This is a genomic window from Plantibacter sp. MCCC 1A11337 (assembly GCF_013349365.1).
Classification (GTDB): domain Bacteria; phylum Actinomycetota; class Actinomycetes; order Actinomycetales; family Microbacteriaceae; genus Plantibacter; species Plantibacter flavus_A.
The window spans coordinates 57,672-112,662 of record NZ_JABJWX010000005.1; the positions used below are offsets into that span (position 1 = coordinate 57,672).

Consider the following 54,991-nt stretch of genomic DNA (forward strand, 5'->3'; position numbering starts at 1 on the left):
TTGCGCACGTCGAGGTCGCCCTCGGCGTCGATGCTGATGTCGTCGAGCTGGATGCCGAGCGCGTTCGCGTACAGGCGGTACACCACGATCTGGCAGGAGATGAGCGCACCGAGCGCGAACTCCACCGGGCTGGCAGCGACATCGTCTCCGGCGAGCGCCGCGGGCTCATCCACGATGAAGCGGTGTTTGCCTGCGGCGATCGCGCTCGCGACGGAGCCCTCGCCGGAACCGGACACCCGGTAGGTGAGCGCGGCACTCGACGGCGCGGACGCGATGCGCTCGGACCATGAGGCGCCGGCGGCGTTGAGTCGGTCCGCTCGCTCGGCGGCCGAGGCAGCCGGGACGGCGGGGGCTGTGGGGGCGTTGTCGGTGAGGAGAGTCATGCGGACAGCTCAGCCCATCGGCGGCGACCACGCCAGCGGTACGCGTCATAAGTCGTCATCGGGCGGCTCGGGGAGGTCTTGCAGCACGGGTCTCAGTGCCAGCTCTGACGACAGCCCGCGGACGCCGCTCTAGGCTGAGGCAACTGACCTCGGGGGACGTCATGCACAACCGCATCACGCGCGATCGCAGCGCGCACATTCACAGCTGCAGACGCAACCACAGCTGCAGACGTATCGCCGCGGCGCTCGGCGTCGTCGCGCTCGCGATGACCCTCGCCGCCTGCACCGATCCGGCGACGAGCTACTCGGACCTCGGCGGCACGCAGGTGTCGGAGGACGAGCTGCGGGCGGACACGATCGCCTTCGCCGCCGACCAGGACTTCGACATCGACCCGTCGTCGTCGCGTCTCGTCGCCGTGCACGAGGACACGGACGTGTTCCTCGCCCGCGCGACCCAGAACGGCGAGGACCTGATCTGCGTGCTCCTCACCGGCCCGAACGGCGGCGCGTTCAGCTGCTCGGCGCGCAATTTCAGCGTGAGCGACAGCGTCAACGAGTACCGTCCGCTGTCGGACGACGTCGCGGACACCGAGCTCGACCCCGCCGACGGCTGGATCCGTCTCAGCGAGAACGTGTTCACCCGCCCGTTCGACAACGGCCCCGAGGACACGCAGTAGTCAATCCGTCGGACGCACGAGAACTGTCCGCGGTCTGATGCGGTCTGCCGCCGTCAGCGCGGGGTGTCGCGCAAGAAGACCTCGAGGGAGCGCGGCGGCGTGCCCGCGATCGCCTCGACATCGCGACTGACGGCGGCCATGTCGCCACTCGCGATCGCGGTGTAGGTGCTCACCCAGGCGTCCACCTGCCAGCCAGGCGCGCCATAGCCGGCCCGCGACGCATAGGCCTCGTCGAGGGTCTCGTCCACGAAGGAGACCTGCGTACCACGGACGGCCGTGATGATCGCCGCGACCTCGGTGAGGCTGAGCGCCTCCGGTCCCGTGAGTTCGTAGGTGTGACCGGCATGCTCGGCCGGTGCGGCGAGGATGGTCGCGGCGGTCCTGGCGACGTCGGCTCGCGCCACGACCGCGACACGCCCGTCGCCGGCAGGACCACGGATCGCGCCGTCCTCCCCCACGAGCGCCTCCATGAAGTCGATGTAGAAGCTGTCGCGCAGGAACGTCCACCGCATACCGGAGGCTCTGAGGTGCTCCTCCGTCGCGAAGTGGTCGCGCGCGAGCGTGAACACCGCGTCGGGAGCCGCAGCGACGAACGAGGTGTAGACGACGTGCTCCACGCCGGCCTCGGCTGCAGCGTCGATGAAGGTGCGGTGCTGGTCGAGGCGATCCGCGCTCTCCGCCGCGGACACCATGAACAGCGTCTCAACACCCTCGAGGGCGGCACGGGCCGCATCGCGGTCGCCGTACTCGACCGGATGCACCGTCGACCCTGCGAGCTGCGGCGCCTTGGTCGGCGTGCGGACGAGCAGTCGCTGCGGAATTCCGCGTGCGGCCAGGTCGGCAGCGACGAGGCCGCCGACGACACCGGTCGCTCCCGTGACGGCGAGGGTGGAGGAAGCGGTCATGTCGGCGTCCTTTCGAAGGTCGGCGCTCCGGAGACGACGCCGCTCTCGCAGGCTACCGCCCCGTCGGCTGGCCCGGTGACCCGACTGGGCGGAGTCCAGACGCCTCGACCACTGCGTCCGCGGGCGGGTCGCCGATCGTGGGCCCCGTCGACGCTCTGGCGCGATCCATGATGGTGGGGGTCGTCACCCTGGGCCACCGGAGGGATGTGTGCAGCACCTGAACCTTGGCGACTCGTGATCAGCAGTCGACGGCCGCGCTCACATCGAGAGGCGGCGCACGAGCTCCTCGACGGTCGAGAACTCGATCGACTCGACACCCTCTTCGTCGTCCTCGTCGGGCTCGACCTCGACGGCCTCGAACGCGAGATCGGCGTCGAGCTGCACGAGCACCGAGCTGTCGGGGAACTGCTTCGGCGCGTCGAACGAGAGCAGCACGGCGTCAATGAAGACGATCACCGAGCGCAGGACGAGGTCGTCACGCAGGTCGGCGGTCTCGATGACCTCGTCCGACTCGACGGCCTCCTCGATCTCCGACGCCACCCGGTCGAGCAACACTTTCCACTCAGCCGTGGGCGTCGAGAGGACCCGCTGCGCCAAGTCGGCGAGCGCCGCCGGCTCCGGCTCGCCCTCCTGCTCCTCGGGCTCGGGGTCGACGTTGAGCATGACCTCGGCGTCGATCGCGTCGAAGCGGGCGAGCCCGTAGACGAAGGTGTCCTCGATCTCCGGCGAGACGACGAGGCCCCGACGCGTGAGTTCTTCGGCCAGGGCAGTCAGCGATGCAGTCATGCGCGCCAGGCTACCGCGACCGGGTGAACGGAGGTGGAACACGCCAAAGGACAAGGCCGATGTCGGCCATCCTTCAGTCGTGGCGACCCGCGTAGGCGCGCGGACCGGCACGAGGCCGGCACCGACCTGCCCTCGGACGCCGCCCGAACGGTCTTGACTTACCCGAATCTGTCGAGGATCTGTTGAAATCGGATCACCTTCGGGCAACTCGACCTAGATGGGACGCGCAGCCCCAAACCCCCGTCTCAAATCTCATCCTCATCACGAGCCGCTTGGTGGCGTTCGACCGCCTCCGCGAGCCTTGATTCCATCTCCTCGTAGACAATCCGGTCACCTGCACTCATCCGTTGCCCACCTGCTCCGCGGTAGAACTCCGCCGCTTCGAACCGGTGGGCATTCTCGGATTTTTGCTCTGCTCGCTCCGACATGGCGAAGATCATATCGACCTGATCTCGCTCAATCGAAGGCCCTCGGGGCTCGCCTCACGCCGTGGGCCCTTGCACACGGCACACCTGTCAGCGGCACAGGCCATGATCGCCGTATGCCCTTCGCAGACGAGCTCCTCGGCACCGCCGTCGCCCGCACCCTCACCCGCTCGCTCCAGGAGGCCGCGCCGGGCAACCCGTTCGCCGCCACGGCTCAGGCAGCCGAGCACCTCGACGGCCTCGCCCTCCGCGAGAGGGCCGACCTCCTGCGCGACGCCCTGCTCGAGGACGTCCCGGGCGACTACGCGATGCTCGCCGGCGTCATCCGCACCGCTCAGTCGACGGACCCCGCGTTCACCGGCTGGCTGATCTGGCCGGTGACGAGCGCCGTCGCGGCCCGCGCGGTCGACGAGGGCACCCCCGATGCCTTCGACGACGCCATGCGACTCCTCGCCGAACTCACCCAGCGCCTCAGCGCCGAGTTCGCGATCCGCACCCTGCTCCGCCACGACCTCGACCGCGCGCTCGCCATCGTCTTCGACTGGACCACCTCCGACAACGAGCACATCCGCCGCCTCGCCAGCGAAGGCACCCGCCCCTACCTGCCGTGGGCGGTGCGCGTGCGGGAGATCGTCTCAAACCCGGGCATCACCGTCCCGATCCTCGACGCCCTCTACCGCGACCCGAGCGAGTACGTGCGCCGCTCCGTCGCCAACCACCTCAACGACCTCAGCCGCGACGACCCCGACTTCGTCGTCGCCACCGCGAACCGCTGGCTGGCCGACCCCGACGCCAACACTCCTGCGCTCGTCCGCCACGCGCTCCGCACCCTCGTGAAGCGCGGCAACCCTGGTGCGCTCGCGGCCCTCGGCTTCGGCGCAGCGACGACGGAGGTAGAGGGCTTCGCGGTCGATATCGCCCACATCCCGTTCGGCGGAACGGTCCGATTCGTCGCGACCGTCCGCAACACCGGCACCGACACGGCCCGCTTGGCGATCGACTATGTCGTGCACCACCAGAAGGCGAACGGCTCGCAGACGACGAAGACGTTCAAGCTGACGACGACCGAGCTGGCGCCCGGTGAGCACATCCTCCTCACCCGGGAGCACTCGTTCCGCGCGATCACCACCCGCCGCTACCACCCGGGTGCGCACGGGATCGCGCTGCAGGTGAACGGGGTCGCGACCGAACCGCTCGCGTTCGAGCTGCTGCCGCCGGTGGAGTGAGGCGGGCGCCCCCACTGCTGAGCTCCGATCCTTGAGCTTGTTGAAGGGCGCCACCATCCCGGTCCCTGAGCCTGTCGAAGGGCGCCACCGTCCCGGTCCCTGAGCCTGTCGAAGGGCGCACTTCGACAAGCTCAGTGACCGACGCGGGTGCTCGGTGACCGGGACGGTGCTCGGCCGCACCGGACGGCGCTCGGCCGTACCGGACAGCGCTCGGCCGGAAGGGGGACGGTGCGCGGTCGAACGGGGATGGCGCTCGGCCGAACGCGGACGGTGCCCGACCGAGCGACGGTGTTCGGACGACCGCGGCGAACGTCCGAACCTGAACGACGGCTCCGGATCCGTGCCAGGCAGGAATGCCCGACCCCACACCAACCGTTCCCCTGAACATGACAACCATCGGAATCATCGGTTCAGGAAACATCGGCTCTCAGCTCGCACACCTCACGGTGGCGCAGGGTCACGACGTCATCGTGTCCAACTCGCGCGGACCGGAGACGCTCACCGACCTCGTCTCGGAGCTCGGCGAGCACGCCACCGCCGGCACCGCCCTCGACGCGGCCGAGCGTGGCGACATCGTCATCGTCACCATCCCGCTGCACGCGATCGACACCGTCCCCGTCGCACCGCTCGCGGGCAAGGTCGTCATCGACACGAACAACTACTACCCCGAGCGCGACGGACACATCGCCGAGCTCGACGCCGAGACCACCACCACGGCCGAGATGCTGCAGGCGCACCTCCCCGAGTCGAAGGTCGTGAAGGCGTTCAACCACATCTACGCCGCGGACCTCACCACCAAGGGCAAGCCGTCCGGCACCCCGAACCGCCGGGCCCTCGTCATCGCCGGTGACGACGCCGACGCGAAGGCCACCGTCGCCGCACTCATCGACTCCTTCGGGTTCGAGCCCCTCGACATCGGCGCGCTCTCCGAGGGATGGCGCATCCAGCGCGACACCCCCGGCTACGGCCCGGACGTCGACGCCGACAAGCTGCGCGAACTCGTCGCCGAGGCCAAGCGCTACCGCGACATGTAAGTCACGCCGCATCGCGAATCGCCTCGAGCGGTCGCCCAGGATCTCTGGAAGCGACCATTCGGGGCGATTGGTCGTTCACGACCAATCCTGCGGCAGCAGCGCGTCGCCGACCGCCCACCCGGCGCCGAAGAGCACGGCCGTCCAGCCGGAGAGCGAGAGCGCGTCGCGCGCGCCATCACTGAGCTTGTCGGCGTCACTACTCGCGTGGACGATCTGCAGCAGGGCGCCGACGAACAACAGCATCGGCGCGATCGCGGGCAGGACCTTCCAGCCGTACAGCACCGAGAGACTGCCGATCACCAGAATGACCAACGTCGGCAGACTCGTGAGCACGAGTATCCGGAAGGCCCGACCCTGCCAGCTCGGCCGACGGACGTAATTCATGCTCCCGATGAGCACGACGACCACAGCGAGGGCGAGTAGGACGAACCAGACGAGTTCTTGAAGAGCCACCGTTGGAGGCTAGCGGGATCAGTCCCGCTCGGCCCGCCATTCGAGAAGCAGCGGCGCTTCCTCGAACCCGGCGCGGCGGTAGACCGGCGCACCCCCGTCGTTCGAGCTGACGGAGACACGGGCGATATCGCGAGCGCGGGCGGCGTCGAGGAGTCCGTCGACGAGACGGCCGGCGATGCCGCGACCACGGAACTCCGAGCGGACGAACACGCTCTGCACGTCGCCCGTCAGCCGACGGAGTGCGCCGATGTTGGGTGCGCGGGAGAACACGACGAGCCACGCCATGCCGACGAGCCGATCGTCGACCTCGGCGACCAGGCACACCCGTGAGTCGGGGTCGACCGCGATCCACGAGACGAGGTCATGTGCGAACAGCGCCCGTTCCCAGTCCGCGAGCGGGGCGGCGGGCGGCGACATCATGAGCTTCAGCTCCGCCAACCCGGCGGCATCGGCCGGCGTTGCGACGCGGATCACGACCTCGGGTTCCATGGGTCGAGTGTGCCACGGGCCGCTGTCATGGAAGGGAGGCGGCCCCTCCGCGGCGCCCTTCGACAGCCTGATCCTGAGCCTGTCGAACTGCAGGGAACGGAAGGGTGTCTCGAGCGGAGGGACCGCCGAGGCACCAGTGACCCGGAACCGAGTGACGGTCACTGAGCTTGTCGAAGTGCACACGAGGGACGCCCGCCCGGGCGAAAGCCTCCGAGCGGGAGGGGCGGACTCGTGGGCCCTTCGACAGGCGGATCCTGAGCCTGTCGAAGGGCAGGGAGCGGGATGGTTGTGACCGCCGCTAGCCGAGTGGCTCGAGACCGAGGTCCGCACGTCGAGCATGTCGAGGTGCTCGGGCGCCCTTCGACAAGCTCAGGGACCGGAAGGGGTGGCTCAGAGAGCGGAAGGGGCAGCTCAGGGACCGAGCGCCGCGAAGCGGTTCAGCGCCGCACGAAGCACGGCGCTCTCCTCGGTGCCACCGTGGCCCTCGGTCTCGACGATCGTCAGCTCGCTCGCCGGCCACAGCTGATGGAGCAGCCAGACGGTCACGGCCGGTCCGCTGATGTCCCGGCGGCCGTGGACCAACGCGCCGGGGATGTGCGCGATGCGGTCCATCCGCGACAGTACCGCCCGGTCGCCGGTGAGGAAGCCGTCGTGACTCCAGTAGTGGGTGACGAGCGTCGCGAACGCCTCGCGCACGGTCGCGTCGTCGAACAGCTGGCCGACGCGTTCCGGGTGGTCGAGTGACACGTGCGCACTCTCCCAGCGGTCCCAGGCGGTCGCGGCGTCGGTGCGCTCGGCCGCGTCGCCCTCGCGGAGACGACGCGCGTAGGCCTCGACGATCCGCTCGCCGTCCCGCCGACCGCTGTCAGCTTCGAACCGTGCCCACTCCTCGGGGAAGACGCGGCCGACGCCCTCGGTGATCCAGTCGACCTCGTCACGACTCGTGGTCGTCACCGCGACGAGCGCCAGCGCGATCACCCGGTCGGGATGCTCCTGCGCGTAGGCGAGGGCGAGCGTCGTCCCCCACGAGACCCCGGACACGACCCAGCGCTCGACACCCGAGGCGACGCGCACCGCCTCGATGTCGGCGATCAGACGCTGGGTCGTGTGCTCGTCGAGCTGGTCGCGAGTTTCCACAATGTTCGGCAGGCTGCGTCCGCTCCCGCGCTGATCGATGCCGATGAGACGGTACCGCGACAGATTGAAGTGCGAGCGGTACCAGCCGGAGCCGAGCGAACCGCCGGGGCCACCGTGCAGCCAGAGCGCGGGGACGCCGTCCGGGATGCCGGATTCCTCGACGAAGATCGACGCACCGTAGTCGACGTCGACGAAACCGGTGGTGTGCGGGTCGGCTTGCTCCTCGGTCATCCGTGCCACGCTACACAGCTCGGGCCAGGAGTGCAGGCCCTTCGACAAGCTCAGGGACCGGGGGAACGGTGCGCGCCCTTCGACAGGCTCAGGGACCGGGGTGGTGCGTCGGGCGGAGACGGCCGCGGGACTGCGTTGGCCCTTCGACAGGCTCAGGGACCGGGGTGGCGCGTCGGGCGGATACGGCCGCGGGACTGCATGGGCCCTTCGACAAGCTCAGGGACCGGGGTGGCGCGTCGGGCGGATACGGCCGCGGGACTGCATGGGCCCTTCGACAAGCTCAGGGACCGGGACATCCGTCAGAGGACCGGGACGGACCGGAGAGCTAGGAGACGAGGCGCTCGCGCAGGCGTTCGCCGGACGGGGCGGCGGCACGCCGGGCCGGGCTGATCGTGGTCCAGACCTCGTCGAGGGAGAGACCGAGCACCTCCGCGATGGCGGCGATGGTGGAGAACGCCGGCGTCGCGACCCGACCGGACTCGATCTTGCGCAACGTCTCCGGCGAGAGGCCGGCATCGAGCGCGATGTCGAGCATGGACCGCTCACCGCGGGCCTCACGCAGGAGTGCACCGAGGCGCTGACCGCGTTCGACGTCGGTGGGGGTGAGCGGGAGGCGGACCATGCGCCCAGTGTAGTACGGGATAGTTTGACCGGTATAGTTATTGGTCGAGCGCCGTTCGCGGCACGAACACCACCGCACCACGAACGCAGCATGCAGACGGAAGGGCCCCGCATGATCGAGATCTTCACCCCCACTGAGGTCGCGAAGGCACGTCGCACCGGCGAGCTCGTCGCGAACATCCTCCACACTCTCAAGCACCGGGTGACGGTCGGCACCAACCTCCTCGAGATCGACCGCTGGGCCAAAGCGATGATCCTCGACGCCGGCGCCGTCTCCTGCTACGTCGACTACGCACCCTCCTTCGGTCGCGGCCCCTTCGGCCACTACATCTGCACCGCCGTGAACGACGCCGTCCTGCACGGTCTCCCCCGCGACTACGCGCTGGCCGACGGCGACCTCCTCACCCTCGACCTCGCCGTCCTGCTCGACGGCATAGCCGCCGACTCGGCCATCAGCTTCGTCGTCGGCACGGCGACCCCCGAGGACCTCGCGCTCATCGAGACCACCCAGGAAGCCCTCGCCGCCGGCATCGCCGCCGCCAAGCCGGGTGCGAAGATCGGCGACATCTCCTTCGCGATCGGCACCGTGCTGCGTGGCGCCGGCTATCCGGTCAACATGGACTTCGGCGGGCACGGCATCGGCACGACCATGCACCAGGACCCGCACGTCTCGAACGACGGTCGTGCCGGCCGCGGCTACAAGCTGCGCCCGGGCCTGCTCCTCGCGATCGAGCCGTGGGTCATGGCCGACACCGACAAGCTCGTCACCGACGCCGACGGCTGGACCCTCCGCAGCGTGACCGGCAGCCGCACCGCCCACAGCGAGCACACCATCGCGATCACCGAGGACGGCGCCGAGATCATGACGTTGCCGACCGTCTCGTTCTGAGCATCTGAAGGCCCGTCGAGCCCGCTCGACCGACGTGACAGACCGTGTCTAGGCTGGTGACATGACCGACGATCGCGGCACGGTCCTCCGGCGCCGGTACCTGAGCCTCGGACTCGGTGAGTTGTTCGCTGCCGTCGTGTTCATCTGGGTCGCGTCCGTGTCGGTGCTGCCGTTGCTCGAACGGCCGACCGATGCGCTCGCGTTCTGGTCGGCCCTCGTACCGCTGCTGGTGATCCTCGTGCAGGCCGGCGTCTACTGGCTGCTCGCCCGGCGATGGGTCAGGCAGGGCACGATGCCTCGCGGACTCGCCGCCATCTATCGCGGCTTTCGCGTGCTCGACGCGGCACTGCTGCTCTCCGGACTCATCGGCATCATCGTCTGGTTCCCCGCCCACCCCTTCGCGGCCATCGGGATCCCGCTCGTCTGGCTGCTGGGCGTCATCGAGTACGTGAACTACTTCGTCGTCCGGCTCGCCTACCCACCGTCCGCGTGGTTCCAGCGGGTCGGCGAGTGGCGCACGCCTCGACTCATGCAGGACGTCCGGGCGGCTCAGCGGAGCTGACGCTCAGCGAGCGGCACTGAGCCCGTCGATCCACTGCGCGAACGTCTGCACACCGCGCTGCGCGTCCGGTCCGGCGAGGGTGGTGCCGTCGCGCATCGCCTTGCCGAAGCCGCCGGGCAGCGGGATCTCCACCACCGGACCACGGACGCCCGTCGCCGCAGTGTAGGCCTTCACCATCGCGGCCATCCGCAACTCCTCGGGCCCGGCGAGGTCGGCGGGGCGCCCCTGCGGCTCCCCCTCCGCCAGCTCGACCAGACGCTCGGCGACCTCGCGCGCGGCGACGGGCTGCGAGGTCATCGTCGGAACCATCGTGACGGGGCCGAAGCGGAACCGCTCGACCATCTGCTGCGCGAACTCGTGGAACTGCGTCGCCCGGAGGATCGTCCACGGGATACGCCCGGTGCTGACGAGCTCCTCCTGCAGCGCTTTGCCCGCGTAGTAGCCGAACGGCGCCCGGTCGCTTCCGACGATCGAGAGTGCGACGTGGTGGGGCACGCCGGCGGCACCCTCTGCCTCGAGCAGGTTGCGGGTGACCGCGCCGAAGAACTGGCGCGACCGCTGGGTGGACTGGGTGGCCGTCGACGTGACGTCGACGACGACATCCGAGGCCTCCAGCTGCTGCGCGAGCCCGGCTCCGGTGGCGAGGTCGACACCGGCGGCACGCGACAGTGCGACCACCCGGTGCCCGCGCTCCTCGGCCACCGCGACGACGTGTCGCCCCACCATCCCGCTGCCTCCTGCGACGACGATCTTCATGCGACATTCCCCTTTGCTCGGCCGCTGTCACTCTATCGGCGGAACGAAGCAGCCGTTCTCGACGGTGATCCGCAGCGCGTCGGCATCGGATCGCAGCTCTCGTTCGAAGATGATGGCGTCGTCGCGGAGCTGCGTCGACAGCTCGAGCCCGCCGTGCGACGGCACGATGAGCATCGACCGGAACTCGTCCGAGTCGGCCGCGAGTTCGAGCGGCGGCGCGTACCCGTTGATGAGGTCGACGAGCACGTCGCGACTCGTTCCGACCGGCAGTTCGACCTCGACGGCCATGCGCGCCAGCCTCGTAGCGCGGCCGGACGGCGCCAGACTCCTGCAGGGCGCCTCCGAAGCCTGGGGCGAGAACGCGAACGGCTGTCCGCCCGACGCCGTATCGACCATCCGCCCGAGGAGGTCTGCTGCCACGGCGAACACCTCGTCTCGGGTGGGAAGCTCGTCGTCACGCTGAGGAGTGCTCGGGTCGATCGTCGGCGCCTCTGCCACCGGCGAAGCATGATCACCCCGTGACTCACCGACCTGTGCCGTGCAGGCGACGACCAGTAGCGCGAAGACGCTCAGCTGAGCGACCACCGCGACGACGATCGCCACGATCGAACGCCGTCCGAGCGAGCTGGAACGGCCTCCTGGCGGCGCTTCCCCGAGAGAATCGGTGCCCGTGTCATCCGGGATCGTGTCCACACCTGCTCCTGTCCTGGCCTTGCCGCGACGATGGCCGTCGCGATACTGCAGCGACGGTATCGATCGGGAGCCACTCGACGGCTCGACAGTTGGTGGGCATGACACGGCGACCGCGGATCGTGTGCCTGTGGAGCGGTGTCACCGTTGTGCGCCGCCGACGATGCTGCATCGACGAGTTGCAGGCACGTTCACCACGGTGTATAACAAATCTGCACTCCGAGATACAGATCTCAACCCGACCGATCAGGCGTTCCCGGAGCGCACCTCCCGACCGAACCCGACCAGGAACCACCCGACCCCGATGACGACCCTGCAGCACCCCGCCACCACCGGCTCCATCCGCACGTCACGCCCGCAGCTCGCGGCACTCCCCCGCACCCTGCGCCGCAGCATCCCGGCCGAGCAACGCCAGCTGCTCCGCACCCTCGCCGCCACCATCGGCGGTTTCATCCTCGCGACCGGCCTGGTCGGCGCGTTCATCACCGGCTGGTTCGTCCTGCTCGGACTCCCCGCCGCGGCGATCTTCCTCAGCGCGACCGCGCCCTGAGCGATCCCGCCCTGAGCGATCCCGCCCTGAGTGATCGCGCCCTGAGCGACCAGAGGAGTCGGCGCGGGGATCCCCCTAGAAGTGCGTCCGCAGGAAGGGCGCCTGCTCCGTGGCGAAGGCGAGGTCGAGCGCTCGCACCGCCTCGGACGACCCGGTGATGAGCCCCGCTTCGGCGAGCGCCGACACGCGCGGGCCGCCGAGGAGGACAGCTGACAGCTCGTTGACGGTGAGGCGCACAGCGTCGGTGTCGTCGGCCGACTCCGGCACATCGCCGAGGCGTTCCGCGACCGCGGCACCGTGCTCGTCGATGCGGAGCGCGAACCGACCACCGGCGAGGCCGAGGGCGTCCTCGACGTCGAGCAGGTGCTCGCGAGGTTCGGATGCCCCGGGGACGGTGAACCGGCGCGCGCCAAGCACGGTCGGCACGTCGACGATGCGGAGCCAGAGCGAGTCGGCTCGCGCGGTGGTCTTGACGGCGCGGCGGTCGACGAGTCGCCACTGGATCGCTTCGACCGTCGGAGCCTGGTGGAAGGTGACCTTCGTGGTGAGGCTGATCCCGGTGAGGTGCCGCCAGAGCGCGTAGCGGGCTTCCGGGGTGGTGGCGACGAGGTCGTCGACGACGATCGTGCCCCACTCCTCGCCGACGCGGTAGAGCGCGTAGCCCTGCGGTTCGCCGTCGGCGTCGTCGTAGCGGAGGGCGAGCGTGTCACCCTCACCGTGGCTGAAGTGCCGGATGGTCACCTCACGGAGGGCCTGCTTCCACCAGGCGACACCGCGGTCGATGTCACCGGTGCCGCGGGAGCGCTCGAACAGCCCGGGCGCGAGGGTCGCGAGCGAGCGCGGGTCGAGCGTGTGGACGCGGCCGGCGGGCGGCGCACCCCGCCAAGCGACGCGCTTGGGGTCGACCTCGTGCGTGAACTCCCAGGTCGCCGGGGCGAAGCCGTAGCGACCGTAGATGGTCGCCTCACTCGCGGTGAGGGCGACGACTGCGGCGCCGGTGGCCTGGGCGTGGTGGAGTCGGTTCTCCATCAGCGATCGCGCGATGCCTCGACGCTCATGGGACGTCGAGACGGTCACCTCGGTGATGGCCAGGGCACGGACCGAGCCGCCGGGGATCGACAGGGCGGTCGGGAAGGAACCGAGCGTGCCGACGGGGACGAGCGGTTCGGCAGCAGTGTCGTCGTAGACCCCGAGGATGGAGCTGCCGACGAGGAGCTGACGCCGCTCGGCACGCACCGCCACGTCGGTGTCGGGCTTGGAGAGGAAGCCGCGGGACGCTGCACCCCACCAGAGGTCGAGGGCGGCGTGGTCCGTGTGGTCGAGCTCGACGGTGCGCAGGTTCATGCGACAAGCCTATTGGGGTGCACGGAACGCAGGAGATCGGCGCGAGACCAGGACGGACGGGCACGAAGCGTCCTGCTGTCGGGCGGATGTCCTGCTGCCGCGCCGGGAGTCGCGCGGGTCAGGCGACGTAGACCTTGCGGAGGGTCTCGCGGACGGTCCAGGTGGTGCGAGCGCCGGCGGCGAGCCGGCCGATGGAACCGGCACGGAGCTCCAGCGACGGGGTGCCGTCGGCGAAGTCGACCGTCGCCTCACCCGAGAGGACCACGAACACCTCGTCGATCTCGGTGTCCTGCACGACGCCGACACCCAACTCCCAGACGCCGACCTCGGTGTCACCGACGGCCGCGAGCGACACGATCCCGCTCCGCGGCGACCCCGAGACGACGTCCTCGGGCGCGAGCGGGTTGTCGGCGAGCGCCATGTCAGCGCCCTGGAGCACCGCGTTGGGGGCGAGCAGGTGATCGGTCATGAGGTACCTCTCTGAGCAGGTCGGAGACGAGCGGGGTCGGCGCAGGCAGACGGCCTACCCGACGCCCCAGCCGTAGGCGAGCTTGTGGGCTTCGAGCACGAAGAACGTCTCGGTCGACCGCACCCCGGGCGTCGGCTGCAGGGTGTCGAGGAGGAACGTCTTGTAGTGGTCCATGTCGCGACACACGGCCTCGACCATCACGTCGAAGCCGCCGCTCGTGAGCACCACGTAGCTCGTCTCCGCGTGCTTCGACAGCTCCTGGCACACCCCGCGCGCCATCCCCGGCTCGCAGCGGATGCCGATGAGCGCCAGGTGGTCGAAGCCGATCGACAGCGGGTTCGCGATGCCGACGATCTGCAGGATCCCGGTGTCCTCGAGTCGCTGGATCCGATAGCGGACGGACGACGCCGGCAGCCCGGTCTCGGTGGCGATCTCAGAGAACGCCTTCCGTCCGTCCTGCTGCAGGATCGCGATCAGCCGACGGTCGATGTCGTCAAGGTCGTTCATGTGGCTCCTCCGGCAGCGGGCGGATGGTCATCTGGCAAGCGTAGCGAGGGAAGCCGTGCGGCTCGGGTGCGGTGTCCGCCCCACCCGAACCGTGAGCCCCGGCCGACCGACCGGCCCGAACGCGGGCGGTCGACCGAGGCGACGCCGATCGAGCAGACCGAGGGAGGTCGCCGATCGGCGGATCGGTCCGACTAGCGGACGTGGATCGCGCCGGTGCGGAGGTCGGTCATGTCGTGCAGCGTGTACATGCCGCCGATCCGACCCCATCCGGTGCCCTTGCCACCCGCGCCACCGAACGGCATGTTGATGTCCCACCAGCCGTTGGAGTCGTTGACGATGACCTGGCCGGTCTCCAGCTCCTCCATGAACCGGTAGGCCTTCGACAGGCTCTCGGTGAACACCGCGGACTGCAGGCCGAGCGCGTCGGCGTTGGCGATGCGGAGGATGTCGTCGTCGTCCTTGGCCGTGAGGATGGGGAGGACCGGACCGAACGACTCCTCGCGCGACAGCAGGCTGTCCTCGGAGACGCCGTCGACGATCGTGAAGTCGTAGTAGAGGTCCGTCGGGTGACCCGCGGCACGACCGCCGCCGAGCAGGATGTCGAAGCCGAGCGAGCGGGCCTCGTCGAGGTGGCGGTCCATCTTCGCGGCGACGCCCTCGTTGTTGAGCGGGCCGAGGTTGATCCCCTCGTCGAACGGATTGCCGAGTCGTACGGTCGCCTTCGCATAGGCGAGGGCAGCCTCGACGAAGGTGTCGTGGACGTTGTGGTGGACGATGAGCCGCTCGGTCGCGCAGCAGACCTGGCCGCCGCTGTAGAACGCGGAGTCGACGGCGGCTTTCGCGGCGCGTTCGATGTTCGCGTCCTCGAGGACGACGATCGGGCCGTTGCCGGAGCACTCCATCAGGGAGCGCTTGAGGCCCGCGGTGCGGACGATCTTCGCCCCGGTGGCGGACGAGCCGATGAAGCCGATGGCGTCGATGCCGTCGTGGGACACGAGCTCGGAACCGAACGCGCCGTCGCCGGGGAGGACACTGACGAGCCCGGCCGGGACGCCCGCCTCGACGAGGCAGTCCATCGCCGCGAGGACCGCGAGGGGCGTGTTGCTCGGCGGCTTGACGATGCAGGCGTTGCCGGTCGCGAGGCCCGGGGCGACGAACTCGCTGAACATCAGGAGCGGGAAGTTCCAGGGCGTGATGATGCCCCAGACGCCGACCGGCGCGCGCCAGGTGAACATGCGCTTGTCGATGTCGCTCGACGGCAGCGTCTCGCCGTAGAGACGGAGGGCGTCCTCGGCGTGGAGGTGGAAGAGCTGTGCGGCCTCGGCGATGTCGGCGATCGACTCGGCGAGCGGCTTGCCCTGCTCCAGCGTCTGCAGGCGGGCGAGCTCCTCGACGCGGGCGTTGATCGCGTCGCCGACCCGGTGACAGATCTCCGCGCGCTTGAACACGCCGAGCTTCCGCCACTCCCGCTGCGCCTCGTGCGCACGTCGCACCGCCTCGTCGAGTTCGGCGGTGCCGGCCACGGGGATCGACGCGATGACGTCACCGGTGACGGGGCTGATCACCTCCGAGCGCTCCGAGCTGGATCCGTCGGTGAACTCGCCGGCGATGAAGAGCTGGGTGCGAGTGGGTGTCGGCAACGTGGTCATTCCGGACCTCCTGGTGTCGTGGCTGGGCCGACGACGCCGAACAGCGTCGTGCGGATGTCGTCGGGAGAATGTGGGATCAGCCTAGGACCTTGCGATTCCTCGAACAAGCAGTATTGTTTCGTCAAAGTTACGATTACAACAACGAGACCGACACGATCTTGTCGTCACAACAATTCTTCGGCACATTGAGTGCACCAGCAGCGAGACAGCGACGTCCCGTCCCCCACGAATCGAGAAGAGCCCATGTCGACCGAACACGTCACCAGCACCGACGAGACCACGCACCTGCCGAAACGGATGCGCTGGTTCGACGGCTTCGCCATGGCGATGACCATGCCAGCCGCGCTCATCGCCACCCTCGGCGCCTCCATCACCGGCCTCGGCGGCTGGGGGGCCGCCGTCCTGTGGGCGATCTCCATGATCCTCGCGATGGGCGTCAACTGGATCTACACCGAGCTCGCCACCATGTTCCCGAACTCCTCCGGCGGCATCGCGCACTACGCGGCCGAAGCGTGGAAGTCGCGCGCACCCTGGGTCGCACCGATCACGGGCGTCGGTTACTGGCTCCCCTGGGGCACCAACCTCGCCACCTACGGCGCGGTCACCGGTGCACTCATCCAGGCGCAGTGGTTCCCGAACGAAGACTGGGTGATCCAGCTCGGCCCGATCTCCATCACCTTCCCGATCCTCATCGGGCTCGGCGTCATCGGCGTGATGTACCTCATCAACGTCATCGGCGTCCGCGTCACGATGGCGTTCGTCTACATCACCGCGGGCATCCTGCTCATCCCGCTGTTCGTGTTCATCGTCTTCCCGCTGTTCAGCGCCGACTGGGCACCGCTCGACCTCACCTGGAAGCTCGAGGGTATCGAGGGCCTGCACACCGCGATCGTCTGGCTGTACATCATGGCGTGGACCACCTTCGGCATCGAGGTCTGCGCGACCTTCGCCCCGGAGTACCGCGACTCGGTGAAGGACACGACCAAGGCGATCAAGGCCTCCGTCCTCTTCTGCCTGGGTGTCTTCTTCGTCATCCCGCTGACCCTCGGCGGCTACGCGGGTGAAGCGGCGATCGCCGACAACCCGGCGACCTTCTTCGTCGCGAGCTTCGCCTCGCTCGTCGGCGGCGCTGCGGACGTCATGGTGCTCTGCCTCATCGCCTCGCTGCTGCTCATCATGACCACCTCGGTGGCCGACGCCTCACGCGTGCTGTTCAACATGGGCAAGGAGCGCGTCACCGTCCCGTCACTCGGCGTGCTCAACCGCCGCGGTGTGCCGTTCCGCTCGCTCAACGTGATGCTCGTCATGAACGTCGTGATCCTCGTCGTGCTGCAGAACCCGCTCGCGATCATCGTGACCGGCAACCTCGGCTACATCCTCACGCATTTCTTCGCCGTCTCCGGCTTCTTCCTGCTGCGCAAGGACCGCCCCGACGCCGTCCGCCCGATCCGCCTGCCGCGCTTCTTCGTGCCGCTGTCGGTCGTGCTCTCGGTGCTCCTCGCGATCATCCTCGTCGTCGGCGCCACCGGGTTCTCCACCACGGGCTACGGCGGGTTCCTCGAGCTCGGTATCGCACTCGGGCTGCTCGCACTGGGCGTCGTGATCTGGCTGTTCGTGCAGCGGAGCACCAAGCGCGATTCGGGGCTCGGGACCGGCGGGGCGCCCACGGGAACCCCACGTGCCGACGCCGAACGCACCGACGCCGCCCGCACCGACTGACCGCGCACCACGCGACCGCACCGAACCACGCACCACAGGGGACCCATCATGAGAACCACCTACGAACTGGCCGAAGAGCTCGCCGACACCGCACGCCTGCGGGAACAGCTGGCCTCGGCCGAACCGGAGCCGTACTGGCTCGACGACCCGGCACGGCCCGCTCCGCTCCCCCGCCTCGAGGCGGACGTCGAGACGGACCTGGCGATCGTCGGTGGTGGGTACTCGGGCCTGTGGACGGCGCTGCTCGCGAAGGAGCGCGACCCGGACCGCCGGGTCGTGCTCCTCGAGGGCCGCCGCATCGCGTGGGCGGCGTCCGGTCGCAACGGCGGGTTCTGCGAGCCGAGCCTCACCCACGGTTCGTCAAACGGCAAGAGTCGCCTGCCGCACGAGTTCGACCGCCTGGAGGAGCTGGGGCGCGAGAACCTGCGCGAGATCGGCGAGACCATCACCCGGTACGGCATGGACTGCGACTGGGAGGAGACGGGGCTGCTGCAGGCGGCGACGGCTCCGCACCACGTCGACTGGTTGCGCGAGAGCGCCGAGGAGCACGGTGCCCGGTTCCTCGACCGCGAGGCGATGCAGGCGGAGGTCCACTCGCCGATCTTCCAGGCCGGCCTGTTCGAGCCGACCGGTGCGGCGCTCGTCAACCCGGCGAAGCTGGCGTGGGAGCTGCGACGCGTCTGCCTCGACCTCGGTGTCGAGATCCACGAGTACACGCACGTCCGCTCGATCCGGTCCGACGCGACGTCGGTCACCCTCACGACGACGCACGGCTCGGTCGTCGCGAAGCACGTCGCCCTCGGCACCAACGTCTTCAAGGCCCTCATCCCGAGCGCCCGGAAGTACACGGTGCCGGTCTACGACTACGCGCTCATGACGAACCCGCTCTCCGCCGAGCAGCTCGAGAGCCTGGGTTGGAGGGGCCGGCAGGGCATCTCCGACCTCGACAACCGCTTCCACTACTCGCGGCTCACGACCGACGCGAACGGGTCGACCCGTATCCTCTACGGCGGCTACGACGCCGTCTACAACTACGGCGGCCGCGTCGAGCCGCGGTTCGACCAGCGCGAGGAGTCCTTCCTCAAGCTCGCCGCCCACTTCGCCCACACCTACCCGCAGCTCGCCGACCTCGGCTTCTCCCACAAGTGGGGCGGGGCGATCGACACCTGCGGGCGGTTCTTCTCCTTCTTCGAGACCGCGCACGGCGGCAAGGTCGCCCACGCAGCCGGGTTCACCGGGCTCGGCGTCGGAGCCACCCGGTACGGCGCGAACGTCATGCTCGACCTCCTCTCCGGGACGCCGACCGAGCGCACGACCATGGACTTCGTCCAGAAGAAGCCGACGCCGTTCCCGCCCGACCCACTCGCGTTCATCGGTGCGCGCATCTCGCTGTCGGAGATGGCCCGGGCCGACCGCAACGAGGGCAAGCGTGGGCTCTGGCTCCGCACGATGGACGCCGTCGGGCTGGGCTTCGACTCCTGAGCGGGGTTCCGACGCAGGAGCCGCCGTCCAACCCATGACAGGCGGAGCGTGGTTCGATACGGTGCAGGTGGTGGTCCCGCTCACGTCGAACCCGCACAGCTCGCATCGGCCGGCAACGGACACCGCACCGCACCAGCAGCACCTCAGACAAAGGAGCACACCAGTGAGCGACTACGCCGTCGTCAACCCCGCGACCGGAGAGACTCTCCGCGACTACCCGACGATCACGGATGAGGAGCTGCAGCAGGCGATCACCGCCGCGTCCGCCGCTCACGAGGAGTGGTCGCGTCGCGCTCCCGTCGCCGACCGCGGCGCACTCATCGCCCGCGTCGCCGCCCTCCACACGGAGCGCCGCGAGCAGCTGGCGGAGATCGCCGTCCGCGAGATGGGCAAGACGTACGAGCAGGCGCTCGGCGAGGTCGACTTCGCCGCCGCGATCTACCAGTACTACGCCGACAACGGTGAGGCCTTCTCCGCCGACGAGCCGATCGAGCTGTCCGACGGCACCGGCTCGGCGTTCATCCGTCGTGCCTCGCTCGGGGTGCTGCTCGGCATCATGCCGTGGAACTTCCCGTACTACCAGGTGGCGCGGTTCGCCGGCCCGAACGTCGTCAACGGCAACACCATCCTCCTCAAGCACGCCCCGCAGTGCCCCGAGTCGGCGCTGGCGATCGCGCAGATCTTCGACGACGCCGAAGCCGAGCTGGGCGCCCACGATGCCGTGTACGTGAACATCTTCGCGACGAACGACCAGATCGCGACGGTCATCGCCGACCCGCGCGTGCAGGGCGTCTCGGTCACCGGTTCAGAGCGCGCCGGTTCCGCGGTCGCCGAGCTGGCGGGCAAGCACCTCAAGAAGGTCGTGCTCGAGCTCGGCGGGTCCGACCCGTTCATCCTGCTGTCGACCGACGACCTCGACGCCGCCGTCCAGGACGCCGTCAACGCCCGCATCGACAACAACGGGCAGTCCTGCAATGCCGCCAAGCGGTTCATCGTCATCGACGAGCTGTTCGACGACTTCGCCGCGAAGTTCACCGAGGTCTTCACGGCGAACGCGCCGGCCGACCCGATGGCGGAGAGCACCCAGCTCGGCCCGCTGTCGTCGGCCGCCGCGACCGAGCGACTCGGCGAACAGCTGGGACGTGCGAAGGCACAGGGCGCGACGATCCTGGCATCGGGCGAACCGGATGGGAACTTCTTCCCGCCGGCAGTGCTCACCGACGTCACGCCCGAGATGGACGCGTTCCACGAAGAGTTCTTCGGCCCCGTCGCGGCGCTCTACCGGGTCGCGTCCGAGGAGGAGGCCGTGCGCCTCGCGAACGACACCCCGTTCGGCCTCGGCTCCTACGTCTACACGACCGACCAGGAGCAGGCGCTCCGGGTCGCGGACGGGATCGACGCCGGCATGGTGTGGATCAACCTCGTCCTCGGCGACGCGGCGGAACTGCCCTTCGGCGGCGTGAAGCGCTCCGGCACCGGCCGCGAGATGGGCAAGCCCGCCATGGACGAGTTCGTCAACAAGAAGCTCATCCGCATCGCGTAGGCGCTTCGGCCCCGGCCACCGACGCCCCCGTTCGGTCACTGAGCCTGTCGAAGTGCGGTCCCGCCCCATGTCGACCGCCCTTCGACAAGCTCAGGGACCGGGATGGGGTGCGCGCGAGGACCGGGACACGGTGCACCCGCTCACTGCGCTCCTCACCCGCGGAACGCTTTCCGGCCACTGAGCTTGTCGAAGTGCCTCGTACGCACCTCGACAAACTCGGTGGCCGAGCTGCGCTCGGTGGCCGAACGTCCCCCACAGGGCGTGCATCACTCCCGTTGTCCACAGGGCGCGCGCACCCGACCAGGTGCGATGACGTCGCGAGCTAGCCTTTCGAGGAGGGCGAGGCTCGTCAGTCTGGGGCACGGTCGAGTTGCGTCAGCGGCTTCAAATCTCTAGCCCCCTCTTCATCTTGCAATCAATGGGGGGCTTGAGTAGAATTATGCCGAGGCCACAGAAGTACCGCGATGTGGTGAGGTTCCTCAGCTCGAAAGGCTGGGTGCTGCTCCGGCAGCAGAAGGGTTCCCACGAGAAATGGGGCAATCCGGAGAACGGGTGCGAGTATCTGACGATTCCACATCACGAGGTTTCGGCCGGAATCGTGAAGCAGCTCATCGAGATGTTCCCGGACGCGCCGAGCGGGTGGAAGTAGCGCGCCGCACCGCTCGACCGCCCCGACAGACAATGAGGAGGCCCGCGAATGACCGCAGCAACCGTGACCCAGACGCTCGACGTCGTGACCTACCTCGACGGCAAGTGGTGGACGTTCGAGATCCCCGCGCTCACCACCGACTCCCCCCGAGGCGCGGGACACCGGATCGTCGCCATGGGCTCAGCGAAGCGGTTCAAGGACATCGCTGCGGCTGCCCGCGACGTCGCGGCCCTGTGGCTCGATCTCGATGACTACGACGGGGACGTCGTTGTGACGGTCCGGGATGAGGCGGTCGGCCTCTGGGGCGAATCCAACACCCTTGAAGAGCAGGCACGCCAGCAGGTGCGCGAGGCAGCGCGCAAGCGCCGCGAGGCCGTCCTGAGCCTCATCGCCAAGGGAGCCAGCCAGAGCGACGCCGCGGCCGTCTTCGGGGTCTCGGTGCAACGTGTGAGCCAGCTCGTGCACTGACGCTCGTCGATCGGCAGTCCCCGCCGAGAACCTCCCCGGTCGCTGAGCCCCATCCGGTCACTGAGCCTGTCGAAGTGCAGTCCCGCCCCGATGACCACCGCCCTTCGACAAGCTCAGGGACCGAAGGGGTGAATCTGGGAACGAGGGTGCACGACGCGCGAATCCGTCAGCCGTCGGCGAGCTGGAGGGCGCTCCATAGCTCGGCTCGGTCGGCGAAGCGCGACAGGTCGAGGTCGAGCAGCGACTCGAGCGTACCGATGCGCGCTCGGAGGGTCTGCCGGTGGATCCCGAGGCGGCCAGCCGCCTGATCGGTCACGCAGTTCGCCTCCAACCACACCCGAGCCGTGGTCATGTGGACCGCACGAGCCTCGGCTCCGAGCCCGCCCAGCGGCTCCAGCAGCCGGTTCGCCAGCACCTCTCCACCCGACGCACTCAGCAACCCGAGCAACCCCTGCTCGGCGAGCGCCTCGTACCGCACGAGTCGCGGCGTCTCCCCCGCCGATGCGCGCGCCCGCTCGGCCTCGGCCAGCCCGTCCCGCAACCCCTCCCAGCTCGTCCTCGCCGACACCCCGCCCGACAGCCCGTGACGGCCGACGACGGCGTCCCAGAGCCCGGTGTCCGCGTCGCTCGACACGATGACGATCCGTTCGTCCTGCTCGGCGAAGAACAGCTTGCCGCCGTGCGCCGCGGCCTGCACATCGAGCTCGGAGAGGAAGCCCAGCTCACCCTCGGGGATGTCGACCACGGCGACGCGGATCGGGTCGGGCGGCAGCGGCCCCCAGAGCCGCTGGGCGGTGCGCTCGGCGACGGCGCGGTCCCCGGAGAGCAGCAGCTCGAGGAGCCCGGAGCGCAGCTGCCGGCGTGCGAGGTCGAGGGCGCTGTGCTGCTCGAGGGCGATGCTCGCGAGGCCGATGACGCTGGAGACGAGGTCGTGCTCGGCGTGGTCGAGCGGCACGCTGGACCCGACCGCGAGGATGCCACGCAGCTCGCCCCGGCGGCCGAGCGTCAGCAGCGTCGCGCCCTCCGCTCCGTCCGCGAGGTGCAGTCCGGCCCGCGACCCTCGCCGCAGCACCTCGGCGACGGCGGCCTCCACGCCCTCCGGCACCGGCTCGCGCGTCCTCGTGGTCACCCGGTTGCCGAGCGCGTCGTACAGCGCGACCCAGCAGCCGAGCTGCTGCCCCAGCTCCGCGAGGATCGCCGTCAGGCCGTCGGGTCGGAGCGCCGCCCTCGCGACCGCACGCTGGGCGGCGAGCGACCACTCCAGCGATGCCACGCGGGCGGCTGCGACCGCGTCGGCGACGAACCGGATGATGCCGATGAACGGGGTTCGCTCCCCCACCTCGAGCAGGGTGAACCCGTGACGGTCGCAGGCGTCGACGAGTCGCTGCGGGATGTCGATGTGGATGATCCCGGTGGCGAACCCGAGCGCGAGCACGCCCCGGGCGGAGAGGCGACGGACGTACTCGTCGGCGCGGCGGTCGGCGAGCTCGTCGCTCATCTCGCCGGTGAACTGCATGCCGTCGGTGAGGAGCAACTGTCCGGGCTCCAGCCAGGGTGTCGGGTCGCCGAGGTCCGAGCTGTGCACCCAGGCGATGTCGCGGTCGAGGACGTCGGCGTCACCCGCGACGACGAGGCCGAGCTTGAACACCGGCTCGGCCATGAGCGTGCGCAGGGACACGTTCGACGACGCACGGCCGACCTCGCCAGCGATCACTGAAGTGGTGGACACGTGCCGAAGGTACCACTGATCCCGCCATGTACATCGGCCGCGTCGATTGCCAGGCTGCAGGGGTGATCAATGACTTCCTCTCCGGCCTCGACAACGCCGGCGTCCGCGACGCCGACACCCAGCGCGTCCTGCACTCCTGGTCCGCCCAGAGCACGCTCAAGCCGCTCCCCATCGCGGGCGGCCTCGGCAGCACCGTGTGGGACCACGACGGACGCAACTACCTCGACTTCTCCAGCCAGCTCGTCAACGTGAACCTCGGGTACCAGCACCCGAAGGTCGTCGCGGCGATCCAGGAGCAGGCGGCGCAGCTCACCACGATCGCGCCCGCCGCGGCGAACGCGACCCGTGCCGAGGCGGCTCGTCTCATCCTCGAGCGTGCGCCCGAGGGCTTCGAGAAGGTCTTCTTCACCAATGGCGGCGCCGACGCGAACGAGAACGCGATCCGCATGGCACGCATCGCCACCGGCCGCGACAAGGTCATCTCGACCTACCGCTCGTACCACGGCAACACGGGCGCGGCCATCGTCGCGACGGGCGACTGGCGCCGCATCCCCAACGAATACGCGCGCGGTCACGTGCACGTGTTCGGCCCCTACCTCTACCGCACCGAGTTCTGGGCCACGACGCCGGAGGAGGAGTCGGAGCGCGCCCTCCGTCACCTCGAGCGCACCGTCCAGGCCGAGGGTCCCGGCTCGATCGCCGCGATCCTCCTCGAGACCGTCCCCGGCACGGCCGGCATCCTGATGCCGCCACCCGGCTACCTCGCGGGGGTCCGCGCGATCGCCGACCGATACGGCATCATGCTCATCCTCGACGAGGTCATGGCCGGCTTCGCACGCACCGGTGAGTGGTTCGCGTTCGACGCGTTCGACGTGCGACCCGACCTCATCACCTTCGCGAAGGGCGTCAACTCCGGCTACGTGCCACTCGGTGGCGTCATCGTCTCCGAGCACATCGCCCGCGTCTTCGACGAGCAGGTGTTCCCTGGCGGACTCACGTACTCCGGCCACCCGCTCGCCGCCGCGAGTGTCGTCGCGACGCTCACCGCCATGGCCGAGGAAGGCGTCGTCGAACATGCCAAGGCGATCGGCGCCGACCACATCGGGCCCGCGCTCCGCTCCCTCGCCGAGCGCCACGAGCTCATCGGCGAGGTCCGCGGCAGCGGCGTGTTCTGGGCGGTCGAGCTCGTCGAGGACCGCGACACCCGCGCACCACTCGATGCGGCGGCGATGGGTCGGTTCAAGACGTCCCTGCTCGAGGCCGGCCTCCTGCCGTTCATCAGCGAGAACCGCATCCACGTCGTCCCGCCCGCCGTCGTGACCGCCGACGAGGTCGCCTCGGGTGTCGCCATCATCGACGCCGCCCTCGGGGAGCTGCGCGCATGAGCGGCGAGCCGGACCCGTTCTGGGACTCGGTCTCGGGACTCCCGACCCCGGCCCCGTCCGCCGCGGCACGACCAACACCCAGCACCCCTGCACCCCACGACGCCCAGGAGCCCTCCGCATGACCACCACCGCCACGAGCACCACCACCGACGCCGGCACGCTGCCGGTCGTCCCGCACTGGATCGACGGAGCCGAGGCCCCGTCCACCTCCGGCCGCACCGCCCCGGTCTACGACCCGGCACTCGGTGTCGCGACGAAGCACGTCGCGCTCGCGAACCAGGACGAGATCGCAGCGGCCGTCGCATCCGCCGCAGCCGCCTTCCCCGCCTGGCGCGACCTGCCGCTCGCGAAGCGTCAGCAGATCGTCTTCAAGTTCCGTGAGCTGCTCGACGCGAAGAAGGGCGAGCTTGCGGAGATCATCACCGCGGAGCACGGCAAGGTCGTCTCCGACGCGCTCGGTGAGATCACCCGTGGGCAGGAGGTCGTGGAGTTTGCGACCGGTCTCGCGCACCACCTCAAGGGTGAGTTCTCCGAGCAGGTCTCGACCGGGGTCGACGTGTATTCGACGAAGCAGCCGCTCGGTGTCGTTGGGATCATCTCGCCGTTCAACTTCCCCGCGATGGTGCCGATGTGGTTCTTCCCGATCGCGATCGCGGCCGGGAACACGGTCGTGTTGAAGCCGAGCGAGAAGGACCCGTCCGCGGCGATCTGGCTCGCGAAGTTGTGGAAGGAAGCCGGGCTCCCCGACGGCGTGTTCACGGTGCTGAACGGCGACAAGGAGGCCGTCGACGGGCTCCTCACCCACCCCGACGTCCACGCGATCTCCTTCGTGGGTTCCACCCCGATCGCGAAGTACGTGTACGAGACCGGCACCGCACACGGCAAGCGCGTCCAGGCGCTCGGCGGGGCGAAGAACCACATGCTCGTGCTGCCCGACGCCGACCTCGACCTCGTCGCCGACTCCGCCATCAACGCCGGCTTCGGCTCCGCGGGCGAGCGGTGCATGGCGATCTCCGTCGTCGTCGCGGTCGAGCCCGTCGCGGACGAGCTCATCGCCAAGATCGCCGAACGCGCGGCGACCCTGCGGATCGGTGACGGACGCCGGAACTGCGACATGGGACCACTGGTCACGAAGGTGCACCGCGACAAGGTCGCGTCCTACCTCGACATCGCCGAAGCCGACGGCGCGACGATCGTCGTCGACGGCCGCAACACGCCCATCGACGGCGACCCGAACGGGTTCTGGCTCGGCCCGACCCTCATCGACAACGTCCCGACGACGTCGAAGGTGTACACGGAGGAGATCTTCGGACCCGTCCTCGCGGTCGTCCGCGTGCAGTCCTACGAAGAGGGCGTCGCGCTCATCAACGGTGGTGCGTTCGGGAACGGGACCGCGATCTTCACCAACGACGGCGGTGCCGCCCGGCGGTTCCAGAACGAGATCCAGGTCGGCATGATCGGCATCAACGTGCCCATCCCCGTGCCGGTCGCGACGTTCTCCTTCGGCGGGTGGAAGGACTCCCTGTTCGGCGACACCAAGGCCCACGGCGCAGAGGGCGTCCGGTTCTTCACCCAGCAGAAGGCCATCACCTCCCGCTGGCTCGACCCCTCCCACGGCGGCATCAACCTCGGCTTCCCCCAGAACTGAGGTCGCCCGCGCGGAGGCTGGCCCTTCGACAGGCTCTGGGACCGGCGCGTGGCGTTGGTGCCTGAGCCTGTCGACGGGCGGTCCCTGCGCACGCCATCGGTCTCTGCGCGTGCCATCGGTCCCTGAGCCTGTCGAAGGGTCTCGCCTCCTCAGCTGGCCCTTCGACAGGCTCAGGGACCGGGCAGCCCCACGGTCCCGCCCTTGCCTCCGGTCGGCCGCAGCCGCGACAATGGCCCCGCCGACCACGACCGACGAGGGGCGCCACCGATGGCCATCGAACCGACCGAGCTCGACCACCGCTTCACCGCACCGATCGGCGTCGATGTGAAGGGCGACGTCTGGTCCTGCGTCGAGATTCCCGGCTCAGCCGAGTTCTTCGGCACCGGCAAATCCGTCCGCGTCGACGCGACCGTCGACGGTGTCGAGCTCCCGAACGTCGGCCTCATGCCGACCGGCTCCGGTGGTCACATGCTGTCCATCAGTGCGAAGCTCCGGAAGCGCCTCGGCAAGGACATCGGCGACACCGTCGACGTCCACCTCACCCGCCGCCTGAGCTGAGCACAGGAGATCCGCGCGACAGCAGGAGATCCTGAGGGAGAACCTCCTGCTGCCGCGCGGATCTCCTGTGCTCAGCCGCCCGTGACCCGGCGGATGAGGTCCTCGATGAACGGAACGACGTCCGACGCCTGGTCGACGCCCGCGAAGGCGACCGCCAGCAGCGGCCACAGCGACACGAGGAGCGCCGAGATCACCGCGGCGACGGCGAGCACCCAAGAGAGTGCGCCGTTGCGACTGCGGACGCACCCGAGCAGGAACAGCAGCGCGAGGACGTACCCGATGAGGAGCGCGACCACGATGCCTCCGACCGGGACGTCGAGCGCACCGACCGTCGCGCCGTCGGCGGCGCCGATGAGCCCGAGGATCGGGATCAGCACGCCGACGACGATGAGCACGAGCAGGACGACGCCCGTGATCGCAGCGGCCCACACGGCACGCGGACGCGGGCGCGCGCCGTACGACGTGGTCCGGCTGAAGAGCGGCATGTCACTGCTCCTTCGCCGGCGCCGCGGCTTGGGTGGCCGTGACCTCGGCGGAAGCGTCCGCCACCTCGTCGACGTCGGCGACCTTCGGGGCAGACTGGTCGGGCGTGTCGCCGCCAGCGGACCCAGCTGTGTCGCTGTCCAGCTCGGGGACCGGAACCGGGTCGGCATCCGGGCCCGTCGCGGCGGGCTCTTCCGCCGGAGTGTCCTGGATCGCGTCAGCCGCCCCGGCGGGCTCAGCATCGGCGAGGTTCGGGTCGGCGCCGTGCGTCACCTCCTCGGCGACGGTCGCCAGCGAGTCGGCCGCGGTGGCCAGCTGATGGGCGGCCTCGGCGAGTTCCGCCGACACATCGTCGGAGGAATCCGACACCACCGCATCGGTCGGTTCGCCGCCGACGTCGCCGACAGTCACGAGCTCGCCGTCGGCACCGGCGGCCGCGCCCGGCTGCCCGTCTCCCAGCGACCGGCCGCCGTCGCCCTCGGACCGGCCGGTCCGCTGCTCGACCGCGTCACCAGCGGCGTCGGCCAGGTCGGCCGCTCCGGCTCGCGCCGAGTCCACCGCGTCCGACGCAGCCGTCTTGGCGTTGGCCAACGCTTCTCCAGCAGCCTCCGCCGCGTCGCCGATCGCGGCACCCGCCGCGGACGTCGCATTGCCGATGGCGGCCTTCGCCTCGTCGATCGCTTCGCCCGGATCGGGCTCGATCGGGTCGAAGGGCCCGTGGATGTCCGTCACCGTGATGTCGATGTCGACCGGTCCCGGGTGGCGGGCCTCCAGCGCGGCCGCGACGTCGGCCCGGACCGTGTCGGCGACCTCGTCGATGCTGGCCGGGTACTCGGCCACCAGTGAGACCTCGACGTTCAGCACGTCGTCGTCGGCCAGGACGTTGACGCCGGGGACGGCGGTGCGACCGAGCAGGCGGGTGCGGGCGCTGTCGATGGCGCGGGCCGCCGGGGACCCGAGGGCGTGCACGCCGGGGACCGTCTCGGCCGTCGTGGCGATGACCTGGGCGAGTTCGTCGGCCTCCTGCTCACGTCGCCGGCCGGAGTCGAACTCGACCACCGGTACGTCCGCCGCTTCCGGCGGAGCCGCCGATTCCGACACCGACACCGTCGGCGTCTCGGCGGAGACCGAGTCGGCCACGGCCGGTTCAGCGGCCTCCGGACCAGCGACAGCCCCGTTCGCCGGCGCGACCACAGGAGCGGGCGCGGTCCCACCCGTGTGCTCGCCGTCGTGCGACTCGATGCGGCGGACCTCGTCATCGGGATGCGCGGGCACGAGCACCGTCGGGTGCTCCGCCCGGACCTCGGCCGGGGTGGGGATGTGCTGCTGGTCCGGGTGCTTCGTGTCGTCGCTCATGCGATCCTCCTCGCACCGCGTCGGCGGTGCATCGGTCCTACTGCTGTCGGTTCGGGTGCCGCGGCGGCACCGCGGGGTGTCGGGTCAGACGACCCGGTTCGTGCTGGCGAGCCGTGTGCGCAGCCCGCTGACGATCTGGATGACCACCGGGGTGGAGGTCCCGAGGACGCCGTCCCACTCGTGGATGGCCGCCTCGATGTCGCGCCGCAGCTGGACGGGCGAGGCGCCGCGACGAGCGTGTGCGGTGAGGCGCAGCGTGGACTGCTTGCGGATCCGGAAGCCGGTGACGTCGACGGAGACCACCTCGGGGTTGCGCCCGATCGCCTCTTCGAGGACCTGCTCGGCGACCTTCACGTCGAGCACGACGCGACCACCGGTCGGGGTGTCCTTCGTCCGCTGCTCGTCGACCTGCAGCAGCGTTCCGGTGTGCCCGCGGCCCTGCCGGAACACGAACCAGAGGATGACGAGGATGAGCAGCAGGGCGACGACCGCCGCGACCCACAGGATCCACGGCTGGGCGTCGATGGTGTCGTTCGTCGGTCCGACGGCCCGCTCGGCGTTCTCGCTGATCGTCCGCTGCACGTCAGGCAGAAGCGCACCCACGGACAGGGCCGCGCCGGCCGCGAGGACGATGAGTCCGACCACGAAGATGAAGAACCGGTTGAGGAAGCGATTCGTGGAGTTCATCAGGCCACCGTTCCCTTGCTGCTCACGCGGACCTTGGCGCGGAGCGCCGGCCGGTAGTCGTAGGACGCGACCTCCGCGTCCACGGCCTGCTGGATCTCGCGCTGGTCGACGCGTCGACCGCTCGTCGGCGTGACGTCGACGCGGGCGCTCCTGGCCCCGACGCTGACGCTCACCTGCGAGGGGTCGATGTCACCGGCGTACGAGGCGACGCGGGCGAGCGACTGCGCGATCACCCGGTCGTCCACGACCGCCGCCGTGCGCTCGGCGATCGACCCGCGACGCCCTTGGCGCGCGGGAGCCAGCGACAGGACGATCAGCACGAGGCCGACGATCGCCGCGACCACGCCGATGGCGACGAGGAGTGGGGCCGGAGCGGTCGCCGCAGTCAGCACCGCGGTGATGATGTCCTTCGGTGCGACGAGGAGCGCCGGCTGCCCGATCGCGGCCAGGACCGACTCGGTGCCGAGCCAGGCGAGCACGAGCGCGAGGATGATCGCGATCGTGATCGCGAGCGTCGACCGCGGCGAGTGGGTCTCACGACGCACCGCGCGGCGGTACAGGGCTGGCGTGCTCACAACACCCTCCTTCGTTCTTCGAGCTTCGCGCCCGTGATGTGGAGGTCGACGCGTCCGATCGTCGACCCGGTCAGGTCCAGGCACCGCTCTCGGATGATGGTCTGTGCGCGTGCCAGGCGTTCGAGGACGGTTCCCGAGGTCCGGGATCCGGCGCCGAGGGGCGACACGTGGATGGGCGTGCTCGCGGTGACCGTGAGGGCCCCCTGGGCGTCGGAGAGCTCGACCGAGACCTCCGACGCCCGCACACCGAGTTCCTCCGCGGTGACGGCAGACACGACGCGACGCACGGCGCGGGAGCTGATCGTGTTGCGACCATGCACGGCCTGTTCGGCCGTCACCGCCGCGGTCACGACGACCGCCGCCCGCGGAGCGCGTCGGCGACACCGCGCAGGTCGAGCTTGCCCTCGAGCACGCGTCCGATGCCGAATCCGATCAGCATGAACAGTGCGACGAGGATCATGCTCCAGAACCCGAATGCGACGGCCGCCAGCGCCAGGACGGCACCGACGAGGATGCCGCGATCGGTCGTGGTCACTGGACGCGGCTCTCGTCAGCGTCGTTGTCGTCGTCCGACGGGATGTGGACGTCGGCGACGGTCACGTTGACCTCGGTGACGTCCATGCCGACGACGTTCGAGATCGCGTCGGTGACGCTGCGACGGACGTCGTCCGCGACGCGCTGGAGGTCGACGGGGTACTCGGCGACGATCACGATGTCAGCGGCGACCTGCTTCTCGCCGACCTCGACCGAGACGCCCTGACCGCGGTCCTGAGCGTTGATGGCGTTGCGGATGGCGCCGATGGCGCGAGCCGCTCCGCCACCGAGGTCGTGCACGCCGGGGACCTCGCGGGCTGCGATGCCGGCGACCTTCTGGACGACGCCATCGGCGATGACGTTCTTGCCCGTGGAGGTCGTTGCGGCGTGGTTCGCGGTGTCGGTGGTGTTCGACATGGTGTTGCTCCTTCGGTGTCGGGTGGTGCTGGTTCACGCTCCGGGTGTCCGGCGGCGGTGCCCGTGTCCCGGGCGACACCTATGAGACTGCGCGTCACGACCGAATCTCACGGTCCGTCTCGAACTTTTCCGGAAGCACTCATTTTTTGGATATCCGGCGACGGACGTCAGCCCCGCAGGGTCTGGCTCGGGCCCTCGCCGAAGCGGTTCCGGTAGGCGGAGGCGAAGCGTCCGAGGTGGACGAAGCCCCACCGCTTCGCGACCTCACCGACGGTCGTCTCCTGCGGCGAGCTCTCGGCGAGCTCGCGCCGGGTGCGGTCGAGGCGGATGTCGCGCAGGTAGGCGGTGGGCGACATGCCGAGTTCGCGACGGCAGTGGAGCTGCAGCGTCCTCGTGTGCAGCCCGGCCGCCTTCGCCGCGTCCGCGGGCGTGATGGGCTCCGCCGCGTGATGGTGCAGGTACTCGACCGCGAGGCGCGTGCGCGCCATCGAAGGCTCGCGGAGCGGCTCCGGCAGGTCGACCACCGCCCACGGTGCGAGCTGGAGCAGCGCGAGGGCGAGCGGTCGTTGGGCGTTCATACGGAGCAGCGGAGGCGCCGTCTCGTCGGTGAGCACCGGGGTGGAGGCGTTCAGTGCCACGCGCCAGCGCTCGATCGCCTCGGGTGTCGGCGTCGCCTCGAGGTCGAAGGACACCTGCTGACTCGGGCCGGCGTGGATCTCGGTCGCGATGTCCTCGAGGTACGGGGCGGAGAAGACCACGGAGTTCTGCCGGTGCGGGGTGAGGTGCACCGTGTACGGCCGGTGGAACGGGAGGACGAACGGGTGTCGCGGGATCTCCATCCGTTGGCCGTCGCGGCGCACGATCCAGCCGCCGCCGGTCGTGACCCACGAGACCACGTAATCCGTGAGGCCCGGGGTCTCGCCGGTGACGTGTCCGGTCATCGTCGCGGTGCGGAGCGAGACACGGTCGTCACCGATCGACACCCACTGGAACGAGAACGGCTCGGTTCCACGGGTGACGGTGAAGCGGCTGCCGTCGTAGGCGCGCTCGTAGTTGTGCCGGGCGGTGGCCGGGTCGTCGCCGCTGACCGTGACCTTGCGGATCGGAACCGTCGACGCCGTACTGCTCGCGGCGCCGAGCAGTGGGCTGGTGTCCGAGTCGCTCTCCGGATCGGATTCGGATGCGAGGAAGGAGTGTTGCATGGCCGTCCTTGTGCGAGTGGGGGTCTCTTCGTCGCGGGACGGGCCCCAGGGCCCCGTCGGTTTCCCGCGTCATTGGAGAGACGGACCGAGAGGAGGGAATCTCACGGTTCACTCAGCAGTTCGTCAGACAACGCCGTTCCGGATGCCCTGCGGCAGGCGTTCGGGTGAAAAATCAGTGGTCGGACCCCCCGGTCCCTGCGCCACTTCTTCCCGGTCCCTGAGCCACTCCTCCCCGGTCCCTGAGCCACTCCTCCCCGGTCCCTGCGCCACTCCTCCCCGGTCCCTGCGCCAATCCTCCCCGGTCCCTGAGCTTGTCGAAGGGCAGCCGAACGCGCCCGTCCCGTCGTCCTGAAGCGCTCCAGACGACGCAACGGGCGCTCTCGGTGATGTCCCCGTGCCTCCTACGCGGCGTCCAGATACCCGTTCGGGTTGAGGACGAACTTCTGCGCAGCCCCCGCGTCGAACTCCGCGTACCCGCGCGGGGCGTCGTCGAGGGTGATCGCGGTCGCGTTGACGTTCTTCGCGATGTGGACCTTGTCGTGCAGGATCGCCATCATGAGGCCGTGGTTGTACTTCATCACCGGGCACTGACCGGTGGTGAACGACAGCGACTTCGCCCAGCCGGTACCGAGACTCAGCGAGAGCGCACCCTTCTTCGCGGCCTCGTCGATGCCACCCGGGTCACCCGTCACGTAGAGTCCGGGGATGCCGAGCGCACCGCCGGCCGCCGTGATGTCCATGAGCGAGTTGAGCACCGTCGCCGGTGCTTCATGACCCGCGTCACCACCGTGACCACGAGCCTCGAACCCGACGGCGTCGACAGCGCAGTCGACCTCCGGGACGCCGAGGATCTGTTCGATCTGATCCCCCGGCTCACCCTTGGTGAGGTCGACGGTCTCGCAACCGAAGCTCCGCGCCTGCGCCAACCGGTCGGCGTTCATGTCGCCGACGATGACCGCAGCGGCGCCGAGGAGCATGGCCCCGGTCGCTGCGGCCAGGCCGACCGGTCCCGCGCCCGCCACGTAGACGGTGGAGCCGACGCCGACGCCCGCCGTCACCGCACCGTGGAAGCCGGTCGGGAAGATGTCGGAGAGCATCGTGAGGTCCATGATCTTCTCGAGCGCCTGGTCGCGGTCCGGGAACTTCAGGAGGTTCCAGTCGGCGTAGGGCACGAGGACGTACTCGGCCTGGCCGCCGACCCAGCCGCCCATGTCGACGTAGCCGTAGGCGCTGCCCGGGCGGTCGGGGTTCACGTTGAGACAGATGCCGGTCTTGCGCTCCTTGCAGTTGCGACACCGGCCGCAGGCGATGTTGAAGGGCACCGAGACGATGTCGCCGACCTTGATGAACTCGACGTCCGGTCCGACCTCGACCACCTCGCCGGTGATCTCGTGTCCGAGGACGAGGTTCGGCGGTGCCGTGGTGCGGCCGCGGACCATGTGCTGGTCGGAGCCGCAGATGTTGGTCGCGACGGTCTTGAGGATGGCGCCGTGCGGGACTTTCCGGCCGACGTTGGCCGGGTTCACCCCCGGTCCGTCCTTGAGCTCGAAGGTGGGGTAGTCGATGTCGATGACCTCGACGACACCCGCTGCTTTGTAGGCGACAGCTCTGTTACCTGACACGTGATCCTCCTTGATCGCGGGCGCCCGTTGTGGGGCACCCTGTGTCTGCTCGACCCTATCCCGCGCCTGCCGCGAGCGGCAGTCCCCCGGTCCCTGAGCGCACCTCCGCCAGTCCCTGAGCGCACCTCCCCCGGTCCCTGAGCGCACCTCCACCGGTCCCTGAGCCTGTCGAAGGGCAGGGAGTGCCGGTCCCTGAGCTTGTCGAAGGGCTCGTGCAACCTTCGTGTCGGCGCCCGGCTCTACGCTGGTGGAGCAGACCCCGAGGAGAGCACCCAGCATGAAGAAGACTCCCTTGGCGTTGCTCGTCGCGCTCCTTGCAGCCGTCGTGGTGCTTGTCGCGACGCAGTTCGACGGCGGGATCGTGTTCGGCCAGCCGGGGTCACCAGCGCCGACGTCGCTCGCACCCACGCCCGCGGCGGTCAGCCCGAGCGCGCGGGCATCGCTCGAGGCCGCCGGTTTCGCCGTCGTGGACGCGTCCGGGCAGTTGGTCGTCTCGGCCGCCGCAGTCGAAGACGCGCTGACCGACGTCGACACCGCCACCCAGGTGGCCACCGGCTACGACCGGGACCGGTTCGGTCAGCGCTGGGCCGACATCGACCGCAACGGCTGCGACACCCGCAACGACGTGCTGGCACGCGACCTCGTCGACGTCACCTACAAGCCGGGGACCCGCGACTGCGTCGTCCTCACCGGCGTTCTGCACGACCTGTACACGGGGTCGACGATCGACTTCCAACGCGGTGAACGGTCGAGTCAGCTCGTGCAGATCGACCACGTCGTGCCGCTCGCGTGGGGTTGGCGTCACGGCGGGAACACGTGGACGGAGCAGCAGCGGGAGCAGTTCGCGAACGACCCGATCAACCTGCAGGCCGTCGACGGCGCGACGAACTCGTCGAAGTCGGACTCCGGCCCCGGCGATTGGATGCCACCCGCGGCCGCCTCCCACTGCGAGTACGCGGCGCGATTCGTCCTCGTGCTGATGGCGTACGACCTCACGGTCGACGACGCCGACCGCCGGGCACTCACGGGCACGCTGGGCAGCTGCCGGGCGTAGCTGCGTGTGGGCGCCGCACGAGAACAGGACGAACGCCCGAGGAGCGGACGTTTTATGCGATTCCATCCGCTTCTCGCGCCGATATCCTGCTGTCACGCGGCACGAAAAAAGCGGCCCACCGAAGTGGACCGCTTTCCGTTTTGTGCGCCCGAAGGGATTCGAACCCCCAACCTTCTGATCCGTAGTCAGATGCTCTATCCGTTGAGCTACGGGCGCATTGCTTGCTGAGAGAAGAGAACTTCGGCTCGGCAGGCCGAAGTAGAGCCTACAACACGGAAGCCGAAGACGCGAATCGCCCTTTGACAAGCTCAGGGACCGGGGAAGGTGCCGCCCTTCGACAGGCTCAGGGACCGGGGAAGGTGCCGCCCTTCGACAGGCTCAGGGACAGGAAGAGGTGACTCAGGGACCGGAGGAGGTGGCTCAGGGACCGGAGGAGGTGACTCAGGGGCGAGTACGGCTCGGAGACCACGGAGGGGCTCCCCATCGACACGACGGGCGCCGACGTGGAACAGTCGATGCGACCACCTGCCGAGAGGACGACGTGAGCGCAGCACCAGGACCGACGAACGACGGCTTCACGATGATCGGCCGACCGCCCGTGCAGGCAAACCTCGTCCTCATCGTGATCCTGTCGGGCATCCTCGGCGGCGTCCTCGGCTGGATCACCGGCAGCGTCATCGACGGCATCTTCGACATCGCGCGCACAGCACTCATCGTCATCCCGGTCTTCTTCGTCATCACCGCCGGCATCTGCCTGTCCTACCTTCGGACCGCCTTCCGCCCGGTCGGCGTCGACGTCGGCCGCGGCACCGCGCTCCTCCGGGGCGAAACGATCCCGTTGCGCTCGATCGTGAGCGGCGAACTCCTCACCCGCAATCCCGCCGCCACCACGCCCGCCCTCAGCCTGCGACTCACGACCGACACCGGAGCCCGAGCCCGCATCATCGTGAACGGCGGGTGGCTCCGCAGCCTCCCCACCTCCGACCTCGTGCCGCTCGTCGCACTCATCGCCGGCAGCGGCATCCCCGACGACACCGGCCAGGATCCACTCGACGTCGGCCGGGAACGCATCTCCCGCTCACTCGCTGGGAAGGGCTCGGATGTGATGATCGGTCGACGCGGGTTCATCGCCGACTGCATCGCCGCTACGGAGTCCACCGGCGACGTGAAACTGCTCGAAGCGGTGGTCCAGGCCGCGGGGCCGCTCGGCCGGAGCATCCGGGACGAAGCGATGCGGGCCGCCCAGGGCGCAGTGGAGGACGTCGTGCGCGCGCATCAGGACATCGCTCCGGCGGCGCCCGAAGCCTCGAACCCCACTCCCCTCGTGCCGCCTGCGCCGCAGTACGGGTCGGTCGTCGCGGATGAGGACGAGGCGACGGCGGTCGACGACGACGACACAGACGACGACCGGTTCCGTCGACCGGACGACCCGGCCCGGCTGGCCGCCGAGCAGATCGGCGACCGAGTGCACCTCGACAAGCTCGGTGACCGGAATGGGGCGCTCGGCAACCGGGATACGGAGCGCGCCAACCGGGATGCGGAGCGCGGCGATGGGGATTTAGAGCGCGTCGATCGAGATGCGGAGCGCGTCGGCCCGGACGACGGACGCGAGTTGCCATCGTGGATTCCGCCACAGGATCGGGCGCGGGTCCGCTCCTGGCTCGCGGACGACGACGAGGTCGTCCACCTGCAACCGATCCCGGAGACGGTCGGCGCACGCACCCTCCGGAAGGTCTGCGACCGGATCCTCATCGGTCTCGCCGGGATCGGCCTGCTCGCGATCTTCGGGGCGGCCATCGCCGAAGGGGTCATCGACAGCCTCCTGCCGTCCGACGCGAACGCGCTCGTCGCCGTCGCCGTGGTCGGTTCGGCACTGCTCGCGTTCGTCGCGTGGATCGTCGGTGGCATCGCGCGGGCGAGGGAGATCCACGTCGCCCAGCGGTTCTCCCTCGAATGGCTCGAGCGGCGCGGGCCGGAGCAACGCCGCCGCGGGCTCCCGCCGGTGCTCCTGCAGCACTTCCTCGGCCCGATCCCCGCTTCGCGCCTGTTCGCGGCCGGAGCGTACTTCGGCACCTGCGTCGGCGGCGTCGGGGTCCTCGCGGGTGCACTGCTCTCCATCGACCCGGAGGAGCTGGGCGCGACCGGACCGATCATGCTCGGCGTCAGCCTCGTCCTCACGGCCGTCGGGACGGTGCTCTTCGTCGTTCGATGGCGACGGGTGAAGCGGCAGCGGGCGCTGGCGATCGAGCTCGGCGGCGAGCGCCTGGCCTACCTCGGGAACCTGTAGGCGAGCGGGCGATCGGCGGGCCCTTCGACAAGCTCAGGGACCGGAGGGAGGCTCAGGGACCGGAGGGAGGCTTAGGGACCGGAGGGAGGCTCAGGGACCAGACGAGGGCTCCCAGCCCTTCGACAAGCTCAGGGACCGGCGATGATTGCCGAGAGGATCTCTCGAGCGACCTCCCTGGGCCGTTTGTGAGTCGTGTCGATGCGCATGTCGTCGGTGAATCCGGCCCGCTCGAGGACGCCCGCCAGTTCGGGGTGACGCCGCGTGTGCCAGCTGAGCGCCGCCTCGTCGTCACCGTGGCGTCCGGCCAACCTCGAGCGCGCGACGTCCGGATCCAGGGTCAGGCGCACGTGCAGCGGCCTCGGGGAGCCGAGGGCGACGGTGGTGCGTTGCAGCTGGTCGGGCGTCTCCATCACCGTGGCGACGACGACGACCGCTGCGCCGGCGCGCCGGAAGTTCGCGGTGATCGCCTGCAGATTCTCGAGAGCGAGAGCGGTCCGGAACGGGTCGCCCTCCGGTGCAGGCCAGGACCGGCGCAACCAGTCGACGTCGATGACCGCGCCTGAAACGCCGCATCGCTGCAACGCCTCACCGACTGCCTCGGCAGCGGAGGTCTTCCCGGTGCCCACGCTGCCATTGATCAGGACGGTGTCGAACCTGGCAATGGGCATTGCCCGATGGTATCGGTCGCGGCCACGACGGTGCTGGTGCCTCCACCGCTCCTGCGGAGGGGTGAATGAGCGCCGACGCGATTCAGGGGAGGTGACTCATCGAGCGACGACCTTGGCGAGCACCCAGCGCGCCTTGTCGAGGGTGTTCGCGGGTGCCGGCAGGTACTGGAACGCCCGAGCACCACGCTGCACCGGGACACCCTGCGCCTTCGCGGCCTCCTCCAGCTGCGTGGCGAAGCGCTGCCAGCCGTCGAGGCCCTGCGGGAAGCCGAGGTACTCGGTGAGCGACGTCACCACCACCTCGGAACCTGCGCCCGTCGACTGGACCTCGATCGTGACGTCGTCTTTGGCGACGTAGTCGATGCCCCACACGCCGGGCCGCAACGACTTGGCCTTGCGCTTCGGCAGCCCCTCGATGAGCGCGGTCGCACCGGCGGGGTCCGTGCCGAGGACGACCGAGCGCCCGAACTCCTGCAGCATCTCCGGCACCTTGGTGGCGCGACGGTTCGTCGCCGTCTCACGCAGCTTCCGGCGGCCGAGTCCCTTGAACACCCCCAGCCCGACGATGGCGAGCAGGACGAGAATGGCGATGATCGCGAGCACGTTGCTGTCCACAGGAGCCCCCCAAGGCTGTCGATTGCGGGCGGTTCGCCCAGGACGAGGATGCCTCAGTCTTGCCCCACGCTCAATGGGTGCCGCTCCCCACCCTCGCGCGCGGGAGCGATCCGCGTGGGTCAGTGCGCCTGCGAACCGAGCTCGATGACGAGCACACCGACCGCGATCAGGCCGATGCCGACGATCATCTTCGGCGTCAGCTTCTCCTTGAAGAGCACGCGCGCACCGATGGCCGTGAGGGCGACCCCGCAGGCGGCCCAGATCCCGTAGGCGATCCCGACTGGCATCCCGTTCACGAGTGCGATGGTCAGCAACCCGAAGGCGGTCACGTAGAACACGGCGACGGGAGCGATCCAGCGCTTCTTGCGCAAGCCTTCCGAGGCGCGCAGGGAGAGCGTCGCCGCGACCTCGGTGACGATGGCACCGGCCAGGAGCAACCAGGTCATGCGCCGACCTCCTCGTTCGTCGCGGCGGGCTTCGGCGACTCCGGCGCGTGGCCCGTCTCCACGAGCACGACGCCGGCGATCACGATCGCGATGCCGAGCCCGATCATGAAGGTGAACTGCTCGCCGAACACGAGCGACGCGAGCACCGCGGTGAGCGCGACGCCGGCCGCAGCCCAGATGCCGTAGACCACCCCGATCGGCACGCCCATCCGGAGCAGGAGCGACAGGGCGACGAACGCGCCCGCGTATCCGGCCACCGCGAGGATCGACCACCAGGGGTTCTCGATGGCGCCACGGAGCGAGAGGGTCGCCGTGACCTCCAGCAGGATGGCGGCGGAGAGGATCAGCCACTTCTTCATCGGGGTTCACCTCCAGCGAGGGCCAGGAGTCGCGAGACGAGGTCGGCGCGCTGGTCGCGGCCGACGTCGAGGATGCCGGTCGCCTCGGCGATCCAGAGACCGTTCGCCGCCAACCAGACGAGGAGGAGGGAGGTCGAATCGGTGTCCTCACCGAAACCGAACCAGGTGCGAAGGTACTCGAGCCAGGGAGCGGCGAGTTCGGGACGCCTGACCGCCTCGGCGAAGACGACGAACTCGCCCTGGCTCGCACCGCCCTCCCCGGCGAAGGCGACGAAGGCCCGCACCCGTTCCTCGAGCGTCGACGTCTCGAGTGGCGCCCCCAGCTCCTCCACGAGCTCGCGCTGCCAGCGGTCGACGACGTGCTCGATCACCGCGATCATCATCGCGTCCCGTGAGGGGAAGTGGTAGCGCAGCCCGGCCTTCGTCAGACCGACCTCCTGCGCCACCGCCTCGTAGGTGATGTCGGCCTCTCCGGAGGCGTCGACGACGCGGACGGCCGCATCGAGGATCTCGTTCCGTGCACTGGGTCTCATGGCAGTTACTTTACCTTACGTAAGGTGAAGTAACTCTGGGAACGAACCGTGAGGAACGGAGGCCCGGCGGCCCATGTGACGCTCTGTTTCGGGCCCCTCGCGAGCACCCGAGCCCCCGAGTACCGTCGTGCTGGACGGCGCCGTGATCGCCGTCGGACCCAGCCTCGACGAGACGACCCGGTGGTATCCCTGTGAGCAAGCGCATCATCCTCAACGCGTTCGACATGAGCTGCGTGACCCATCAGGCGCCCGGCCTGTGGAAGCATCCCGACAATCAGGCGCACCGCTACAACGACATCGACTACTGGATCGACCTCGCCAAGCTCCTCGAGCGCGGCACCTTCGACGCCCTGTTCATCGCGGACGTCGTCGGCATCTACGACGTCTACCGTCACTCCTCCGCGCCCGCGCTCATCGACTCGGCGCAGCTGCCCGTCGGCGATCCGATCATCCAGGTGTCGGCCATGGCGAAGGCGACCGAGCACCTCGGCTTCGGCGTCACCGTCGCGTCCACCTACGAGCTGCCGTACGCCCTCGCCCGCCGCTTCTCGACGCTCGACCACTTCACGAAGGGGCGCGTCGGCTGGAACGTCGTCACCTCCTACCTCGACTCCGCCGCCCGCAACCTCGGCCTCACCACCCAGATCAGGCACGACGACCGGTACGGCATCGGCGAGGAGTTCCTCGACGTCACCTACAAACTGTGGGAGGGCTCCTGGGAGGACGACGCGGTCGTCATCGACCGGGAGAACGGCGTCTACACCGACCCCACCAAGGTGCACCCCATCAACCACCGGGGCGAGCACTTCCAGGTGCCCGGCATCCACCTCTCGGAGCCGTCGCCGCAGCGCACGCCCGTCATCTTCCAGGCCGGCGCCTCGGCCCGCGGTCGCCAGTTCGCGGCCACGCACGGTGAGGCGGTGTTCATCAACGGGCTCGTCCCGGAGCTGACGCGCAAGACGACCGACGACATCCGCGACCGCGCCGAGGCCCTCGGCCGCCCGCGCGACAGCGTGAAGATCCTCACCCTCGCCACGGCGATCGTCGCCGAGACCGACGAGGAGGCGCAGGCCAAGTACGAGGAGTACCAGCAGTACATCTCGCTCGACGGCGCCCTCACCCTCTACGGCGGCTGGTCAGGCCTCGACCTCTCGTCGTTCGACCCCGACAAGCCGCTCAAGTACGTCGACACCGATGCGGCCCGCTCGGCGCTCGCGATCTTCACGCTCGCCGACCCGGAGCGCGAGTGGACGCCGCGCGACATCGCCCACTACATCGGCATCGGCGGCATCGGTCCCGTGTTCGTCGGCAGTGCCGCAACCGTCGCCGACGAGATCGAGCGCTGGATCGACGTCGCCGGCACCGACGGCTTCAACCTCGCCTACGTCATCACGCCCGGCACCTTCGAGGCCGTCGTCGACCTGCTCGTGCCCGAGCTGCGTCGTCGTGGCCGGGTCTGGGACGAGTACCCGGAGGGGACGCTGCGCGGCCGCCTGAACGGCACCGGCTCCCCCGTCGTGCCCGAGTGGCACCCGGCCCACCGGTACCGCGGCGCCTACGTCGGGCAGCCGTCCGCCGCCGACGACACGGCACCCTCCCTCTTCGACACCGACAACGCCGACGCGGCAGACGACAACGTCTACGCCACCGAAGGAGCCTCCGCATGAGCACCGACACGATCAGCACTTCGACCGGCTCAGTGACCGGGCAGCCGGTCCTTGAGAGGCGCACCCACTGGTCCGGTACCGCCGACGACGCCGAGCTCGCGCACTGGGACGCCGTCGCCACCGAGGTCGCCACCAAGCTCGCCGTCGACGTCCTCGAACGCGACCGCGCGAACCTCGACCCCACCACCGAGCTCGACCTCCTCCGCGAGTCGGGCCTCGTCAACCTGCTCGACCCCGCCGAGTTCGGCGGCGGTGGCGGCCACTGGGAGAGCGCCTTCAGGGTCGTCCGCATCCTGTCGCGCGTCGACGCCTCCATCGGCCAGCTGCTCGCCTACCACTACATCAACGCGGGCAACATCGGCTTCACCGCCGACCCGTCCACGCAGGCCGAGTGGCACCGCAAGACCGTGGAAGGCCGGTGGATCTGGGGAGACTCCGTGAACCCGACGGACCCCGACCTCTCGCTCACGCAAGACGGCGACGCGTTCCGCCTCAACGGGCTCAAGCGATTCTCGACGGGCGCCTCGGCCGGCGACGTCATCCTCGTCAACGCGGTCGTCCGCGGTGGCGACCACGACGGCACGATCTTCCAGTTCGTCCTCGACCACGACCGCGCCGGCATCGCCTACCTCGGCGACTGGGACGCGCTCGGCCAGCGGCTCTCCGCCTCGGGGTCCGTGCGGTTCGAGGACGTGCTCGTCGAGCAGGCGGACATCCTCGGCACCGTCGGCGACGAACCGTTCTCCTCACTCGTGACGCCCGGCATCCAGCTCGCGTTCGGCAACCTCTACCTCGGCATCGCGGAGGGTGCGCTCGCGCAGGGCACGGAACTCGTCCGGGCGCGGAAGAACGCCTGGTTCCTCAGCCACGCCGAGACGTACCGCGACGACCCGTTCGTTCAGCGCGTCATCGGCGAGTTCGTGTCGTCGATCGCCGCCGTCGAGGCGCTCGCCGACCGCACGAACGCCCGCTTCGACCGCATCATCGAGCGGGGAGCGGCGGTGACCGCGGAAGACCGTGGCGCCATCGCCATCGAGATCGCCAAGCTCAAGGTCGTCTCCACCGAGCTCGGCATCGAGGTCGCGAACCGCATCTTCGAGGTCACCGGGTCCAGCTCGGCGAAGGCCTCCGTGGGACTCGACCTGTTCTGGCGGAACGTGCGCACGCACTCCCTCCACGATCCGGTCGACTACAAGAAGCTCGAGGTCGGTGCGAACCACCTGAACGGCGAGCTGCAGCCGATCTCGCTTTACACCTAGGGGCTCGTCTGGTCCCTGAGCTTGTCGAAGGGCCCCTCGACAGGCTCAGGAACCGGACCCCAGCTCAAGGACCGAACCAGCCACCGGTCCCTGAGCACCTCCACCGGTCCCTGAGCCTGTCGAAGGGCCCACCACACGACCAGCCCACCGCCGCCTCCGGAACGGAACCACATGACCTCCGCCACCACCTCCACCACCGCCCGCCCGATCGGCTTCGCGGCCGCGCGGGAGCTGCTCCTGCCGCTGTTCGCCGAGATCCAGGCAGGCGCCGTGGAACGCGAACTCGAGCACCGGCTCCCGCGGGACGAGGTGCGGAAGCTCGCCGCCGCCGGCTTCGGCGCGCTCCGGGTCCCCGCCGAGTTCGGCGGTTCGGGACTCACCTTCCCGGAGTTCACGGAGCTCCTGATCGAGCTCGCAGCGGCGGACTCGAACCTCCCGCAGATCTTCCGCGGCCACATCGCCCTCGTCGAGGACCAGCTGGTCGCGGCCCCGAGCGACCGCCGCACCGCCTGGCTCGAGCGGTTCGTCGCCGGTGAGATCGTCGGCAACGCCTGGAGCGAGGTCGGCTCGGGCGCGCTCGGCGTCTCCGGAACGATCGTCACCGAGCGCGACGGCCGCTACGTCGTCAACGGCCGCAAGTTCTACACGACGGGCAGCATCTACGCCGACTGGACGGACGCCACCGCGCGCCTGGTCGTCGACGAGCAGCCCGACACCGAGGTCACCGTGCTCGTGCGCACGAACCAGCTGGGTGTGACGATCGCCGACGACTGGGACGGCTTCGGGCAGCAGCTCACCGGCACGGGGACGATCGTGTTCGAAGACGCCGTCGTCGACGCCGACCAGCTGCACCCCTTCACCGACCGGTTCCGCTACCAGACGGCGCTCTACCAGCACGTGCTCATCGCGGTGCACGCGGGGATCGCGGCGGCGGTCGAGCGCGACGCCGGGGAGCAGATCCGTGCGCGCACCCGCGTCTACACGCATGGTCTCGCGTCGCTCGTGAAGGACGACGGGCAGATCCAGGCGGTCGTCGGCGAGATCTCGTCGATCGCCTTCGTCGCGAAGCAGACCGTCCTCGGGGTCGCCGCGGCGATCGAGCGTGCGTCGGAGACGGCCGCCGACCGGGATTCCGCGGACGACCTGCAGGCGAACATCGAGGCCGAGATCCGCTCCGCCCAGGCGCAGGTGGTGCTCTCGGAGCTCGTGCCACGCGCCGCGACGCTGCTGTTCAACACGCTCGGGGCCTCGGCCGTCAGCCGCGCGAGCGCCCTCGACCGCCACTGGCGCAACGCCCGCACGGTCGCGTCGCACAACCCGGTGATCTACAAGACGCGCATCGTCGGCGACTGGTCCATCAACGGCACCCCGCCGCCCTTCGTCTGGGCCGTCGGCACGGCCAAGCCGGAGTAGCCCGCCGCCGCACGAGAACAGGACACCCGCTCGAGAGCAGGACATTCCGCGTCGAAACGTCCGGTCCTCGAGCGGGTGTCCTGCTGCCGTGCGGGCGCGGGTCAGCGGTCGGCGAACGCGCCGCGGTAGGCGCGCAGCGGGTGCGTCTCCGGGAGGGTGGGCTCCGCGCCGAAGAGTTTCTCGCGGAGCGTTCCCGGCGCGTACTCGCGCTGGGCGAGCCCGCGCTCCTGCAGCACCGGCATGACCTCGTCGACGAAGACCTCGTAGGAGTGCGGGATCATCCAGTTGGCGACGTTGATCCCGTCGATCCCGGCCGCGCGCCACTCGGCCAGGTGGTCGGCGATCTGCTCCGGCGTGCCGACCACGCGGCCACGCAGCTTCGCGGTGAGCTTCGCGAGGTCGCGGACGGTCGGCTCGCGGTCCGGCGAGAGGGCCTTCAGTGCCTCGAGCATGCTGTGCCCGCCCTGGGTCTCGACGTCCTTCAGCGGAGTGTCCGGGTCGATCGGCTTCCCAGTCGCCTGGTCGGTGCCGAGGTTCGAGTGCGCGAGGAAGGCGTCGGCCGACAGGAGTTCGTCGTACTCGGCCTCGATACGCTTCGCCTCCTCCTCGGTGCTGCCGACGATGAACGACATCGCCTGCCAGAACTTGACGTCGCGCGGGTCGCGGCCGGTCTCGGCGACGAGCGCGCGCGTCGACTCCGCGGACGCCCGCGCCGCCTCGATGCTGGGCGCCATCATGAACTGCACCTCGGCGTAGTTCGCGGCGAATGCCTTCCCCGCACCGGACGACCCGGCCTGGAACAGGAGCGGCGAGCGCTGCGGCGACGGCGACGACAGGTGCGGGCCTTCCACACGGTACCGTTCGCCGACGTGGTCGATCCGGTGCACCTTGGCGGGGTCGGCGAAGACGCCGCTGGCCTTGTCGGCGAGGAGTGCACCGTCGTCCCACGACCCCTCCCAGAGCTTGCCGACGACCGCCACGTACTCCTCGGCCCACGCGTACCGCTCGTCGTGCTCGACGAGACGGTCGAGCCCGTAGTTGCGCGCGGCGTTCTCGAGGAAGCTCGTGACGATGTTCCAGCCGACCCGCCCGCCGGACGCGTGGTCGATCGTCGAGATCTTCCGGGCGAAGGTGAACGGGTGCTCCTGCAGGATCGACGAGGTGAACGCGAGCCCGAGGTGCTCGGTGCTGATCGCGAGCGCCGACAGCAGCATGGACGGATCGTTGCTCGGCAGCTGCATGCCCTCGCGTGCGTTCACGTCGAAGGACGCCCCGGCACCGCCGTAGACCCCGACGACGTCGGCGAAGAAGATCGTGTCGAATCGGCCGCGCTCGAGCGTCTTCGCGAGGTCGACCCAGAGGTTCACGTCGTCGAAGGTGTGCTGCTTCGCGTCCGGGTGGCGCCAGAGGCCGTGCTGCATGTGGGAGCCCGTGTTCATCACGAAGGCACCGAACTGGAGGCGGGAGGACTGAGCGGCGGTCATCCCCTCACGCTACCGGCAGCGGCTCAGCCGAAGGTGCCCTCGAGGTACACGTCGCCGTCGGGGCCGATCGTGTGGATCTGGTACTCGGCGGGGTAGCCCGACGGGCTCGTCCCGGCAAGCGCCGGGTCCCGGAGGATCGCGTCGATCGCGGCTGCGGCCTCGGGGGTCACGTGGTTCACGTAGAGCTTCGGCTGTGCTGTGAGCTCGAACTCCGCGTTCGGGTTCGCGACGACGACACCGACGATCGCTTCGACCATCGCCGGGCCCAGCTCGAGCGGGTCAAAGACCATCGAGAACCGTTCTGGGACCGAGACGTAGGCCCCGTCGGGGGCGATCTCGGCCAAGGCGGCGACGACGCCCGGCAACGCTGCGATCGACGGGACAGTGATCGCAGGCCGATCGCCCGTGATGACCATCTGGACGCCGAGCGCCTCCGCGCGCAGCAGTCGATCCACCTGGGTGGCCAGGGTCTCCGCCGGGAACTCGGAGGGGACGAGCTGCAACCGCCAGGGCGCCGCCTGCGGGTCGTCGGCGGCGCGATCGGTGTTGCTCGACTCGCGGGCGAGGACGACCATGACGAGGGAGGGCTGGAGCCCGGCATCCTGCGCTGCGGCGGCTTGCTCCTGGGCGACCTGACGCGCGACCAGGGCGGCGGCGAGCACCTCGTCGGCGCCGGCGTCGGCGGCCATCAGGATCGTCGCGCCCGCACCGAGGACCTCGACGGACGCCACGCCGTCGAGCGGTTCAAGGGCCTGCGTGAACGCCGCGGCCTCCCCACCGATGGGCGGTCCGGCGACCGGTTTGAGCGCGGGCGGGCGGAACAATCCGATCGATCCGGCGACGACCGCGACCGCGAGGACGGCGGCGAGGACGAGCAGGAACCGACGATGTCCCTCGCGGTCGGCGAGCGCCGCGAGGCCGACGATCGCCGCGACGACGATCAGGATCGGCAGCCCGTAGACCACCGCCAACCAGACGACGGTCCCGAAGGAGGTCCAACTCACGAGCCAACCGGGCGAATTGCTCCCGTCAATCCGGAGCGCTGCAACGACGCAGATCACGAGGCCGACGACGGCCACCGGGACGAGTCCGAAGAGCGCACCGAATCCGCGAGACCTGGCCCATCGTCCGCCGAGCTCGGTCGCCGGTTGCACGAGGAGGAGCACGACCGCGAGGGCGAACCACAGGTAGGTGCCGATGGCGCCGAGGACGCTGTACCACTCGCCCGCCGTTGAGAAGGAGACTGCGTCGGACCACGTCGCCGGGTTGCCGCCTCCCGTGATCCGGTACCCGTCACCGTCGCGGTACTTCATCTGCCGCGCGAGGATCCCCCACGCGGCGATCACACCGACGACGACCGAGACCACCACGGTCGTCGATGCGGCGAGCACGGCGCTCCGCCGCAGGTAAGCGCTCATGCGCGAGAGCCCCACTGCGAGGCGTTCGACTCTTGCTCGCCCGGCCGGCGTCGGCCTCCCGAACGCCGCCGCGTCAGGCTCGGCATCGGCGGTCTGCATGCCGGATCCGTCGTCGCTCACAGCTCCCCGTCCTCGAACCGCAGCGCACGGCTCACCCGGTCGTCAGTCTGGCACGCTGACACCCGGCGGATCGAGGTCGTCTTCGCCGTCAGCGCGCGTCGAGTGCGCGGAGCTGGCGCTGGAGGGCGACCTGCCGGTACGAGGTGTCGATCAACTCGGCGATGAGCGCCCAGTCGACGTCGCCGAGCGTGCGTCCGCTCTCGCCGTCGAGACCGGCGTCGAACGCGAGCTTGCCCGACGGGCCGTCGTACTTCGGCGACCAGAACCGCTCGTCCTCGAGCCAGGCGCCGCGCTCCTCCTCGGCCGGCGTGAACGTGATGCTGTGCGGGATGCGCATCTCCGACCCGACGGTCACGAACACACGCTTGCCCGCCTTGAACCGTGGACGTCCGTGGCCGAACGTCTCGACGGCCTCGGGATAGGCGAGGCAGATCCGCCTGACGCGTTCGACGAACGGATCGTCGGGTTCGTGCACGATCGGATGCTCCATGCGCCGACGCTACTCCGCGCGGGCGTCACGCGACAGTGCTCACCGGATGCGGTGCCCCGGGTGAGCGGCGTCGTAGGCCGAGCGCGACGCCGCGATCACCGGCCGCTGCTCGAGCGACCAGTCGGCGAGCGTCTTGATGAGGTGGGAGAGCCCCGCACCGGACGGGGTGAGGGCATAGGACACCTGCGCGGGCACCGTCGGGTACACGGTCCGGTCGACGAGGCCGTCGCGTTCGAGGCGGCGGAGGGTCAGCGTCAGCATGCGCTGGGAGATCCCGTCGATCGCCCGCTGGAGCTCACGGAACCGGCGGTCACCCGACGCGAGCTCGACGACGACGAGGACCGACCAGGTGTCTCCGATGCGGTCGAGGACGTCCCGTATGCCGCAGTCCGGGTGGTCCTCCTTGCCGCAGGGTTCGAGGTCGGCGGTTACCGCGGTGTGCGTGAGTGACATGGAAGTGCCTTCTTGTGGGGCCGGAACAGGGGACACAGACTCGTCCGAGTCATCAATCCGAACACCGAAAGGCCCTGAAATGATCCTCGTCACCGGAACCACCGGCCAACTCGGCGGCGCGATCGCCGATGCGCTCACCACCCGTGGGGCCGCACCGCTCGCGAGCAACCGCAGCGGACAGGGCGGCGCACGACGGATCGACTTCGACGACCCCGACACCGTCTCCTTCGTCGGGGTCGACACGCTCGTCCTCGTATCGGCGGGCGAAGCCGAGGACGACGTCGTGATCGCCCGACACGAGACGGCGATCACCGCGGCCGAGCGGGACGGGGTGCAGCACGTCGTGTACACGAGCCTCACCTCGGCCGGAGACCACCTCGCGTTCGCGCTCGCGCACCGGTGGACCGAGCGTCGGCTGCAGCGCAGCAGCCTGTCCTGGACGATCCTGCGGAACGGCCTGTACGCCGAACTGTTCGGGTCGCTCCTGTCCTGGTCGGGCGACTCGCTCGGCTCGGCGTTCGGCGACGGGGCGCTCGCCGCCGTCGCACGAGCCGACCTCGCTGAAGCCGCGGCCGTCGTCGCGATGTCCCCGTCGGACCACGTCGGTCGCGCTTACGACCTCGTGGGCGAACCGATCACGGCCGCGCAGGTGGCCGATCGGCTGGCCGTCCCGCACCGCACCGTCTCCCTCGCCGAGCAGCGGACGGCGCTGGCTGAGGCCGCACTCAAGCCGTTCCAACCCGCCATGCTGATGTCGATCTTCACCGGTGTCCGGCTCGGATTCCTCGACGGCGCGGGCGACGACCTCCGAACCCTGCTCGGACGCGAACCGGCGGACACGGTCGCGGTCGCCGCCGCCTCCCTTCCACCCCGCTGAGTCGCCCGGAACTGCACGAATCCGAGCCGAAACCGCGCAGTACCGGGCGACTCAGCGCTCAGGCGGCTGGCAGCGCAGCACCCCGCAGCGGGACGGCGCGACGCCAGGTGGCCATCCGCCAGACCCACTCGACCGGCCCGTAGCGGTAGTGCCGCAGCCAGAGGCGACTGAGCACCGACTGCACCGCGATGAGCGCTAGTGCTCCGACGCTCACCGCGGCCAGGTCGTCGATCTCCCCGAAGGGGACGAGCAGCCCGACGACGACGAACACGGCGCTCGCGGCGAGGTAGTTGGTGAGCGCCATGCGGCCGAGGGGTTCGAAGACGGCTGCGAGGACTCGACGCACCGGTGTCTGCCAGAGCAACGCGAATCCGGTGACGTACACGACGGCCAGGATCCCGCCCGCGATCCCACCGGCGTTCGTGAACCGTGGGTCGCCGGGCTCGGTGGTCTGCCACACGATGGCCGGGACGGCGAGGGCCGTCGCCACGAGGAAGGTGATCCACACGGGCCGTCCGCCGGCGTCGAGCACCTTCGGCAAGCCGTACGCCGCCGCCCCCGCACCGGCGAGGAACAGTCCGGGCAGGGTGGTGAGGCCACCACCGGTGACCGCATACGCGGCGACGGTGAGCACGACGCCGGACCAGAGCAACGCCCAGCGCGGCAACCACAGCATGAGGGGGAGCATGAGGATCCCGCAGATCGCGTACTCGCGGAGGATCTCCCCCGGGTAGAGGAACCCGTGCGCGATCCCGATGAGGAGGAGTGTTCCGAGACGCAGCAGCATCGGGACGAGCGCGCCGGTGCCGCGGCGGCGGGCGGACTGGATCACCAGCATTGCACTCAGCCCGAAGAGGAAGGCGAAGATGGGGACGAACCGCGTCTGCACCGCGAACTCGAGCACGGTGTCCATGAGCGTCGACTGTCGTCGGTCGAACGGGATGTCGCTGCCGAGCCGTGTGATGTCGGGGACGTTGACGAAGAGGATCCCGACGAGAGCGAACCCACGGAGGGCGTCGATGAGGTGCCACCGACGCGATGAGGCGTCGTCGGTGGACGGGATCGGCGGCGCGGAGGAGATGTTGACCTGAGACATATATCACCAGTTCAGCAGCTGTGGTGGGGCACCGCATGCACCCACGGGATGACGTCCTGCCACCCGGGATGGAGATCGCCTCAGGCGACCGGGGCCTTCGGGCAGTGCAGCTGCGTGCGCGGGCCGGTCGTGCGGTCCACGATGTGCTCCGACATGGCATGGCCGCAGATCGGGCACCCCGACTGTGCGGCCGGCGGCAACGGCTCCTCATTGTAGGGACCGAGGGGTGGCGGTCCGAGCACCTTCCACATGCGGCCGTTCACCCAGCCGTACAGACCACCGGCCTCGCGCACGGACTCCCGGAAGGATCGCTTCTCGCTCATATTGATCAGTGTACTAATCATTTGGGTACGATGGGACCGTGACCGCCAACGAATCCACCACCGTCGCCACGGCCGACGATCTGCTCCAGCTCGAGAACCAGGTCTGCTTCGCGCTCGCCGTCGCGTCGCGCAGCGTCATCTCGCTCTACCGACCGATCCTCGAACCGCTCGGTCTCACCCATCCGCAGTACCTCGTGATGCTCGCGCTCTGGCAGCACAGCCCGCGCTCGGTCAAGGACCTCGGCGGAGCACTGCAGCTCGAGCCGGCGACGTTGTCCCCGCTCCTCAAGCGCCTCGAGACCGCCGGGCTCGTCCGACGCGACCGCAGTCGACTCGACGAGCGCGTCCTCGACGTCTCGCTCACCAGCGCCGGCCGTGAGCTCCGCACCCAGGCGGAGGCCATCCCGCACCGGGTCATGAACGAGCTCCGCATGGACGCCGAGCACCTCACCCAGCTCCGCGAGATGCTCCACGCGGTGATCGGGGCGGCCACCACCGCGCCCGCCGTCACGGGTGCCGACCCGCTCTGATCGAGATCCCGGCACCGGCGAGGTCGTCAGGCCTGCGACGAGGTCGTCGTCTCCGGTGCGGTCGCGGTCCGCGGGTTCCGGATGCCGACGAACGACACCACGCCACCGACGAACATGAACACGGCGGTCGCCTGGACCACCCGCGGGAACCCGTCGACGCCGAGCGCGCCACCGGCGATGATGCCGACCAGCGCGATCGACACGAGGCCCGCGACGCGCGACACCGCGTTGTTGACCGCCGATCCGATGCCCGCATGGGCCGGGTCGATCGATCCGAGGATGCCCGCGGTGAGCGGCGCGACCGTGATCGCGAGGCCGAGACCGACGAGCAGGATGCCCGGGAACAGCTGCACCCAGTAGTTCAGATCCTGCTGCGCACCCATCATCAGGAGGAAGCCGACGCCGGCGATGATCGGTCCGACCGTCATGAACAGCCGCGGTCCGTGCTTGCCGGCCAGCTTGCCGAACCACGATGACAACGCGAGCATGACGAGTGTCGGCGGCAGCGTCGCGATGCCCGCCAGCGTGGCGCTGAAGCCCGCCGTCTGCTGGATGAAGACCGCGATGGCGAAGAAGCCGAGCGAGAGGGCACCGTAGATGAAGACGGTCGCGATGTTGCCGTAGCCGAAGTTCCGCACGCGGAAGAGCGACAGCGGCAGCATCGGGTCGGGGTGGCGGCGCTCCCACCAGAGGAATGCGACGAACGACACGACCCCGCCGATGAGCGGCACGAGCAGCATCGGGCTCGACCAGCTGTAGCGCTCCTGCTCGATGAGCGCGAAGACAGGGCCGCCGAGCCCGACGGCGCCGAGCACCGCGCCGACCACGTCGATGCGGGGACGGTGCTCCGGCTCGGGTACGCGATCGGTGCGCATCATGAGCCACAGGGTCACGAGGATCGGGACGATGTTGATGGCGAAGATGAGGCGCCAGGACAGCGTGTCGACGAGCACGCCGCCGAGCAGCGGGCCGGTGATGCCCGCGGCTCCCGTCCACGCCGTCCAGGTGCCGATCGCCTTGCCCTGCGCGACGCCGCTGAAGGTCGAGATGATGATGGCGAGCGAGCTCGGGACGAGCAACGCGGCGGCTCCACCCTGCAGCAGCCGCGCGATGATGAGCACCTCGGCGGTCGGTGCGACCGCGCACAGGATCGAGGTGACACCGAAGCCGATGAGCCCGATGCGGAGGATGCGGATGCGCCCGAACGCGTCGGAGAGCGAGCCCGCGAGCAGGATGAGCGACCCGAGGGTGATCAGGTAGGCGTCGACCACCCACTGCTGCACGATGAGCCCACCGCCGAGTTCCTCGGTCATCGCAGGGAGCGCGACGTTCACGACCGAGCCGTCGAGGAACGCCACGAACGAGGAGAGGATCGCGATCGTGAGCACGAGGCGCTGCTGGCGGGTCATGGGTTCAGGGTAGCCCCGCGGACCGACGTGTCGAGCGCGATCCCGAGGAAGCTCGACAGGCGTCGGAACACCGTCGACGACCGACGCCCGACGCCACGTCCTTCCCAGCCGACGCCCGTTCCGCGTTCATAGACTGGAGCCCATGGACGACCTGTGGTGGCTCCCCTCGCTCATCGTGTTCGGCGGCGTCGGCATCATCGTCTGGTTGCTCGTCACCCTGCTGCGTCGGCGCAATCCGAAGACCCCCGTCGCCTCCATCGACGACCTCCACCGCCGGGCGGGCATCGCCCTCGTCCGCACCGACGACGCCGTCCGCGAGGCCGAGGACGAGGTCGGATTCGCCGAAGCGGAGTTCGGACGTGAAGCCGCCCGCGGGTATGCCGCCGACGTCGCCTCGGCGCGCTCGGCGCTCGGGGAGGCGTTCCGGCTCCGCCAGTCGCTCGAGGACGAGATCGCCGACACGGAGGCGCAGCGTCGCGCCTGGAACGAGCGGGTCATCAGCGTCTGCGAAGACGTCGAACGCACCCTGAGCGCCCGACTGCGCGGCTTCGACGAGCGCCGTGGAGCGGAGCGTTCGGCCCCCGACCTCCTCGACCAGCTCGAGCGACGTATCGACCGCGCGCGCGAACGACTCACCACCACCGGCCTCGCGATCGCCTCCGCGGCCGAGCGCTATGCGGCGAGCGCCGTCGAGGACGCCCGGGTACTTCGCCGGACCGCGCAGGACACGGTCGACCAGGCGACCGACGATGCGACGACGACGAAGGATCGGATCGACACCGGCCGACCGGCCGCCGCGGCACTGCACGCCCTGGGGCGCGAGCTGCAGCAGGCGGAGGACCGGTTGGACGCCGTCGAGCGTTCGCTCGCGGGCATCGCCGCGGCGGAGACCGAACTCGCCGCAGCGGGGCGTGAGCTCCGCACGGTGATCGCCGAAGCGGAGGCGTTGGGTGCGACGGTGGAACGCGCGGAGACGGCCGCCGTCATCGCGACCGCCGTCGAGCGGGCGAACCGCGCACTTCTGGAGGCGGAGTCGACCACATCCCCGGACGGCGACCGCGTCCTGCCCGATCCGATGCGACGTCTCGAGATGGTTCGCGCAGCCGACATCGACCTCGACGCAGCTCTCGCGACCGCCCGCAGCACGCAGCAACGTCTCGACAACGCACGCGAGGCGATGCGCGGGGCGTTGTTCACCGCGGACAGCAACATCCGCGTCGCCGTCGACGTGATCTCCGCGCACCGAGGCAGGGTCGGTGCCGACGCGAGGACCCGCCTCGCCGAGGCACAGCGGCAGCTCGCACTCGCGGAGGCGGCAGCGGTCGACGATCCGGTCGAGGCGCTCGACGCCGCCCGTCGGGCCTCTCGGATCGCCCAGGACGCGGACGCGCTGGCACGATACGACGTCGGGTGACCCTCGCGACGTGCCGAGTCTGGCCGTTCACGCCTCATTCATGTTCTAGAATATGAGTATCGCTGTCGTGAGGCGGGCCCACCGGATCGCGCAGTTTCCAATCGACCCCTGAGAGGACCCCGTGCCCAGCTCGTCCGCGCGCCAGCCGCTCTCCCCGTCCCCGATCTTCACGACGCTCACCCACGGGTTCGACGCACGGGCGGTGCCCTCTCCTCCGGAGCAGACCCGCCTAGCCGGAGCGACGACCCAGCACGGGTCGCCGCTCCCCTCACCCGACTGCCCGATCTTCGACCAGCTCGCCGGGCGACGCCTCGCCCGCCGCCGCAGCAACTTCATCCACCCCGCTTGACCCCACCCTTCGACAAGCTCAGGGACCGGAGGAGGCGCGTCCAGGGACCGGAGGTGCGGAGCGCCGCAGTCTAGGGATGATCGCCCGTCCGTGCTGCGCGTTTACGTTTCATCTCGAACGGTGACGGTCCGCGGTAACGCAACGCGCGTCCGTCCGCCTGCCTGTGGAGACTGGCTCCGTGCACGCACCAGTGCACCCACAGACAGAGCCGAGGACCATCATGAGTGAGCACACGGGACCAGAACCGAGCGAATTGCGGGCGTCGATCGCCTCCGGCAAGCGGAAGCGCCGGAACCTGCTGATCGGCGGTGTCGCGGTCGTCGTCGTCGCCGCGATCGCCGTCGTCGTCTCGGTCGTCGTCGGTGGCCAGAACGGGACCGCCGACGCGGCGACCGGTTCCGGCGCACCCGCCGAGCGTCTCAGCGTGAAGATCGCGGTGTCCGAGGACACGCAGTTCCAGGACGCCGTCAAGGAGGTCGCCGCCGAGAAGGGCCTCGACGTCGAGTGGGTGAACGTGAAGGACTGGGTCCTGCCCAACACCGAACTCGTCGCCGGCACCGTCGACGCGAACGCCTTCCAGCACATCCTCTACCTCTCGGCCTTCAACGCGGAGAACGACGCCGACCTGACGCCGGTGTTCTCGACCGTCATCACGCAGTGGGGGATCTTCTCGAAGACGCTCACCGACGTCGAGGACCTCGCCGACGGCGCGCGCATCGCGATCCCGGACGACCCGTCCAACGGCGGTCGTGCCCTGAACATCCTGGCTGCGGCCGGACTCATCGAGATCGCAGCGGACGCGGGGAACTTCCCGACGGTCGAGGACGTCACCGCCAACGACAAGAACCTCCAGTTCGTGCCGCTGCCGGCGACGAGCATCCCGCAGC

The 54,991-nt window shown here is 69.7% G+C and carries 60 protein-coding genes and 1 tRNA gene (2 of these 61 only partly in view); 24 read left to right on the top strand and 37 right to left on the bottom strand.

The genetic code is table 11. The annotated features are described in order from the left end of the window. On the bottom strand, positions 1 to 383 hold the 5' portion of the coding sequence (locus HOW07_RS16780; RefSeq protein ID WP_175117916.1) for an OsmC family protein. 190 nt of this gene lie to the left of the window's left edge; the window shows 383 of its 573 coding nt (coding positions 1-383); the start codon lies at positions 381 to 383; its stop codon lies off the left edge, out of view. Between the two features lie 161 nt (positions 384 to 544). On the opposite strand from HOW07_RS16780, the gene HOW07_RS16785 reads away from it, so the two are divergent. Continuing rightward, entirely contained in the window at positions 545 to 1,060 is a 516-nt protein-coding gene (locus tag HOW07_RS16785; RefSeq protein ID WP_175117917.1) for a hypothetical protein, read from the top strand. Positions 1,061 to 1,113: 53 nt separating this feature from the next. Here HOW07_RS16785 and HOW07_RS16790 read toward each other — a convergent pair whose 3' ends face one another. From HOW07_RS16790 to HOW07_RS16800, 3 genes are all read right to left on the bottom strand, one after another. Then, complete coding sequence (locus HOW07_RS16790) at positions 1,114 to 1,965, bottom strand: SDR family oxidoreductase (protein ID WP_175117918.1); 852 nt, start codon at positions 1,963 to 1,965, stop codon at positions 1,114 to 1,116. A 258-nt stretch (positions 1,966 to 2,223) separates the two neighbouring features. Beyond that, positions 2,224 to 2,751: a cytochrome C5 gene (locus HOW07_RS16795; RefSeq protein ID WP_175117919.1), complete on the bottom strand. Its 528-nt coding sequence runs from the start codon at positions 2,749 to 2,751 to the stop codon at positions 2,224 to 2,226. 245 nt (positions 2,752 to 2,996) lie between these two features. Next, a complete protein-coding gene (locus HOW07_RS16800) occupies positions 2,997 to 3,179 on the bottom strand; it encodes a hypothetical protein (RefSeq protein WP_147427152.1) in 183 nt (60 codons plus the stop codon). Between the two features lie 113 nt (positions 3,180 to 3,292). Between HOW07_RS16800 and HOW07_RS16805 the strand changes: the two genes are divergently transcribed. Beyond that, positions 3,293 to 4,402: a DNA alkylation repair protein gene (locus tag HOW07_RS16805; protein ID WP_175117920.1), complete on the top strand. Its 1,110-nt coding sequence runs from the start codon at positions 3,293 to 3,295 to the stop codon at positions 4,400 to 4,402. Between the two features lie 353 nt (positions 4,403 to 4,755). After that, a complete protein-coding gene (locus HOW07_RS16810) occupies positions 4,756 to 5,436 on the top strand; it encodes an NADPH-dependent F420 reductase (protein WP_371743701.1) in 681 nt (226 codons plus the stop codon). A gap of 75 nt (positions 5,437 to 5,511) precedes the next feature. On the opposite strand, the gene HOW07_RS16815 is transcribed toward HOW07_RS16810, so the two are convergent. From HOW07_RS16815 to HOW07_RS16830, 4 genes are all read right to left on the bottom strand, one after another. Then, a complete protein-coding gene (locus tag HOW07_RS16815; RefSeq protein WP_175117922.1) occupies positions 5,512 to 5,889 on the bottom strand; it encodes a hypothetical protein in 378 nt (125 codons plus the stop codon). 18 nt (positions 5,890 to 5,907) lie between these two features. Next, positions 5,908 to 6,378, bottom strand: a complete 471-nt coding sequence (locus tag HOW07_RS16820) for a GNAT family N-acetyltransferase (protein ID WP_175117923.1) — start codon at positions 6,376 to 6,378, stop codon at positions 5,908 to 5,910. Between the two features lie 411 nt (positions 6,379 to 6,789). Further along, positions 6,790 to 7,746 carry an alpha/beta fold hydrolase gene (locus HOW07_RS16825; protein ID WP_175117924.1) on the bottom strand — a complete coding sequence of 319 codons (957 nt, stop codon included), beginning with the start codon at positions 7,744 to 7,746 and terminating at the stop codon, positions 6,790 to 6,792. Between the two features lie 325 nt (positions 7,747 to 8,071). Beyond that, on the bottom strand, positions 8,072 to 8,368 hold the full coding sequence (locus HOW07_RS16830) for a helix-turn-helix domain-containing protein (RefSeq protein ID WP_175117925.1): 297 nt from the start codon (positions 8,366 to 8,368) through the stop codon (positions 8,072 to 8,074). Between the two features lie 111 nt (positions 8,369 to 8,479). Between HOW07_RS16830 and map the strand changes: the two genes are divergently transcribed. Together map and HOW07_RS16840 are read left to right on the top strand one after the other, a co-directional pair. Further along, positions 8,480 to 9,256 carry a type I methionyl aminopeptidase gene (map, locus tag HOW07_RS16835; protein ID WP_175118120.1) on the top strand — a complete coding sequence of 259 codons (777 nt, stop codon included), beginning with the start codon at positions 8,480 to 8,482 and terminating at the stop codon, positions 9,254 to 9,256. A gap of 61 nt (positions 9,257 to 9,317) precedes the next feature. Further along, positions 9,318 to 9,818 (top strand): hypothetical protein, encoded by a 501-nt coding sequence (locus tag HOW07_RS16840; RefSeq protein WP_175117926.1) that lies wholly within the window; start codon positions 9,318 to 9,320, stop codon positions 9,816 to 9,818. 3 nt (positions 9,819 to 9,821) lie between these two features. Here the strand turns inward: HOW07_RS16840 and HOW07_RS16845 are convergent, their stop codons facing one another. Together HOW07_RS16845 and HOW07_RS16850 are read right to left on the bottom strand one after the other, a co-directional pair. After that, positions 9,822 to 10,574, bottom strand: a complete 753-nt coding sequence (locus tag HOW07_RS16845) for an SDR family oxidoreductase (RefSeq protein ID WP_175117927.1) — start codon at positions 10,572 to 10,574, stop codon at positions 9,822 to 9,824. A 27-nt stretch (positions 10,575 to 10,601) separates the two neighbouring features. Further along, on the bottom strand, positions 10,602 to 11,177 hold the full coding sequence (locus HOW07_RS16850; protein WP_175117928.1) for a hypothetical protein: 576 nt from the start codon (positions 11,175 to 11,177) through the stop codon (positions 10,602 to 10,604). 391 nt (positions 11,178 to 11,568) lie between these two features. Here HOW07_RS16850 and HOW07_RS16855 point away from each other — a divergent pair, with 391 nt between their 5' ends. Beyond that, positions 11,569 to 11,814, top strand: a complete 246-nt coding sequence (locus tag HOW07_RS16855; protein WP_064296806.1) for a hypothetical protein — start codon at positions 11,569 to 11,571, stop codon at positions 11,812 to 11,814. A 75-nt stretch (positions 11,815 to 11,889) separates the two neighbouring features. On the opposite strand, the gene HOW07_RS16860 is transcribed toward HOW07_RS16855, so the two are convergent. The 4 genes from HOW07_RS16860 to HOW07_RS16875 all read right to left on the bottom strand — a co-directional run bounded on the left by HOW07_RS16860 (position 11,890) and on the right by HOW07_RS16875 (position 15,783). Beyond that, entirely contained in the window at positions 11,890 to 13,158 is a 1,269-nt protein-coding gene (locus tag HOW07_RS16860) for a GNAT family N-acetyltransferase (protein WP_175117929.1), read from the bottom strand. Positions 13,159 to 13,276: 118 nt separating this feature from the next. Further along, positions 13,277 to 13,627, bottom strand: coding sequence for a cupin domain-containing protein (locus HOW07_RS16865; RefSeq protein ID WP_121292403.1), 351 nt, complete (start codon positions 13,625 to 13,627; stop codon positions 13,277 to 13,279). 54 nt (positions 13,628 to 13,681) lie between these two features. Continuing rightward, positions 13,682 to 14,134 carry an Lrp/AsnC family transcriptional regulator gene (locus tag HOW07_RS16870; RefSeq protein WP_056013555.1) on the bottom strand — a complete coding sequence of 151 codons (453 nt, stop codon included), beginning with the start codon at positions 14,132 to 14,134 and terminating at the stop codon, positions 13,682 to 13,684. A 191-nt stretch (positions 14,135 to 14,325) separates the two neighbouring features. Next, entirely contained in the window at positions 14,326 to 15,783 is a 1,458-nt protein-coding gene (locus HOW07_RS16875; RefSeq protein WP_175117930.1) for an aldehyde dehydrogenase, read from the bottom strand. 243 nt (positions 15,784 to 16,026) lie between these two features. Here HOW07_RS16875 and HOW07_RS16880 point away from each other — a divergent pair, with 243 nt between their 5' ends. From HOW07_RS16880 to HOW07_RS16900, 5 genes are all read left to right on the top strand, one after another. After that, on the top strand, positions 16,027 to 17,502 hold the full coding sequence (locus HOW07_RS16880) for an APC family permease (RefSeq protein ID WP_175117931.1): 1,476 nt from the start codon (positions 16,027 to 16,029) through the stop codon (positions 17,500 to 17,502). 48 nt (positions 17,503 to 17,550) lie between these two features. After that, a complete protein-coding gene (locus HOW07_RS16885) occupies positions 17,551 to 18,984 on the top strand; it encodes an FAD-binding oxidoreductase (protein WP_175117932.1) in 1,434 nt (477 codons plus the stop codon). 163 nt (positions 18,985 to 19,147) lie between these two features. Beyond that, complete coding sequence (locus tag HOW07_RS16890) at positions 19,148 to 20,527, top strand: NAD-dependent succinate-semialdehyde dehydrogenase (protein WP_175117933.1); 1,380 nt, start codon at positions 19,148 to 19,150, stop codon at positions 20,525 to 20,527. Between the two features lie 439 nt (positions 20,528 to 20,966). Continuing rightward, positions 20,967 to 21,176 (top strand): type II toxin-antitoxin system HicA family toxin, encoded by a 210-nt coding sequence (locus HOW07_RS16895; RefSeq protein WP_175117934.1) that lies wholly within the window; start codon positions 20,967 to 20,969, stop codon positions 21,174 to 21,176. Between the two features lie 48 nt (positions 21,177 to 21,224). Next, positions 21,225 to 21,644 (top strand): helix-turn-helix domain-containing protein, encoded by a 420-nt coding sequence (locus tag HOW07_RS16900; RefSeq protein WP_121292393.1) that lies wholly within the window; start codon positions 21,225 to 21,227, stop codon positions 21,642 to 21,644. A 166-nt stretch (positions 21,645 to 21,810) separates the two neighbouring features. Here the strand turns inward: HOW07_RS16900 and HOW07_RS16905 are convergent, their stop codons facing one another. After that, positions 21,811 to 23,373, bottom strand: a complete 1,563-nt coding sequence (locus HOW07_RS16905; protein ID WP_175117935.1) for a PucR family transcriptional regulator — start codon at positions 23,371 to 23,373, stop codon at positions 21,811 to 21,813. A 26-nt stretch (positions 23,374 to 23,399) separates the two neighbouring features. Here HOW07_RS16905 and HOW07_RS16910 point away from each other — a divergent pair, with 26 nt between their 5' ends. From HOW07_RS16910 to HOW07_RS16920, 3 genes are all read left to right on the top strand, one after another. Beyond that, positions 23,400 to 24,758: an aspartate aminotransferase family protein gene (locus HOW07_RS16910; RefSeq protein WP_175117936.1), complete on the top strand. Its 1,359-nt coding sequence runs from the start codon at positions 23,400 to 23,402 to the stop codon at positions 24,756 to 24,758. Positions 24,759 to 24,876: 118 nt separating this feature from the next. Then, positions 24,877 to 26,406: a CoA-acylating methylmalonate-semialdehyde dehydrogenase gene (locus HOW07_RS16915; protein ID WP_175117937.1), complete on the top strand. Its 1,530-nt coding sequence runs from the start codon at positions 24,877 to 24,879 to the stop codon at positions 26,404 to 26,406. A gap of 267 nt (positions 26,407 to 26,673) precedes the next feature. After that, on the top strand, positions 26,674 to 26,964 hold the full coding sequence (locus tag HOW07_RS16920; protein WP_175117938.1) for a DUF1905 domain-containing protein: 291 nt from the start codon (positions 26,674 to 26,676) through the stop codon (positions 26,962 to 26,964). Positions 26,965 to 27,035: 71 nt separating this feature from the next. Here HOW07_RS16920 and HOW07_RS16925 read toward each other — a convergent pair whose 3' ends face one another. The 9 genes from HOW07_RS16925 to fdhA form a co-directional block, all read right to left on the bottom strand. Then, positions 27,036 to 27,449: a hypothetical protein gene (locus tag HOW07_RS16925; RefSeq protein WP_175117939.1), complete on the bottom strand. Its 414-nt coding sequence runs from the start codon at positions 27,447 to 27,449 to the stop codon at positions 27,036 to 27,038. Position 27,450: 1 nt separating this feature from the next. Beyond that, complete coding sequence (locus HOW07_RS16930; RefSeq protein WP_175117940.1) at positions 27,451 to 28,803, bottom strand: Asp23/Gls24 family envelope stress response protein; 1,353 nt, start codon at positions 28,801 to 28,803, stop codon at positions 27,451 to 27,453. An 84-nt stretch (positions 28,804 to 28,887) separates the two neighbouring features. Beyond that, on the bottom strand, positions 28,888 to 29,490 hold the full coding sequence (locus HOW07_RS16935; RefSeq protein WP_121292377.1) for a hypothetical protein: 603 nt from the start codon (positions 29,488 to 29,490) through the stop codon (positions 28,888 to 28,890). After that, positions 29,490 to 30,065, bottom strand: a complete 576-nt coding sequence (locus HOW07_RS16940; protein WP_121292375.1) for a hypothetical protein — start codon at positions 30,063 to 30,065, stop codon at positions 29,490 to 29,492. The genes HOW07_RS16935 and HOW07_RS16940 overlap by 1 nt, the downstream gene beginning before the upstream one ends. Beyond that, positions 30,062 to 30,415, bottom strand: a complete 354-nt coding sequence (locus tag HOW07_RS16945) for a hypothetical protein (RefSeq protein ID WP_121292373.1) — start codon at positions 30,413 to 30,415, stop codon at positions 30,062 to 30,064. Before HOW07_RS16945 ends, HOW07_RS16940 begins: the two co-directional genes overlap by 4 nt. Next, entirely contained in the window at positions 30,412 to 30,600 is a 189-nt protein-coding gene (locus HOW07_RS16950) for a DUF2273 domain-containing protein (RefSeq protein WP_064296821.1), read from the bottom strand. Before HOW07_RS16950 ends, HOW07_RS16945 begins: the two co-directional genes overlap by 4 nt. Next, positions 30,597 to 31,016, bottom strand: coding sequence for an Asp23/Gls24 family envelope stress response protein (locus tag HOW07_RS16955; RefSeq protein ID WP_064296822.1), 420 nt, complete (start codon positions 31,014 to 31,016; stop codon positions 30,597 to 30,599). The genes HOW07_RS16950 and HOW07_RS16955 overlap by 4 nt, the downstream gene beginning before the upstream one ends. A gap of 167 nt (positions 31,017 to 31,183) precedes the next feature. Next, positions 31,184 to 32,218 carry a helix-turn-helix transcriptional regulator gene (locus HOW07_RS16960; RefSeq protein WP_175117941.1) on the bottom strand — a complete coding sequence of 345 codons (1,035 nt, stop codon included), beginning with the start codon at positions 32,216 to 32,218 and terminating at the stop codon, positions 31,184 to 31,186. A gap of 401 nt (positions 32,219 to 32,619) precedes the next feature. Beyond that, the gene (gene fdhA / locus HOW07_RS16965; protein WP_121292369.1) at positions 32,620 to 33,840 is read right to left on the bottom strand and encodes a formaldehyde dehydrogenase, glutathione-independent; all 1,221 of its coding nucleotides are present in this window, start codon (positions 33,838 to 33,840) and stop codon (positions 32,620 to 32,622) included. Between the two features lie 277 nt (positions 33,841 to 34,117). On the opposite strand from fdhA, the gene HOW07_RS16970 reads away from it, so the two are divergent. Further along, entirely contained in the window at positions 34,118 to 34,894 is a 777-nt protein-coding gene (locus HOW07_RS16970; protein WP_175117942.1) for an HNH endonuclease family protein, read from the top strand. Between the two features lie 143 nt (positions 34,895 to 35,037). Here HOW07_RS16970 and HOW07_RS16975 read toward each other — a convergent pair. Continuing rightward, a tRNA-Arg gene (locus HOW07_RS16975) sits at positions 35,038 to 35,110 on the bottom strand. A 325-nt stretch (positions 35,111 to 35,435) separates the two neighbouring features. Between HOW07_RS16975 and HOW07_RS16980 the strand changes: the two genes are divergently transcribed. Continuing rightward, positions 35,436 to 37,181 (top strand): hypothetical protein, encoded by a 1,746-nt coding sequence (locus HOW07_RS16980; RefSeq protein WP_175117943.1) that lies wholly within the window; start codon positions 35,436 to 35,438, stop codon positions 37,179 to 37,181. Between the two features lie 128 nt (positions 37,182 to 37,309). Here the strand turns inward: HOW07_RS16980 and HOW07_RS16985 are convergent, their stop codons facing one another. The 5 genes from HOW07_RS16985 to HOW07_RS17005 all read right to left on the bottom strand — a co-directional run bounded on the left by HOW07_RS16985 (position 37,310) and on the right by HOW07_RS17005 (position 39,802). Next, the gene (locus tag HOW07_RS16985) at positions 37,310 to 37,849 is read right to left on the bottom strand and encodes an AAA family ATPase (protein WP_071260533.1); all 540 of its coding nucleotides are present in this window, start codon (positions 37,847 to 37,849) and stop codon (positions 37,310 to 37,312) included. A 96-nt stretch (positions 37,850 to 37,945) separates the two neighbouring features. After that, complete coding sequence (locus HOW07_RS16990) at positions 37,946 to 38,464, bottom strand: hypothetical protein (protein WP_121292364.1); 519 nt, start codon at positions 38,462 to 38,464, stop codon at positions 37,946 to 37,948. 119 nt (positions 38,465 to 38,583) lie between these two features. After that, entirely contained in the window at positions 38,584 to 38,910 is a 327-nt protein-coding gene (locus tag HOW07_RS16995) for a multidrug efflux SMR transporter (RefSeq protein WP_175117944.1), read from the bottom strand. Continuing rightward, complete coding sequence (locus HOW07_RS17000) at positions 38,907 to 39,269, bottom strand: multidrug efflux SMR transporter (protein ID WP_175117945.1); 363 nt, start codon at positions 39,267 to 39,269, stop codon at positions 38,907 to 38,909. The genes HOW07_RS16995 and HOW07_RS17000 overlap by 4 nt, the downstream gene beginning before the upstream one ends. Beyond that, on the bottom strand, positions 39,266 to 39,802 hold the full coding sequence (locus HOW07_RS17005; protein WP_175117946.1) for a TetR/AcrR family transcriptional regulator: 537 nt from the start codon (positions 39,800 to 39,802) through the stop codon (positions 39,266 to 39,268). The genes HOW07_RS17000 and HOW07_RS17005 overlap by 4 nt, the downstream gene beginning before the upstream one ends. A gap of 191 nt (positions 39,803 to 39,993) precedes the next feature. Between HOW07_RS17005 and HOW07_RS17010 the strand changes: the two genes are divergently transcribed. The 3 genes from HOW07_RS17010 (at position 39,994) to HOW07_RS17020 (ending at position 44,141) form a co-directional block, all read left to right on the top strand. After that, on the top strand, positions 39,994 to 41,469 hold the full coding sequence (locus HOW07_RS17010; protein WP_175117947.1) for an LLM class flavin-dependent oxidoreductase: 1,476 nt from the start codon (positions 39,994 to 39,996) through the stop codon (positions 41,467 to 41,469). Next, a complete protein-coding gene (locus HOW07_RS17015) occupies positions 41,466 to 42,728 on the top strand; it encodes an acyl-CoA dehydrogenase family protein (RefSeq protein ID WP_175117948.1) in 1,263 nt (420 codons plus the stop codon). Before HOW07_RS17010 ends, HOW07_RS17015 begins: the two co-directional genes overlap by 4 nt. 171 nt (positions 42,729 to 42,899) lie before the next feature. Then, entirely contained in the window at positions 42,900 to 44,141 is a 1,242-nt protein-coding gene (locus tag HOW07_RS17020) for an acyl-CoA dehydrogenase family protein (protein WP_175117949.1), read from the top strand. A 101-nt stretch (positions 44,142 to 44,242) separates the two neighbouring features. On the opposite strand, the gene HOW07_RS17025 is transcribed toward HOW07_RS17020, so the two are convergent. The 4 genes from HOW07_RS17025 to HOW07_RS17040 all read right to left on the bottom strand — a co-directional run bounded on the left by HOW07_RS17025 (position 44,243) and on the right by HOW07_RS17040 (position 48,106). Next, complete coding sequence (locus tag HOW07_RS17025) at positions 44,243 to 45,625, bottom strand: LLM class flavin-dependent oxidoreductase (protein ID WP_121292352.1); 1,383 nt, start codon at positions 45,623 to 45,625, stop codon at positions 44,243 to 44,245. Positions 45,626 to 45,648: 23 nt separating this feature from the next. Beyond that, entirely contained in the window at positions 45,649 to 47,163 is a 1,515-nt protein-coding gene (locus tag HOW07_RS17030; protein ID WP_175117950.1) for a hypothetical protein, read from the bottom strand. A gap of 88 nt (positions 47,164 to 47,251) precedes the next feature. Next, entirely contained in the window at positions 47,252 to 47,653 is a 402-nt protein-coding gene (locus HOW07_RS17035) for an MmcQ/YjbR family DNA-binding protein (RefSeq protein WP_175117951.1), read from the bottom strand. A 39-nt stretch (positions 47,654 to 47,692) separates the two neighbouring features. Then, positions 47,693 to 48,106 (bottom strand): helix-turn-helix domain-containing protein, encoded by a 414-nt coding sequence (locus HOW07_RS17040; protein ID WP_175117952.1) that lies wholly within the window; start codon positions 48,104 to 48,106, stop codon positions 47,693 to 47,695. Between the two features lie 79 nt (positions 48,107 to 48,185). Between HOW07_RS17040 and HOW07_RS17045 the strand changes: the two genes are divergently transcribed. Then, positions 48,186 to 48,983: an NmrA family transcriptional regulator gene (locus HOW07_RS17045; protein ID WP_175117953.1), complete on the top strand. Its 798-nt coding sequence runs from the start codon at positions 48,186 to 48,188 to the stop codon at positions 48,981 to 48,983. Positions 48,984 to 49,041: 58 nt separating this feature from the next. Here the strand turns inward: HOW07_RS17045 and HOW07_RS17050 are convergent, their stop codons facing one another. Together HOW07_RS17050 and HOW07_RS17055 are read right to left on the bottom strand one after the other, a co-directional pair. After that, entirely contained in the window at positions 49,042 to 50,079 is a 1,038-nt protein-coding gene (locus HOW07_RS17050; protein WP_175117954.1) for a DUF418 domain-containing protein, read from the bottom strand. Between the two features lie 80 nt (positions 50,080 to 50,159). Further along, on the bottom strand, positions 50,160 to 50,402 hold the full coding sequence (locus HOW07_RS17055; protein WP_175117955.1) for a hypothetical protein: 243 nt from the start codon (positions 50,400 to 50,402) through the stop codon (positions 50,160 to 50,162). A gap of 38 nt (positions 50,403 to 50,440) precedes the next feature. On the opposite strand from HOW07_RS17055, the gene HOW07_RS17060 reads away from it, so the two are divergent. Further along, positions 50,441 to 50,932: a MarR family transcriptional regulator gene (locus HOW07_RS17060; protein WP_121292340.1), complete on the top strand. Its 492-nt coding sequence runs from the start codon at positions 50,441 to 50,443 to the stop codon at positions 50,930 to 50,932. A gap of 26 nt (positions 50,933 to 50,958) precedes the next feature. Here the strand turns inward: HOW07_RS17060 and HOW07_RS17065 are convergent, their stop codons facing one another. Next, positions 50,959 to 52,341 carry an MFS transporter gene (locus tag HOW07_RS17065; protein WP_175117956.1) on the bottom strand — a complete coding sequence of 461 codons (1,383 nt, stop codon included), beginning with the start codon at positions 52,339 to 52,341 and terminating at the stop codon, positions 50,959 to 50,961. Between the two features lie 142 nt (positions 52,342 to 52,483). On the opposite strand from HOW07_RS17065, the gene HOW07_RS17070 reads away from it, so the two are divergent. From HOW07_RS17070 to HOW07_RS17080, 3 genes are all read left to right on the top strand, one after another. After that, positions 52,484 to 53,755: a hypothetical protein gene (locus tag HOW07_RS17070; protein ID WP_175117957.1), complete on the top strand. Its 1,272-nt coding sequence runs from the start codon at positions 52,484 to 52,486 to the stop codon at positions 53,753 to 53,755. A gap of 121 nt (positions 53,756 to 53,876) precedes the next feature. Continuing rightward, the gene (locus HOW07_RS17075; protein ID WP_175117958.1) at positions 53,877 to 54,104 is read left to right on the top strand and encodes a hypothetical protein; all 228 of its coding nucleotides are present in this window, start codon (positions 53,877 to 53,879) and stop codon (positions 54,102 to 54,104) included. A 220-nt stretch (positions 54,105 to 54,324) separates the two neighbouring features. Then, positions 54,325 to 54,991 carry the 5' portion of a MetQ/NlpA family ABC transporter substrate-binding protein gene (locus HOW07_RS17080; RefSeq protein ID WP_175117959.1) on the top strand. Its footprint extends 314 nt past the window's final position, so the window shows 667 of its 981 coding nt (coding positions 1-667); it begins with the start codon at positions 54,325 to 54,327; its stop codon lies off the right edge, out of view.

Coding starts and splice junctions, on each gene's coding strand:
- HOW07_RS16785 (WP_175117917.1), top strand. CDS start 545: ATGCACAACCGCATCACGCGCGATCGCAGCGCGCACATTCACAGCTGC.
- HOW07_RS16790 (WP_175117918.1), bottom strand. CDS start 1,965: ATGACCGCTTCCTCCACCCTCGCCGTCACGGGAGCGACCGGTGTCGTC.
- HOW07_RS16795 (WP_175117919.1), bottom strand. CDS start 2,751: ATGACTGCATCGCTGACTGCCCTGGCCGAAGAACTCACGCGTCGGGGC.
- HOW07_RS16800 (WP_147427152.1), bottom strand. CDS start 3,179: ATGTCGGAGCGAGCAGAGCAAAAATCCGAGAATGCCCACCGGTTCGAA.
- HOW07_RS16805 (WP_175117920.1), top strand. CDS start 3,293: ATGCCCTTCGCAGACGAGCTCCTCGGCACCGCCGTCGCCCGCACCCTC.
- HOW07_RS16810 (WP_371743701.1), top strand. CDS start 4,756: ATGCCCGACCCCACACCAACCGTTCCCCTGAACATGACAACCATCGGA.
- HOW07_RS16820 (WP_175117923.1), bottom strand. CDS start 6,378: ATGGAACCCGAGGTCGTGATCCGCGTCGCAACGCCGGCCGATGCCGCC.
- HOW07_RS16825 (WP_175117924.1), bottom strand. CDS start 7,746: ATGACCGAGGAGCAAGCCGACCCGCACACCACCGGTTTCGTCGACGTC.
- HOW07_RS16830 (WP_175117925.1), bottom strand. CDS start 8,368: ATGGTCCGCCTCCCGCTCACCCCCACCGACGTCGAACGCGGTCAGCGC.
- map (WP_175118120.1), top strand. CDS start 8,480: ATGATCGAGATCTTCACCCCCACTGAGGTCGCGAAGGCACGTCGCACC.
- HOW07_RS16840 (WP_175117926.1), top strand. CDS start 9,318: ATGACCGACGATCGCGGCACGGTCCTCCGGCGCCGGTACCTGAGCCTC.
- HOW07_RS16845 (WP_175117927.1), bottom strand. CDS start 10,574: ATGAAGATCGTCGTCGCAGGAGGCAGCGGGATGGTGGGGCGACACGTC.
- HOW07_RS16855 (WP_064296806.1), top strand. CDS start 11,569: ATGACGACCCTGCAGCACCCCGCCACCACCGGCTCCATCCGCACGTCA.
- HOW07_RS16860 (WP_175117929.1), bottom strand. CDS start 13,158: ATGAACCTGCGCACCGTCGAGCTCGACCACACGGACCACGCCGCCCTC.
- HOW07_RS16865 (WP_121292403.1), bottom strand. CDS start 13,627: ATGACCGATCACCTGCTCGCCCCCAACGCGGTGCTCCAGGGCGCTGAC.
- HOW07_RS16870 (WP_056013555.1), bottom strand. CDS start 14,134: ATGAACGACCTTGACGACATCGACCGTCGGCTGATCGCGATCCTGCAG.
- HOW07_RS16875 (WP_175117930.1), bottom strand. CDS start 15,783: ATGACCACGTTGCCGACACCCACTCGCACCCAGCTCTTCATCGCCGGC.
- HOW07_RS16880 (WP_175117931.1), top strand. CDS start 16,027: ATGTCGACCGAACACGTCACCAGCACCGACGAGACCACGCACCTGCCG.
- HOW07_RS16885 (WP_175117932.1), top strand. CDS start 17,551: ATGAGAACCACCTACGAACTGGCCGAAGAGCTCGCCGACACCGCACGC.
- HOW07_RS16895 (WP_175117934.1), top strand. CDS start 20,967: ATGCCGAGGCCACAGAAGTACCGCGATGTGGTGAGGTTCCTCAGCTCG.
- HOW07_RS16900 (WP_121292393.1), top strand. CDS start 21,225: ATGACCGCAGCAACCGTGACCCAGACGCTCGACGTCGTGACCTACCTC.
- HOW07_RS16910 (WP_175117936.1), top strand. CDS start 23,400: ATGTACATCGGCCGCGTCGATTGCCAGGCTGCAGGGGTGATCAATGAC.
- HOW07_RS16915 (WP_175117937.1), top strand. CDS start 24,877: ATGACCACCACCGCCACGAGCACCACCACCGACGCCGGCACGCTGCCG.
- HOW07_RS16920 (WP_175117938.1), top strand. CDS start 26,674: ATGGCCATCGAACCGACCGAGCTCGACCACCGCTTCACCGCACCGATC.
- HOW07_RS16925 (WP_175117939.1), bottom strand. CDS start 27,449: ATGCCGCTCTTCAGCCGGACCACGTCGTACGGCGCGCGCCCGCGTCCG.
- HOW07_RS16930 (WP_175117940.1), bottom strand. CDS start 28,803: ATGAGCGACGACACGAAGCACCCGGACCAGCAGCACATCCCCACCCCG.
- HOW07_RS16935 (WP_121292377.1), bottom strand. CDS start 29,490: ATGAACTCCACGAATCGCTTCCTCAACCGGTTCTTCATCTTCGTGGTC.
- HOW07_RS16955 (WP_064296822.1), bottom strand. CDS start 31,016: ATGTCGAACACCACCGACACCGCGAACCACGCCGCAACGACCTCCACG.
- HOW07_RS16960 (WP_175117941.1), bottom strand. CDS start 32,218: ATGCAACACTCCTTCCTCGCATCCGAATCCGATCCGGAGAGCGACTCG.
- HOW07_RS16970 (WP_175117942.1), top strand. CDS start 34,118: ATGAAGAAGACTCCCTTGGCGTTGCTCGTCGCGCTCCTTGCAGCCGTC.
- HOW07_RS16985 (WP_071260533.1), bottom strand. CDS start 37,849: ATGCCCATTGCCAGGTTCGACACCGTCCTGATCAATGGCAGCGTGGGC.
- HOW07_RS16995 (WP_175117944.1), bottom strand. CDS start 38,910: ATGACCTGGTTGCTCCTGGCCGGTGCCATCGTCACCGAGGTCGCGGCG.
- HOW07_RS17000 (WP_175117945.1), bottom strand. CDS start 39,269: ATGAAGAAGTGGCTGATCCTCTCCGCCGCCATCCTGCTGGAGGTCACG.
- HOW07_RS17005 (WP_175117946.1), bottom strand. CDS start 39,802: ATGAGACCCAGTGCACGGAACGAGATCCTCGATGCGGCCGTCCGCGTC.
- HOW07_RS17015 (WP_175117948.1), top strand. CDS start 41,466: ATGAGCACCGACACGATCAGCACTTCGACCGGCTCAGTGACCGGGCAG.
- HOW07_RS17020 (WP_175117949.1), top strand. CDS start 42,900: ATGACCTCCGCCACCACCTCCACCACCGCCCGCCCGATCGGCTTCGCG.
- HOW07_RS17025 (WP_121292352.1), bottom strand. CDS start 45,625: ATGACCGCCGCTCAGTCCTCCCGCCTCCAGTTCGGTGCCTTCGTGATG.
- HOW07_RS17035 (WP_175117951.1), bottom strand. CDS start 47,653: ATGGAGCATCCGATCGTGCACGAACCCGACGATCCGTTCGTCGAACGC.
- HOW07_RS17040 (WP_175117952.1), bottom strand. CDS start 48,106: ATGTCACTCACGCACACCGCGGTAACCGCCGACCTCGAACCCTGCGGC.
- HOW07_RS17045 (WP_175117953.1), top strand. CDS start 48,186: ATGATCCTCGTCACCGGAACCACCGGCCAACTCGGCGGCGCGATCGCC.
- HOW07_RS17050 (WP_175117954.1), bottom strand. CDS start 50,079: ATGTCTCAGGTCAACATCTCCTCCGCGCCGCCGATCCCGTCCACCGAC.
- HOW07_RS17055 (WP_175117955.1), bottom strand. CDS start 50,402: ATGAGCGAGAAGCGATCCTTCCGGGAGTCCGTGCGCGAGGCCGGTGGT.
- HOW07_RS17065 (WP_175117956.1), bottom strand. CDS start 52,341: ATGACCCGCCAGCAGCGCCTCGTGCTCACGATCGCGATCCTCTCCTCG.
- HOW07_RS17070 (WP_175117957.1), top strand. CDS start 52,484: ATGGACGACCTGTGGTGGCTCCCCTCGCTCATCGTGTTCGGCGGCGTC.